The sequence below is a fragment of the Blautia sp. AM23-13AC genome (genome assembly GCF_003435675.1).
Lineage (GTDB): Bacteria > Bacillota > Clostridia > Lachnospirales > Lachnospiraceae > Fusicatenibacter > Fusicatenibacter saccharivorans.
Map to the genome: position 1 here is coordinate 1 of NZ_QTUL01000017.1, position 57,671 is coordinate 57,671.

At 46.5% G+C, this 57,671-nt stretch carries 46 protein-coding genes and 1 riboswitch (1 of these 47 running past the window's edge); of the genes, 38 read left to right on the top strand and 8 right to left on the bottom strand.

Annotated features, from left to right (window positions below; all coding sequences use genetic code 11):
- The first annotated feature begins 216 nt into the window (after positions 1–216).
- The 6 genes from DW642_RS14255 (at position 217) to trhA (ending at position 5,914) form a co-directional block, all read left to right on the top strand.
- A complete protein-coding gene (locus DW642_RS14255) occupies positions 217–1,272 on the top strand; it encodes a D-alanyl-D-alanine carboxypeptidase family protein (protein WP_117510663.1) in 1,056 nt (351 codons plus the stop codon).
- 359 nt (positions 1,273–1,631) lie between these two features.
- Positions 1,632–2,585: a M23 family metallopeptidase gene (locus tag DW642_RS14260; RefSeq protein ID WP_117510665.1), complete on the top strand. Its 954-nt coding sequence runs from the start codon at positions 1,632–1,634 to the stop codon at positions 2,583–2,585.
- A gap of 342 nt (positions 2,586–2,927) precedes the next feature.
- Entirely contained in the window at positions 2,928–3,863 is a 936-nt protein-coding gene (gene manA / locus DW642_RS14265; RefSeq protein ID WP_117510667.1) for a mannose-6-phosphate isomerase, class I, read from the top strand.
- A 17-nt stretch (positions 3,864–3,880) separates the two neighbouring features.
- Complete coding sequence (locus tag DW642_RS14270; RefSeq protein WP_022461220.1) at positions 3,881–4,756, top strand: ROK family protein; 876 nt, start codon at positions 3,881–3,883, stop codon at positions 4,754–4,756.
- A complete protein-coding gene (locus DW642_RS14275) occupies positions 4,737–5,015 on the top strand; it encodes a GIY-YIG nuclease family protein (RefSeq protein WP_022461219.1) in 279 nt (92 codons plus the stop codon). The genes DW642_RS14270 and DW642_RS14275 overlap by 20 nt, the downstream gene beginning before the upstream one ends.
- A gap of 224 nt (positions 5,016–5,239) precedes the next feature.
- Complete coding sequence (gene trhA, locus DW642_RS14280; protein ID WP_117510669.1) at positions 5,240–5,914, top strand: PAQR family membrane homeostasis protein TrhA; 675 nt, start codon at positions 5,240–5,242, stop codon at positions 5,912–5,914.
- Positions 5,915–6,048: 134 nt separating this feature from the next.
- On the opposite strand, the gene DW642_RS14285 is transcribed toward trhA, so the two are convergent.
- Positions 6,049–6,960: a 30S ribosomal protein S1 gene (locus DW642_RS14285; protein ID WP_117510671.1), complete on the bottom strand. Its 912-nt coding sequence runs from the start codon at positions 6,958–6,960 to the stop codon at positions 6,049–6,051.
- Between the two features lie 380 nt (positions 6,961–7,340).
- On the opposite strand from DW642_RS14285, the gene DW642_RS14290 reads away from it, so the two are divergent.
- The 25 genes from DW642_RS14290 (at position 7,341) to DW642_RS14415 (ending at position 38,950) form a co-directional block, all read left to right on the top strand.
- Positions 7,341–8,996 (top strand): putative manganese-dependent inorganic diphosphatase, encoded by a 1,656-nt coding sequence (locus DW642_RS14290; RefSeq protein WP_117510673.1) that lies wholly within the window; start codon positions 7,341–7,343, stop codon positions 8,994–8,996.
- A 104-nt stretch (positions 8,997–9,100) separates the two neighbouring features.
- A complete protein-coding gene (locus tag DW642_RS14295) occupies positions 9,101–9,700 on the top strand; it encodes a flavin reductase family protein (RefSeq protein ID WP_117510675.1) in 600 nt (199 codons plus the stop codon).
- A 349-nt stretch (positions 9,701–10,049) separates the two neighbouring features.
- A complete protein-coding gene (gene gdhA / locus DW642_RS14300; protein WP_022461212.1) occupies positions 10,050–11,384 on the top strand; it encodes an NADP-specific glutamate dehydrogenase in 1,335 nt (444 codons plus the stop codon).
- 430 nt (positions 11,385–11,814) lie between these two features.
- Complete coding sequence (locus tag DW642_RS14305) at positions 11,815–12,168, top strand: Hpt domain-containing protein (protein WP_055220310.1); 354 nt, start codon at positions 11,815–11,817, stop codon at positions 12,166–12,168.
- A gap of 287 nt (positions 12,169–12,455) precedes the next feature.
- The gene (locus DW642_RS14310) at positions 12,456–13,901 is read left to right on the top strand and encodes a uracil-xanthine permease family protein (protein ID WP_117510677.1); all 1,446 of its coding nucleotides are present in this window, start codon (positions 12,456–12,458) and stop codon (positions 13,899–13,901) included.
- Positions 13,902–14,377: 476 nt separating this feature from the next.
- Positions 14,378–16,222 (top strand): extracellular solute-binding protein, encoded by a 1,845-nt coding sequence (locus tag DW642_RS14320; protein WP_117510680.1) that lies wholly within the window; start codon positions 14,378–14,380, stop codon positions 16,220–16,222.
- Between the two features lie 89 nt (positions 16,223–16,311).
- Entirely contained in the window at positions 16,312–17,223 is a 912-nt protein-coding gene (locus tag DW642_RS14325) for an ABC transporter permease (protein ID WP_238033680.1), read from the top strand.
- Between the two features lie 14 nt (positions 17,224–17,237).
- Complete coding sequence (locus tag DW642_RS14330; RefSeq protein WP_117510684.1) at positions 17,238–18,125, top strand: carbohydrate ABC transporter permease; 888 nt, start codon at positions 17,238–17,240, stop codon at positions 18,123–18,125.
- 142 nt (positions 18,126–18,267) lie between these two features.
- Complete coding sequence (locus tag DW642_RS14335; protein WP_117510686.1) at positions 18,268–19,287, top strand: sugar kinase; 1,020 nt, start codon at positions 18,268–18,270, stop codon at positions 19,285–19,287.
- Positions 19,288–19,339: 52 nt separating this feature from the next.
- The gene (locus tag DW642_RS14340; RefSeq protein ID WP_117510688.1) at positions 19,340–19,843 is read left to right on the top strand and encodes a shikimate kinase; all 504 of its coding nucleotides are present in this window, start codon (positions 19,340–19,342) and stop codon (positions 19,841–19,843) included.
- A gap of 337 nt (positions 19,844–20,180) precedes the next feature.
- Entirely contained in the window at positions 20,181–21,470 is a 1,290-nt protein-coding gene (locus tag DW642_RS14345; protein WP_117510690.1) for a UDP-N-acetylglucosamine 1-carboxyvinyltransferase, read from the top strand.
- Between the two features lie 240 nt (positions 21,471–21,710).
- On the top strand, positions 21,711–23,903 hold the full coding sequence (locus tag DW642_RS14350; protein ID WP_117510692.1) for a glycoside hydrolase family 31 protein: 2,193 nt from the start codon (positions 21,711–21,713) through the stop codon (positions 23,901–23,903).
- Positions 23,904–24,196: 293 nt separating this feature from the next.
- Positions 24,197–26,359 (top strand): PTS transporter subunit IIABC, encoded by a 2,163-nt coding sequence (locus tag DW642_RS14355; protein WP_117510694.1) that lies wholly within the window; start codon positions 24,197–24,199, stop codon positions 26,357–26,359.
- Positions 26,360–26,386: 27 nt separating this feature from the next.
- On the top strand, positions 26,387–27,223 hold the full coding sequence (locus DW642_RS14360; protein WP_117510696.1) for a PRD domain-containing protein: 837 nt from the start codon (positions 26,387–26,389) through the stop codon (positions 27,221–27,223).
- A 4-nt stretch (positions 27,224–27,227) separates the two neighbouring features.
- Complete coding sequence (locus DW642_RS14365; RefSeq protein ID WP_055267256.1) at positions 27,228–27,485, top strand: HPr family phosphocarrier protein; 258 nt, start codon at positions 27,228–27,230, stop codon at positions 27,483–27,485.
- A gap of 23 nt (positions 27,486–27,508) precedes the next feature.
- Positions 27,509–29,137 carry a phosphoenolpyruvate--protein phosphotransferase gene (gene ptsP, locus DW642_RS14370; protein ID WP_117510698.1) on the top strand — a complete coding sequence of 543 codons (1,629 nt, stop codon included), beginning with the start codon at positions 27,509–27,511 and terminating at the stop codon, positions 29,135–29,137.
- 222 nt (positions 29,138–29,359) lie between these two features.
- A riboswitch (SAM riboswitch) is annotated at positions 29,360–29,472 on the top strand.
- Between the two features lie 127 nt (positions 29,473–29,599).
- A complete protein-coding gene (gene metK, locus DW642_RS14375) occupies positions 29,600–30,787 on the top strand; it encodes a methionine adenosyltransferase (RefSeq protein WP_117510700.1) in 1,188 nt (395 codons plus the stop codon).
- Between the two features lie 175 nt (positions 30,788–30,962).
- On the top strand, positions 30,963–32,456 hold the full coding sequence (locus DW642_RS14380; protein ID WP_117510729.1) for a sensor histidine kinase: 1,494 nt from the start codon (positions 30,963–30,965) through the stop codon (positions 32,454–32,456).
- Positions 32,453–33,142, top strand: coding sequence for a response regulator transcription factor (locus tag DW642_RS14385; RefSeq protein ID WP_022461272.1), 690 nt, complete (start codon positions 32,453–32,455; stop codon positions 33,140–33,142). The genes DW642_RS14380 and DW642_RS14385 overlap by 4 nt, the downstream gene beginning before the upstream one ends.
- Before the next feature lie 27 nt (positions 33,143–33,169).
- Entirely contained in the window at positions 33,170–33,766 is a 597-nt protein-coding gene (locus DW642_RS14390) for a guanylate kinase (RefSeq protein WP_055267250.1), read from the top strand.
- A 54-nt stretch (positions 33,767–33,820) separates the two neighbouring features.
- Positions 33,821–34,810 (top strand): DNA polymerase III subunit delta', encoded by a 990-nt coding sequence (gene holB, locus DW642_RS14395; protein WP_022461270.1) that lies wholly within the window; start codon positions 33,821–33,823, stop codon positions 34,808–34,810.
- 4 nt (positions 34,811–34,814) lie between these two features.
- Positions 34,815–35,717 carry a PSP1 domain-containing protein gene (locus tag DW642_RS14400; protein ID WP_055226011.1) on the top strand — a complete coding sequence of 301 codons (903 nt, stop codon included), beginning with the start codon at positions 34,815–34,817 and terminating at the stop codon, positions 35,715–35,717.
- A gap of 169 nt (positions 35,718–35,886) precedes the next feature.
- A complete protein-coding gene (locus tag DW642_RS14405; protein ID WP_055226320.1) occupies positions 35,887–36,570 on the top strand; it encodes a tRNA1(Val) (adenine(37)-N6)-methyltransferase in 684 nt (227 codons plus the stop codon).
- A gap of 4 nt (positions 36,571–36,574) precedes the next feature.
- On the top strand, positions 36,575–37,420 hold the full coding sequence (rsmI, locus tag DW642_RS14410; protein WP_117510702.1) for a 16S rRNA (cytidine(1402)-2'-O)-methyltransferase: 846 nt from the start codon (positions 36,575–36,577) through the stop codon (positions 37,418–37,420).
- A gap of 162 nt (positions 37,421–37,582) precedes the next feature.
- Positions 37,583–38,950, top strand: coding sequence for an MATE family efflux transporter (locus DW642_RS14415; RefSeq protein WP_055220337.1), 1,368 nt, complete (start codon positions 37,583–37,585; stop codon positions 38,948–38,950).
- A gap of 114 nt (positions 38,951–39,064) precedes the next feature.
- Here the strand turns inward: DW642_RS14415 and DW642_RS14420 are convergent, their stop codons facing one another.
- From DW642_RS14420 to DW642_RS14435, 4 genes are all read right to left on the bottom strand, one after another.
- Entirely contained in the window at positions 39,065–40,309 is a 1,245-nt protein-coding gene (locus DW642_RS14420) for an aminopeptidase (RefSeq protein ID WP_055220411.1), read from the bottom strand.
- Positions 40,310–40,334: 25 nt separating this feature from the next.
- The gene (locus tag DW642_RS14425; RefSeq protein WP_117510703.1) at positions 40,335–41,051 is read right to left on the bottom strand and encodes a histidine phosphatase family protein; all 717 of its coding nucleotides are present in this window, start codon (positions 41,049–41,051) and stop codon (positions 40,335–40,337) included.
- Positions 41,052–41,204: 153 nt separating this feature from the next.
- Positions 41,205–41,399 carry a hypothetical protein gene (locus tag DW642_RS14430; protein ID WP_055220341.1) on the bottom strand — a complete coding sequence of 65 codons (195 nt, stop codon included), beginning with the start codon at positions 41,397–41,399 and terminating at the stop codon, positions 41,205–41,207.
- Positions 41,400–41,745: 346 nt separating this feature from the next.
- On the bottom strand, positions 41,746–42,348 hold the full coding sequence (locus DW642_RS14435; RefSeq protein ID WP_118720314.1) for a hypothetical protein: 603 nt from the start codon (positions 42,346–42,348) through the stop codon (positions 41,746–41,748).
- 121 nt (positions 42,349–42,469) lie between these two features.
- On the opposite strand from DW642_RS14435, the gene DW642_RS14440 reads away from it, so the two are divergent.
- Positions 42,470–43,813 carry a hypothetical protein gene (locus DW642_RS14440; RefSeq protein WP_147326129.1) on the top strand — a complete coding sequence of 448 codons (1,344 nt, stop codon included), beginning with the start codon at positions 42,470–42,472 and terminating at the stop codon, positions 43,811–43,813.
- Positions 43,814–43,863: 50 nt separating this feature from the next.
- Here the strand turns inward: DW642_RS14440 and DW642_RS14445 are convergent, their stop codons facing one another.
- Both DW642_RS14445 and DW642_RS14450 read right to left on the bottom strand, forming a co-directional pair.
- Positions 43,864–45,492 (bottom strand): hypothetical protein, encoded by a 1,629-nt coding sequence (locus tag DW642_RS14445; RefSeq protein WP_147326130.1) that lies wholly within the window; start codon positions 45,490–45,492, stop codon positions 43,864–43,866.
- A gap of 302 nt (positions 45,493–45,794) precedes the next feature.
- Positions 45,795–46,265 carry a hypothetical protein gene (locus tag DW642_RS14450; RefSeq protein WP_117510709.1) on the bottom strand — a complete coding sequence of 157 codons (471 nt, stop codon included), beginning with the start codon at positions 46,263–46,265 and terminating at the stop codon, positions 45,795–45,797.
- Positions 46,266–46,724: 459 nt separating this feature from the next.
- On the opposite strand from DW642_RS14450, the gene DW642_RS14455 reads away from it, so the two are divergent.
- The 5 genes from DW642_RS14455 (at position 46,725) to DW642_RS14475 (ending at position 55,921) form a co-directional block, all read left to right on the top strand.
- On the top strand, positions 46,725–47,333 hold the full coding sequence (locus DW642_RS14455; protein ID WP_055267272.1) for a nucleoside recognition domain-containing protein: 609 nt from the start codon (positions 46,725–46,727) through the stop codon (positions 47,331–47,333).
- A gap of 133 nt (positions 47,334–47,466) precedes the next feature.
- Positions 47,467–48,171, top strand: coding sequence for an ABC transporter ATP-binding protein (locus DW642_RS14460; RefSeq protein ID WP_055220354.1), 705 nt, complete (start codon positions 47,467–47,469; stop codon positions 48,169–48,171).
- A gap of 7 nt (positions 48,172–48,178) precedes the next feature.
- Positions 48,179–52,444 carry an ABC transporter permease gene (locus DW642_RS14465; RefSeq protein ID WP_117510711.1) on the top strand — a complete coding sequence of 1,422 codons (4,266 nt, stop codon included), beginning with the start codon at positions 48,179–48,181 and terminating at the stop codon, positions 52,442–52,444.
- Between the two features lie 183 nt (positions 52,445–52,627).
- The gene (locus DW642_RS14470) at positions 52,628–53,752 is read left to right on the top strand and encodes a Gfo/Idh/MocA family protein (protein WP_117510713.1); all 1,125 of its coding nucleotides are present in this window, start codon (positions 52,628–52,630) and stop codon (positions 53,750–53,752) included.
- 15 nt (positions 53,753–53,767) lie between these two features.
- On the top strand, positions 53,768–55,921 hold the full coding sequence (locus DW642_RS14475) for a glycoside hydrolase family 3 N-terminal domain-containing protein (RefSeq protein WP_117510715.1): 2,154 nt from the start codon (positions 53,768–53,770) through the stop codon (positions 55,919–55,921).
- A gap of 48 nt (positions 55,922–55,969) precedes the next feature.
- Here DW642_RS14475 and DW642_RS14480 read toward each other — a convergent pair whose 3' ends face one another.
- Entirely contained in the window at positions 55,970–56,842 is an 873-nt protein-coding gene (locus DW642_RS14480; RefSeq protein WP_117510717.1) for an AraC family transcriptional regulator, read from the bottom strand.
- Positions 56,843–57,087: 245 nt separating this feature from the next.
- Between DW642_RS14480 and DW642_RS14485 the strand changes: the two genes are divergently transcribed.
- Positions 57,088–57,671: the start of a right-handed parallel beta-helix repeat-containing protein gene (locus DW642_RS14485; RefSeq protein WP_117510719.1), read on the top strand. The gene runs 1,441 nt beyond the window's last position; the window shows 584 of its 2,025 coding nt (coding positions 1–584); its start codon is at positions 57,088–57,090; the stop codon falls past the right edge of the window.

Below are 57,671 nucleotides of genomic sequence, written 5' to 3' on the forward strand. Positions count from 1 at the left end.
GCACTTGACTTTTAATCAAGTTGTCCGGGGTTCGAATCCCCGATGCTTCACTATGTGGAACCCTTTCGAGGGTTCTTTTTTTGTTCTGCATATCCCAAATTGGTCCACCGGACCAATTTTGATTATGTTTATCTTAAGGTTACGGCGAAAATCTTGCAAAAGAGCAGGAAATGTACTATGCTTTGAAAGAATAAAAGAGAACGGAGGAATCTGTTTATGGCACAAAAAAAGAAAAACAAAAGACGAAGACGCCAGTTTCAGCAGAAAGTGATTTTAAGTGTTCTGCTTGTTATCATTATCGGATTGATTGGCGTGCTTGGATATCAGATGCAGAAGAACGAAAAAAAACAGACGGATGGAAACGCAAGTGCATCCTCTTCGGTTTCGTCATCCTCTCTTGCTGGGGACAGTTCAGAGCCGATATCGGATTCCAGCCAGGAGGAGGAGATTACACCGACGCCTGAGCCGGTACAGCAGATTTCGTCAGATGGTCTGAACAGTCAGCATGCCCTGCTGGTGCGGGAAAGCGATCTGGCTGAGATGATGAATCTGGGCGGAGATGAGAGAATTTATCCGGCGTCGATGACAAAGATTATGACAGCGCTGCTTACCATTGAAAATCTTCCGGATCTGAACGAGACGATTACGGTTCCGGAGGACATCTTCGAGGAACTGACGGCACAGGATGCGTCGGTAGCGGGATTTAATCCGTACGAACAGCCAACGGTTCGTGATCTTCTCTATGGTGTGCTGCTGCCATCCGGCGCAGATGCCTGTGAGACATTGGCGAGAGCAGTCGGCGGATCGGAAGAAGGTTTTGTGGCCATGATGAACCAGAAAGCAGAAGAACTGGGACTTACCAATACGCATTTTGAGAACTGCACGGGACTGCATAACGACAACCATTATTCTACCTGCCGTGATATTGCGGTGCTGATGAGTGAGTGTCTGAAGAGTGATACGTTTCGCGAGATCGTGACGAGGGAGGTTTACACAACGGAGGCTACCGCATCACACCCGGAGGGAATTACGCTGTATGATACGATGCTCCACCGGTTTACCAGCTATGAGATGAGTACGACACTGGAGAACGGGGCAGTCATTGAAGGCGGAAAGACCGGATTTACCGATGAGGCGGGTCAGTGCCTGGTCAGCTTTGCAGAATACGGGGGAGAAGAGTACATACTCGTTACGGCAGAGGCGATGACGGATTCGGGATCTGCGGTGGACAGCATTGCGGATGCGAGTACGGTGTATGGAAGACTGCAATAAAAAGATTACAACAAAAAAAAAGAGCTGGAACTGGGAATTTTCCCGTCTCCAGCTCTTTTTTAACCAAATGAAGGAAGTCTCCTATTACCATTGCGAATATCCGCCTGACACGACAAAAATAAAGTGTGGATAATGATGGGGATGTTTTGCACGAAGTGCGCAGAAACGGCAGATGTTTTCCACAAAATGAAAAAGCACGGAGGAGAAATTGTGGATAACAGAAAGGAAAAATCCGGTTTTTGTGTATAGATCGCGCCGGATGGGAAATACTGCTTACTGTAGGAAAAGCAGGAGGAGAGCGAGAGATTGAGAAACGCCTCTGAAATGCTTAAAAAGATATCAGCAGAGGTGGTAAGAACATGAAAAGAGACAAGTTGAGAATCGGCGTGATCACAGCGGCACTGGCAATGATGATTGCAGGCGGAGTGCTGACCTGGCAGCAGGATGCGAGAAACGGTAAGGCAGATCAGGCGAAACAGGGAGAGACGGCACAGCTTACAGAGGACGAAAGCACCGGAACTACAGAACAGCAGACGGAGGAGACGGCGGGAGATGCAGACGGAACGTGTGCCGTACAGGATCAGGCAGATGATGTGGAAAACAGTCTGGAACAGGTGCCGGAAATGGAAGCGGCGTGTGAAGAAGAGGCGGTGGGAAATCCAGAAGCAGATGCAGAGACGGCTCAGAATACACCGGAAGAATCAGATGGGAATACAGAAAGACAGGACGCGCAGGCGGTAAACGGAACAGCGGCGGATCAGAACGGAGAAACAGGATCAGGAGAAACAGCGGCGAATGAAGAAACGAGTGCAGCATCCGGAACTGTGGATTCTGCAGAAAATCAGGAAACGGCAGTTGAGACAGCAGGGGCTGCACAGGATCTGATGTTCAGCGAAGCGACAATCATGGAACTGCCGGTTACTGGAACAGTTCTGATTCCGTATAACATGGAAAATACCGTTTATTTCCCGACACTGGATCTTTACCAGTGCAATCCAGGCGTTGTTTTCTCGGCGGCAGAAGGAACTCCGGTTCTGGCGGCAGCGGACGGAGAAGTTGTGAGTGTGGAAAATGATGCAAGAACCGGCCTCACCGTCACCATGAATCTTGGAAATGGATACGAAGCCATCTACGGACAGCTCACAGACGTTTCCCTCGAGGCAGGCCAGAAAGTTCAGAAAGCAGCACGGATCGGAGCAGTTGCAGCACCGACGAAATATTATGTAAAAGAGGGAAGCAATCTTTTCTTTGAGATGAAAAAAGATGGAAAAGCCATTGATCCTATGGTATATCTCCCGGCAATTTCGGAATAAAAAAGAGGACCTGCACGAAATGGGATGCGGGAAAGTATTATAAAGTGTAGGATTCGCAATCGAATCTTTTTTACAGGTTTTGAATACAAAAAAGGCGGCGCAGACCGCGGATGGTAAAATACCGTTTTTCGATTGCTTTTTATAAAAAAGGCTGGCTGAAAACAGTCAGCTTTACATATAACAAACAGGATTGTTTTGATATAGAAAAAAGGCGGAATAAAAGGAAAGTAACCGGTTACAGAAAATGTGAAAGTTTGTCATTTTAGGGGTTTCGTTTTTGGCTGTTATCGGTTAAAATAGACGTAGTGGACAGATCCTGAAAACAAGGAGGATTAGAAAAATATGGAGCTTTTATTTATGGACCCGGTGTTCAAAGAAGCAATCTGGGGTGGAACAAAGTTAAGAGACGTATTTGATTACGAAATTCCGAGCGATACAACCGGCGAGTGCTGGGCGATCAGCGGACATGCCAACGGAATGAGCCATGTGGCAGGCGGAAGATTTGATGGAAAAACATTAGGTGAGCTCTGGAAAGAGGAGCCGGAAATTTTCGGAAATTACCCGGGAAGCCAGGTTCCGCTGCTGATCAAGATCATTGATGCAAAAAATGATCTGAGCATCCAGGTTCATCCAGATGATGCTTATGCAGGAGAGCATGAGAATGGATCTCTTGGAAAGACCGAGTGCTGGTACGTGCTGAACTGCGAACCGGGTACAGAAATTGTTATCGGACACAATGCAAAAGACAAGGCAGAAGTGGAGAAAATGATCCGCAATCATGAGTGGAGCGATTTCATCCGCAAAGTGCCGGTACATAAGGGAGATTTCTTCCAGATCAATCCGGGATGCGTACATGCCATCAAAGGCGGCACACTGATTCTGGAGACACAGCAGAGCAGCGATATCACCTATCGTGTATACGATTATGACAGACTGCAGAACGGCAAACCGAGACAACTTCATGTAGAGCAGAGTATCGATGTTATCGAGGCTCCGTTTAAAACGGCAGATATCGATACCTTTACAGAGGAAATCCCGGGCGCGGTACATACCCATTTTGTAACATGCAAGTTCTACTCTGTAGATAAATACGACATCGACGGTGTATTCACCTTGGATGCGAAAAAATATTATACTAATGTAAGTGTAATCGCCGGAGAGGGTACTGTAAACGGTATTCCGGTTAAGAAAGGTACTCACTTTATTATACCGGCTAATTTTAATGGATGCAGATTTGAAGGAAAACTTTCTGTAATCTGCTCAAATCCAGAAGCATAAGAGAGGAGAAAAACACAATGAGACTTGGAGCATTAGAAGCAGGCGGAACAAAGATGGTCTGCGCAATTGGAAACGCAAATGGAGAAATTTATGAGAGAATTTCTATCCCGACCGAGACACCGGAAATTACCGTTCCGAAAATGATTGAGTATTTCAAAGAGAAGGACATTCAGGCACTGGGAATCGGTTGCTTTGGACCGATCGACCTGAACAGAAAATCCGAAACATATGGTTACATTACCACAACTCCCAAATTAGCATGGAAGAACTACAACATCGTAGGCGCTTTCGCAGATGCACTGGACATCCCGGTTGGATTTGATACCGATGTAAACGGTTCTGCACTGGGTGAGGCTACCTGGGGAATCACAAAAGGTCTGGACAACAGCATTTACATCACCATCGGAACGGGCGTTGGAATGGGAATTATTTCCAATGGCAAGCTGTTGCACGGCATGCTTCATCCGGAAGGCGGACACGTTCTGCTGACCAGACATCCGAAAGATACTTACGGCGGAAAATGCCCGTATCACAGCAACTGCCTGGAAGGCCTTGCTGCAGGTCCTGCCATTGAAGCACGCTGGGGCAAAAAAGGTATTGAGCTGGCAGACAAAAAAGAGGTATGGGAGCTTGAGGCTTACTATATCGGACAGGCACTTGTAGACTGCATCATGCTGCTCTCCCCGCAGAGAATCGTTTTGGGCGGAGGCGTTATGCATCAGGAGCATATGATGCCGCTCGTAAGAGAAGAAGTAAAGAAACAGCTGAACGGATATCTTGTAACAAAAGAACTTGAGGATCTCGACAGCTACATTGTACTTCCAAGCCTGAACGACAATCAGGGTATCATGGGTGCGCTGAAACTGGCTGTAGATGAGCTGGCAATGCAGTAAGGTGCAGGAACATCCGAAAAATTTCACTTACATCGTGGAATGCAGCGATGGAACACTTTACACCGGCTGGACCAACAATCTTGAGCACCGCGTTGAGACACACAATGTGGGAAAAGGTGCCAAATACACCAAAAGCCGGAGACCGGTAAAACTGGTGTATTTTGAAACGTATTCCTCCAAAGAAGAGGCGATGCGGCGGGAGTGGGAGATTAAACAGCTTTCGCGGACAGAGAAATGGAAGCTGATCAAGGCGAAATAAGAATCAAAAACAGACTTTTCGAACAGACACAACAATGTGTGGATGCGGAAAGTCTGTTTTTTTGTGAAAATGTGTCGAACGATTCCGGAAGAAACCAGATATTTTGACTTGCAAAATAATTTCATCCTGTTATAATAAAAGAAACGGCAACAAGTAGTAATAAAAACTATGTGAGACGGTAATTGAAATAAAACAGCGTTTCTGACAGGAAAGGAGTGAGTAGAATGAAGTATATCAGAAAAAATGGAATCAAGGATCCTGGCAGTGCGATTACACATGGGATTGCGCTGATCCTGGCGGTGGTGGGAACGCTGCCATTGCTTTTGAAGGCGGCGCGGGAGCCGGATCATCTGCATGTGGTTGCGATGGCGGTGTTTATGCTGAGTATGATTTTGCTGTATCTGGCGAGCACCGTGTATCACACGTTTGATGTAAATGGGAAGGTAAACCGTCGACTGAAGAAGTTTGATCATATGATGATTTCCGTGCTGATTGCGGGAAGTTATACGCCGATCTGTCTGATTGCGCTGCATGGACGGACGGGAATTGTACTTTGTGCATTGGTGTGGGCAGCAGCAATTGGCGGAATTCTCGTCAAGGCATTCTGGATCAATTGTCCGAGGTGGTTTTCCTCAGTGTTGTATATCGCAATGGGATGGCTGTGTGTACTGGCATTTCATCCGCTGTTTCTGGCTCTTTCACGGCCGGCATTTGGATGGTTGCTGGCGGGCGGCATCATTTATACGGTCGGCGGGGTGATTTACTCCTTAAAAATGCCGATGTTTAATGCGAAGCATAAAAAGTTCGGAACACATGAAATTTTCCATCTGTTTGTGATGGGTGGCAGCTTCTGTCATTTTATTGTGATGTATTATTTTGTGGCGGCGATGCCGGTATAAAATAACAGTGGCGGCTGTACCGGAAAAGAAAAATCCGGTACAGCCGCTGCTTTATGTTTACGTGTCATGGGGGTAAAATCTGTGATGCTGCAAAACCCCTGGAAAATGCTGTTATAACAACGGGAACAGCCACTTTAGTTCAGCTTAATATTTTTAAACAGCGATCCCAGTGTCGTTGTCACTTCCTCTGTCTCCGGGAGTTCTATGGTTTCTTCCTGGATCTCCTCAGCTGCAACGTCATCGAGGGCTTTCATGGAGAGACTGAGTTTGCCGTCCTTGATGGCAATGACTTTTACTTTGACTTTATCGCCGACTGCCAGGACTGCGGATGGATGTTTGATTCGTTTGGCGCAAATCTGGGAGATGTGGACGAGGCCGGAGAGGCCGTTTCCGAGGTTGATGAATGCGCCGTATGGCTGCAGGCTTTCAACGGTTCCTTCGGTAACAAGGCCGACTTCTACGTTGGAAATTTTCTCTTTGCGCTCTTCGTCTGCTTTCTCGCGGAGAATTTCGCGGGCGGAGAGAATCAGACGGTCTTTTTCTTTGTCAAGGTCAAAAACCTGAACCTGAATGTCTTTGTTTAAGTATTCGTTCAGATCTTCCACATAGTTCAGGGAAAGCTTGGATGCCGGGATAAAGCCGCGGATTCCTTCGACGTAAGCGATAACACCGGCGTTTACGATTCCTTTGACTTTTACATCCAGTACGGTTTTCTCTTCTTTGTACTGTGCGAGTTTTTCCCATGCGAGGATATCGTTTGCCTCTGCGCGGGAGAGAAGAATGTTGCCGTGGCCGTCGTCTTTGCGGATCACGGTTGCGGTGATTTCGTCACCGACCTGAACAGCGTCTTTTAAGGAGAAGCCAGGCTCGTTGCTGAAGTCCTCGGCGCGGATGACACCCTCTGCGTAGTATTTCAGATCGAGAATCACCTCTTTTTCATCTACGGAGATGACGGTTCCGGTGAGCATGTCGCCTTCCTCAATTTTTTTGAAAGAAGCTTCCAGCTCTGCGGAGAAGTCATCCATGGTTAATTTTTCTTCTGACATAATGAAACACCCCTTTTTCGTAAGAATAACAGGAAAACGAGAGGAAAATTGTGGATTTATGAAAAAATCGGGTTCAATTTTGCACGTTTTTCTATCTGCGTTTATCTTAACATAAAAGATTTTCTTTGACCAGATGAAAAAAGGATGGTAATATGTGTGTAGTCGTTACCAAAATTACTGAGACGCGCACTTGCTGCGCGGCTGCAGGAGAAAGTGATTCAGGTGGCCGCCCGGAACTTCGCGGAGCGAATTTGCATGTGCAGGGCGGCGGTTACTGGTCACGAAGTGAGCAGTAACTGTAGTCGTTACAAAAAAAGAAGTAAAACTACCGGGACGAACTTACTGTATACCACAAACATACAGAAGGGAGGAGTACTATTATGAAATCAAATTCAAGAGTTTATGTAATTGGACATAAAAATCCGGATACGGATTCGATCTGTTCGGCGATTGCCTATGCGGATATCAAAAACAGAACGGATAAAACAAAAACCTACGTGGCACGCCGTGCCGGTCAGATCAACGAGGAGACCGAGTATGTGCTGAAACGCTTTGGGGTGCGTGCGCCGGGCTACCTGCCGAATGCGGGAACGCAGGTAAAGGAAATTGAGATTCACGAGGTACCGAGCGTGCCGGGTACGATTTCCGTGAAAAAAGCGTATTCCATGATGAAAAACAACAATGTAGTCACACTGCCGATTACTTCGCCGGACAATGATCTGCAGGGCGTGATCACGGTCAGTGATATCGCGGAATCCTACATGGATTCTTATGACAGCCATGTCATGTCACTGGCAAGGACGCAATACCGCAGTATCGCGGATACGTTGGACGGATCTGTCATTGTCGGAAATGAGCATGGATATTTTATCCGCGGAAAAGTCGTTGTCGGCGCATTCCATCCGGATACGATGGAGAACTACATCGAAAAAGATGACCTTGTCATTCTCGGAAACCGTGCGGAGGACCAGCTCTGTGCAATCGAGATGGATGCAAGCTGCATTATCGTCGGACTTGGCGCAAAGGTGACGAAAACGATTCAGAAATTTGCAGAGGAAAAATGCTGTGTGATCATCAGCAGTCCGCATGACACGTATACGATTGCGCGTCTGATCAACCAGAGTATTCCGGTCAAATATCTGATGCGCAGAAGCAATCTGATCACGTTCAACACCGAAGATTTCCTCGATGATATCAAAGAAGTTATGAAAAATCAGAGACACCGCGATTTCCCGATTCTGAACAAGAAAGGAAAATATGTGGGAACGATTTCCCGCCGGAATCTGATCGGAAATGCAGGAAAGAAACTGATTCTCGTCGATCACAATGAGGAATCACAGGCGGTCGATAACGTCAAAGAGGCGGAGATTCTCGAGATCATCGACCATCATCGTCTGGGATCACTTGAGACGATGGCGCCGGTTATGTTCCGCAATGAGCCGGTGGGCTGCACGGGAACGATTATGTATGAAATTTATAAGGAAAAAGAGCTGGAGATCGCGCCGAACATCGCAGGACTGCTCTGCGCAGCCATCATTTCCGATACGCTGATGTTCCGGTCGCCGACGTGTACGTTTCTTGATAAAGCGGCAGCAGAGGCTCTGGCGGACATTGCAGGCATCAGCATTCCGGAGTTTGCATCCGAAATGTTCCGCGCAGGAAGCAATCTGAAGGATAAATCTCCGGAGGAGATTTTCTACCAGGATTTCAAAAAATTCATCATGGGCGATGTTACGTTTGGTGTCGGCCAGATTACATCCCTCGATGCGGGCGAGCTGGAATCCATCAAGGAACAGCTTCTGCCGCAGATGGAAAGCGAGTGCGGAAAACACGGCATCGAGATGGTATTCTTTATGCTGACCAATATTATAGAAGAATCTACAGAGCTTCTGTATTATGGAAGCGGGGCAAAGGAAGTCATCGAAAAAGCTTTTGAAGATCTTCCGGTCAACGAGGTCAGCTGCGAGCTGAAGGGTGTTGTGTCGAGAAAGAAACAGCTGATTCCGGCATTTATGATGGCGCTGCAGAATCAGTAAAAACAGAAAAAATAAAAAAGCGTGGTTCCGGGCCTGAAAACAGATCCGGGGCACGCTTTTTTCGGTCATAAAAGGGTGAAAAAGAGGAAAGGAAAGAAATAAGAATGGGAAAACAGACATGGAAAGCGGGAAATATGCTGTATCCGCTGCCGGCGGTCATGGTGTCGGTGCGCGGAAAGAACGGGGAGGACAACATCATCACCGTTGCCTGGGCCGGCACGGTGTGTACGAATCCTCCGATGGTATCGATCTCGGTGCGGCCGGAACGCTACAGCTATCAGATGATCAAAGAGAGCGGTGCGTTCGTCATCAACCTGACGACGGAGGACCTCTGCTATGCGACCGACTACTGCGGCGTGCGCTCGGGAAGAGATGTGGATAAGTTCAAAGAGATGAAACTGACGAAAGTCGAGGCGGAGGAGATTTCCGCACCGATGATCGGGGAGTCGCCGGTTAATATCGAGTGTAAAGTGGAGCAGGTGCTCGAACTGGGCTCGCATCACATGTTTCTTGCAAAAGTTGTGGCTGTCCATGCGGATGAGGCATACATGGATGAGCGCGGCCGCTTCGATCTGAACCGCGCGAAACCGATTGTGTATTCCCACGGAGAGTACTTTGGAATCGGGAAAAAGCAGGGAACCTTTGGCTGGAGCGTGAAGAAAAAATCGAAAACACCTAATATAAAAACAAAAAACCGCAGCTAATCTTTATTTTCTAAAGAATCAGCACGCGAAATTTTATAGTACTTTCGGTAAAAATATACAAAATCGACAAAAATACTGGGTAAATATTAGAAAACGCTACAAAATCATGATTTATTAGGAATTTTTTGCGTGAAATATTGCAAAAACCGGATATTTTATGCTATAATATCAACCAATCGTTGACCTTATAAAATTAAGTGATCCGGAGGACGGGAGAATCCACCGGAGACGCGAGAGAGTGCGGAAATGATTTTCTCCACGCTTTAAGGCTGATGAGAACCGCAGATGGATCTTTTAAAGAAATCTTTCTGCACTACATTAAGGGAGAAATTTCAAGGAGGAAACTAACATGTCATACGTAGATGAGGTTATTGAGTCCGTAGTTGCAAAAAACCCAGCTGAGCCGGAATTCCATCAGGCAGTCAAAGAGGTTCTGGAATCTCTTCGCCCTGTTATTGAAGCAAACGAGGAAAAATACAGAAAAGTCGCTCTTCTGGAGAGAATGGTAGAGCCAGAGCGTCAGATCAAATTCCGTGTGCCGTGGGTAGACGATAAAGGACAGGCTCATGTAAACACCGGATATCGTGTACAGTTTAACAGTGCAATCGGACCTTACAAAGGAGGAATCCGTCTGCATCCTTCTGTAAATATTGGTATTATCAAATTCCTGGGATTCGAGCAGGTATTCAAAAACTCACTGACCAGCCTTCCGATCGGCGGAGGTAAAGGTGGTTCTGACTTCGATCCGAAAGGAAAATCTGACAGAGAGATCATGGCATTCTGCCAGAGCTTTATGACAGAGCTTTGCAAATATATCGGCGCAGACACCGACGTACCGGCTGGTGACATCGGAACAGGCGCAAGAGAGATCGGCTTCATGTTCGGACAGTACAAGAGAATCCGCGGCGTATACGAAGGCGTTCTGACTGGTAAAGGTTTAAGCTACGGCGGATCTTTAGCAAGAACAGAGGCTACCGGATACGGACTGCTGTACCTGACCCAGGAGCTGCTGAAACTGAACGGCATCGACATCGCAGGCAAGACCGCTTGTGTATCTGGTTCCGGAAACGTTGCAATCTATGCAATCGAGAAAGCTACTCAGCTTGGTGTGAAAGTTCTCACCTGCTCTGACTCCAACGGATGGGTTTACGATCCAGACGGAATCGATGTAGCTGCATTAAAAGAGATCAAAGAAGTAAATCGTGCTCGTCTGACCGAGTACAAGAAATATCGTCCAAACTCCGAGTACCACGAAGGACGCGGCGTATGGGTTGTAAAAGCAGACCTTGCTCTTCCTTGCGCAACTCAGAACGAGCTGCTGCTTGAGGATGCAAAAGCACTTGTTGAGAACGGATGCACTGCAGTATGCGAGGGCGCTAACATGCCTACTACTCTGGAAGCAACCAAATATCTGCAGGAGCACGGCGTAATCTTCGCACCTGGAAAAGCTGCAAACGCAGGTGGTGTTGCAACATCCGCACTCGAGATGTCCCAGAACTCCGAGCGTCTGTCCTGGACCTTCGAAGAAGTTGATGCAAAACTGAAGAGCATCATGATCAACATCACACACAACATGGTTGATGCTGCAAAACGTTACGGCCATGAGGGCGACTATGTTATGGGCGCTAACATCGCAGGATTTGAGAAAGTAGCTGACGCTATGATGGCTCAGGGAATCTGCTAATCTGATTTTGAGAAATCCAAAGGGATCTCCGGTTAAGAACGGGGGTCCCTTTTTGCATAAAAGATAGAAGAAACACAGAAAAATAACGAAAATTACAGGGTACAAAAAACATTACATTTTGCAACGAGACTAGACAGAAGAAATAGACTTTCACGCGGTACCGTGTGAATAAAACGACAGAATATGCGAGTGAGTTGTATTATTATGCATAAATGCAATATACAGGTAATATAAAAACCTAAGAAAAACGTAAGAAAAAAGATATTTTATGTTCAGAAATAGAGCGTATAGTAAACAAAAATAATGCAAAAATAATGAAAAGCAGAAGTTGACAAGAGCTTGCGCGAGAAATATAATTATTTATGTATTGATAAAGAACTTGTTTGCATTAATATGTAATGAATTTGCATACAGGGAAGAGGAAGAGAAGATGACATTAAAAGATTGCTACATGCAGATGGGAGCAGATTACGAGGAAACCGTTCAGCGGCTTCGCAGTGAATCTCTGATTCAGCGGATCATTTTAAAATTTCCTCAGGATCCGAGCTATCAGGAGCTTTGCCAGGCACTGGCGGACGGAAATATTGAGGTTGCATTCCGTGCAGCTCATACATTAAAAGGCGTGTGCCAGAATCTTGGTTTTAAAAATCTGTACGAGCCAAGCGCCGAGCTGACCGAGCGGTTAAGACCGCTGCAGGAGACCGAGACGGATGATCTGATGCAGAAGGTGACGGAAGAATATAACCGCACCGTAAAAGCGATTGAGGATTTCCAGAACGCTTAAATTGAAGGAAGAAAACAAGGAGACATTGATCTGTGAGATGAGGAACACAGACCGGTGTCTCCTTTTTATGGAATTCTGTACAAGATGCGGGTTGACGGGAAAAAAGAAACATGATAATCTTTTTACATAAAAGCACAGCTTATGAAGAAGACTTGTTTAAAAAGAAAAACTTATAAGTATCTATAAGAAAAAACAAGGACGCTTTGCCGGAAAAATTCCGGCTGTGCAGGGCATATTCCATACCGAAAGGCAAGGCAGCCCAAATCTACAAAAGCAGGAGAAAAGCAATGAAAAAAGAAAAAAGTTCAGCTATGGGAACCCCGTACACCTTTGAAGGACGGATTCCGCTGAAGCAGGCGATTCCGCTTGGATTGCAGCACGTAATGGCGATGTTCATAGGAAACCTTACCCCGCTTCTGATCATCATGGGAGCGTGCGGTCTGACGGCGGATGCGGGCTACGGTGCACTTCGTACGGCTCTTTTGCAGAATGCAATGACAGTAGCCGGTATTGTAACACTGGTACAGATGTTTTCGATTGGACCGATCGGCGGTAAAGTGCCGATTGTTATGGGTACATCTTCTGGATTCCTCGGCGTATTCAAGAGCGTGACAGCCGTGCTGGGACAGGGCGCGCTGACGTACGGCGCTATCCTTGGTGCGACAATTGTCGGCGGTCTGTTTGAGGGCGTGCTTGGCGTCTGTTTAAAGCCGCTTCGTAAATTTTTCCCGTCGGTTGTTACCGGCTGCGTCGTTATGGCGATCGGTCTTTCGTTGATTCCGGTTGGAATCAATTATCTCTGCGGCGGTTCCGGAACGAACGATTACGGTTCCATACAGAACCTGTTCCTTGGCATGGTCGTTCTGATTGTAACGCTGGCACTGAAGCACTTTACAAATCCGAAGGGAATCTTAAGCACGGCTTCAATTCTGATCGGTATTTTAGTCGGCTACGTGGTAGCTATTATTATGACCATGGTTCTGCCGCATACCGGAACGGCGGTTCTTGAGGATGGAAGCACTGTTTCCTATACATATTCCTGGGTTGTCAATTTCCAGCAGGTAAAAGATGCGTCCTGGTTCGCACTCCCTGGTATTGCAGGCTTTGGAAAACTGGCTGAGGTAAAACCAGTCTTCCGTGTGGAGGCAATTCTCCCGGTAGCGATCATGTTCATCGTAACAACCGTTGAGACGGTCGGCGATATCTGCGCCTGCGTAGAGAGCGGTATGGACCGCGAGGCAACCGATTCTGAGCTTTCCGGCGGTATCATCTGCGACGGTCTCGGATCCAGCTTTGCAGCAGCACTCGGCGTTCTCCCGAATACTTCTTTTGCACAGAACGTCGGCATTATTTCGATGACAAAAATCGTAAACCGTATGGCACTTTCCTGCGGAGCCATTTTCCTGATCCTCTGCGGACTCTGCCCGAAGATTGCAGCATTTGTATCCATTATGCCGCAGTCCGTACTCGGCGGTGCAGCCGTTATGATGTTTGCGTCAATTCTGGTTTCCGGTATCCAGCTCATCACAAAAGAGCCGATTACGAGCCGTGAGATCACGATCGTTTCTGTTGCACTGGGTCTTGGCTACGGCCTTGGTTCCACAGCGGGAGCAACTTCTGAGCTTCCTTATTATATCCAGCTGATTTTCGGCGGCTCCGGTATTGTTCCGGCAGCTGTTGCGGCGATTGTACTGAATATTATTATTCCAAAAGAGAAGAAAAAAGCAGAATAAAGAACAAAAAAAGAAAAAGAACCTCTTATGTTTCCGGAAAGAAGTATTCCCGGGGAGAGATAAGAGGTTCTTTTTTATTGTGCTGCCCGGCATTCGGAGGGAACTGCCGGTAGAAGGCTCTGCAGGTAAAATGTCTGAAAATACGAGGAATATACAAAATGACGGAAAAAGCACAAAAAATCCGTCAATAGATAAAAGAATAACGAAAAAGAAAAAGTCAAGATTGACTATAAATTTTAAAATAGTGTACAAAATCGACAATATGAATTAAAAAAACGAAATAAATTGTGAAAAATACATAAAAAATGCTTGTCAAAACGGGTGGAAGAGAGGTATAATCATTGCATAAAAAGTGTGACGAAAATGTGAAAGTTTTAGGCAAAACGTATGATTAAAAACAATGGATTCTTCGTAAGCCTGGACAAAAGCAACAACGGAGCACGCAAAAAGAACGTAAATCACAAGGAGGACACCAAATGAAAAAGAAAGTAATTTCTGCATTACTGGCAAGCACCATGATCGTAAGCCTGGTAGCATGTGGCAGCACTGGAGGAGACAGTTCTGACACAAACAGCAAGAGCAGCGGCACAACAGCATCAAGTACGGCAGGCGGCGATGAAGCAAAGGATACCTCATCGGACAGCGGCTCCGGCGATGCAGCAGGTTCTGGTGACTGGGTTGCAGCAGCTGATGAAGCAGATGATGCAGTACCGGGTGAAAATGACGATCGTGCGTTTGCAAAATTTGATCATGTCGTAGAAGTACATTATGGATATCAGATCGACCCGAAGGATACCACACTTCCGGACGGCGATTCCGTAGATAACAACCAGTACACCAGATACCTTCTGGATAACTACAACATCAAAGTTGTCTGCGACTGGACTGCAGGTAATGCATCTGACTTCCAGCAGAAAGTATCTCTGGCAATCGCATCTGCTTCCCTTCCGGATGCAGTCGTTGCACCAACCCGTAACTACCTGGTACAGGCAGCAAGAGCAGATCTTCTTGCAGACCTCTGGCCGGAGTTCAACCAGTACGCATCCAAACAGGTAAAAGAAATCATCGAGACTACCGAAGGACGTGCGATCAACAATGCAACCGTAGACGGAACCTTCTGTGCACTGCCAAACATATCGGTAGATACCGATGGTGTTTACCTGTACTTTATCCGTCAGGACTGGCTGGATCAGTTAGGACTGGAAGTTCCGAAGACCGTAGATGAACTCGGCGAAGTAGCTCAGAAATTTAAAGACGCAGGTCTCAGCCCGGATTATGCAATCGCAGGTATTGATAACGGCGGAAGAACCTACTCCAACTTCCTGAACTCCTCCAACAACGGATACGGTTTCGATGCTGTATATCAGGCATTCAATGCAACACCGGGGTATTTTCTGAAAGATGATTCCGGCGAACTGTACTGGGGAACTACAACAGATGAAATGAAAGAAGCCCTTACCACCTTACATGACTGGTATGAAAAAGGCCTCATCAACCCGGAGGTTGGAACCACAACCAACGGCGACAATGCAAACAATGTTAAGAACGGAACCTGCGGTATCTTCATGGGACCATGGTGGAGCCTTGGATACGGAAACCCGGATTCCTTCCGTAACGATAACAATGCAAACTGGCAGGCATATCCGCTGTACACCAAAGACGGTGAGTGGAATATTCATATGAAAGACGTTGGAACCACTTATACTATGGTAAACAAAAACGCATCGGATGATGTGAAGAAAGCCATTGTTATCATGAACAACGTACTCGTTCGTGATGAGTCTACCTTCGATACTTCTGTAGCAATCGGCTGGTATCCGCTGCGTAACACCATGGCAGCTACTGACGAGTGCGAGTATGAGTATGATGCACTGATGGGAATCATCAAAGGCGAAGCAAGCGCAGATGATTATCAGCAGGGCGGAAGCAAATTCAACGGTCTGTACAAGAACCTGGCAAACGATGCCGCAACTCTGAAAGACGTTATCTCTGAGGACTATGACGGATCCAGAGATCTGACAGTAACCGATATGGATGTCAACACCAACAACGGACAGTTCAACAGATTCTATGCACTGCTGATTGGTGATCGTCCATACGCAACACTTGAGCCGGATCACAAGATCTATTCTGAACTGTACTACACCATCGACGGAATGGATACCTACTGGACCCAGATTTCTGACCTGGAAGACAAGAGTATCCTTCAGTTCATCACTGGTGCGAAGAGCCTTGACGAGTGGGATCAGTTCTGCACCGACTGGCATGTACAGGGTGGTGATCAGATCCTTGAGCTGGTAAAAGATTACCTGGCTGAGTAACTAATGTAAATGTATGATGTGGAGGGTGGGGTACAGGAAAGCCTGTACCCCACTACTTTAAAAAAATGACATCAAAGGAGGAGCTTGCCGTGAAGAAGAAAAAAGGCCATCTCGGGCTGTCAAATTCCTTTCACTATACGTTAATGGTTCTGCCGGGTTATATCTGGCTGTTTATGTTTTCTATCGTTCCGATGGTTGGTATTGTAATGGCATTCCAGGATTACAATCCGAGCAAAGGATGGTTCGGCTCTCCGTGGGTAGGTTTGAAATGGTTTAAATACCTGACCGTTATCCCGGATGCAAAACGGGCACTTGTCAATACTCTGATTATTGCAATCGCAAAGGTTATCCTGAATATCATCATTCCGCTGGTGTTCGCACTGCTGCTGAATGAGGTAAAGAATATGAAGTTCAAAAAGACGGTTCAGACGATCGTATATCTGCCGCACTTCGTATCCTGGGTTATCCTTGCAAACATCATCACCAATATCCTTGGCGCAAACGGAATTTTCAACACGGTCCGCAGCGCAATGGGTGCAACGGATACCGTTCTTCCGATGACCATGCCTGGCATCTTCCGTCAGTTACTGATCGGAACTGATGTATGGAAAGAGTTCGGTTACAACGCAGTTATTTATCTTGCAGCGCTGACCGGCATCAGCCCGAGCCTTTACGAGGCAGCTGCAATCGACGGCGCAAGCCGCTGGAAACGTGTATGGCACATCACCATCCCGGGACTGGTTCCGACCATCGTTCTTCTGACCACACTGGCAATGGGCAACGTTCTGAATGCAGGTTTCGACCAGGTATTCAACATGTACAACCAGCTGGTTATTGAAACTGGTGATATCATCGATACATACGTATACCGTATTGGTATTACAAACATGCAGTTCTCGCTGGCTACTGCAGCAGGTCTCTTTAAATCTGTTGTCAGCTTCGTGCTGGTTGTTACTTCTTATGTTTGTGCTTACAAGTTTGCTGATTACAAGATTTTCTAAGGAGGGCAGAAATTATGATAGAAAGCAAGAGTTTTGGCAGCAAAGCGTTTAAAGTCATAAATGCTATCATCCTGATTCTCCTGGCATTCAGCTGTTTTTATCCGTTATGGTATACGTTCTGCGTATCTATTTCTTCAAAAGCAGCCGCTGAGGGCGGTCTTGTAACGATTTACCCGATCGGATCAAACGTAAAATCCTACAGCCTGATTATGGGTGATTCCGCATTCTGGAATTCCTTCTGGATTTCCATCAAGCGAGTTGTGATTGGAACCATATGGACCATGGTTGTCCTGATTATGATGTCCTATCCGCTGGCAAAGAGCAAAACAGAGTACAAACCGAGAAACGTCCTGATGTGGATCCTGGTATTCTGTATGCTGTTCAATGGTGGTACCATTCCGTGGTTCATCACCGTTAAAAATTATGGTATGATCGATACGATGGCAGCACTGGTTCTGGCTGGTTCTGTTCCGGTATTCAACGTACTCCTGATGATGAACTTCTTCCGCGGCATCCCGGGAGACCTCGAGGAGGCAGCCCGTGTAGACGGCGCCGGCCCGTGGCGTATCCTGTGGCAGATTGTAGTTCCGTGTTCCAAACCGGTTATCGCAACCATCGTCCTGTTTACATCCGTTGGTTACTGGAACGAGTATTTCCAGGGCCTGGTATTAATGAACAAAGAGACGAACTATCCGTTACAGACCTACATCCGTCAGATCTCCGTTCAGATCCCGGTAGGCGTAACCCTGACTGCAGAGCAGTATCAGCAGTTAGCACAGAACTCCAACAAATCACTGGAGGCAGCAAAGGTATTTATCGCCCTTGTTCCTATGCTGATTGTATATCCGTTCCTGCAGAAATACTTCGTAACCGGTATTACACTGGGAGCAGTAAAAGAATAAGAGAAAACGCAGAAAAAGCGGCTTCTGAATCGAAACAGGAAGCCGCTTTTTTGCGCTTTTTTTCTTGCGTCCGGGGAGAAAACAGCGTAAGATAAAAAGGTATTGAGGTGAAAAACAAAATGTTTCTGGAGGGGATTTTATCATGAAAATACTTACATTCGGAGAACTGATGCTGCGTTTAAAAACACCGGAGCATCTGAAAATACTGCAGGCAGATACCTTTGAAGCCAGTTACGGCGGCGCGGAGGCGAACGTCGCAGTTTCTCTGGCAACACTCGGGAACGATGTTTCCTACGTGACAAAAGTGCCGGAGCACCAGGTCGGACAGGCGGCCATCAATGAAATCCGCCGGTTCGGTGTGGATACGACCCGTGTTCTGCGGGGCGGCGGCCGCGTCGGTATTTACTATTTTGAAAAGGGAACCAACATCCGACCGACGAGCGTGGTTTATGACCGCGCCTACAGCGCGATCGCGATGGCAGAAGCGGAGGAGTTTGACTGGGAAAAACTGCTCGAGGGCGTGGATCTCTTTTATTTCTCCGGTATCACGCCGGCCATCAGCTGCGAGATCGAAAAGACGCTGGAGAGCGCTCTTATGCTCTGCAAAGAGAAAAAAATTCAGGTGGTATGTGATCTCAACTACCGCGGAAAAATGTGGTCAGCAAAGGACGCACAGCGCGTCATGCGCCGTCTGATGTCTTACGTGGATGTCTGCATTGCAAATGATGAGGACTTTGAATCATCGCTTGGCATTCCGGCGTATGATGGAGATATGTCGCGCGGCATTGAACAGATCGAGTCTTACAAAGAGGGCATGCTGGAAATTCAGAAACAGTTCCCGAACTGTAAAGCAGTTGCGAGCGTGCTGCGCAATCTCTACACCGTGGAGGACGGCGACTGGATGGGAATTTACCTGAAAGACGGAAAATTCTATGAGAGCCCGGTTCACAAAGTACACAGCTTTGAGGCAGTCGGAGCCGGTGATGCGTTTGGTGCAGGACTGATTCACGCGATGGCGCATGATTTTGCGCCGCAGAGAACCATCGATTTTGCGATTTCCGCAAGCGTCTTAAAGCTGATGATTCAGCACGATGCCAACGTGGTCAGCGAAAAAGAGATTGAGCAGATCATGAAGCAGGGCGGAACAAATCTGCAGAGATAGAGGAAACAAAAAGATTCCGAGAGTACATACAGGACAGCAGGAGGAATAAAACTTGAAGAAACGGAATATTATATTAATAGGAATGCCGGGAGCCGGCAAAAGCAGCGTTGGCGTTATACTTGCAAAGGCTTTGGGGTATGAGTTTATTGATACGGATCTTGTGATTCAGCATCGGGAGAAACGTCTTCTGCGCGAGATTATTGCCGATGAGGGAAATGAAGGCTTTCTTGCGATTGAGAATGAGGTCAATGCGACTCTGGAAGCCGATGAAAGCGTCATTGCACCGGGCGGCAGCGCCATTTACGGAAAAGAGGCGATGGAGCATTTTAAAGAAATTGGAACCATCGTTTACCTGAAGCTGTCGTATGAGGATCTGGCGAAACGTCTCGGAAACCTGAAGGGACGCGGCGTCGTGCTGAAAGAGGGCCAGACGCTGAAGGATCTCTACGATGAGAGAAGTAAATTATATGAGCAGTATGCCGAGATTACAGTTGACGAGAGCGGAAGGGATATCCAGGGCACGATCCTGGCGCTCCGCGAGCAGATCGGCATGTAAAACAGAATTGGTGGAATATTCAGGGAAATTTTGAAAACATACGATTATATCATAATAAGGGAAATGTTCTGATAGTTAGAAATTACATATAACGTTTCTCTGAATATTCCTGACCGGAAACGATGGAAAAAGACGGAAATAGCACAGAATGTATTAAAATTGATTTACAAAGTATTAGATTTGAGTTAAGATAAGGGGAGACTGAAAAATAACTGCGGGGAGCAGTGCGTTTCAGCGTATCTGGAGTGTGTAAAAAAACAGGAAAAAGACTTTGATTCGTTAGATATTGGATAAAACACACTCGTTAAGTATGAGAAAGAAAATTTGAGGTGAATATATGGAACAGTATGTCATCAGAGGTGGAAATCCTCTTGTGGGCGAAGTGGAAATCGGGGGAGCAAAAAACGCGGCGCTTGCAATTCTTACGGCAGCAACGATGACCGATGAGACGGTCCTGATCGAAAACCTGCCGGATGTCAGTGATATTAATGTACTTCTGGAAGCAATCGCAGAGATCGGAGCCACCGTGGACCGCATCGACCGCCATACCGTGCGGATCAATGCAGCAACCATCGGAGATCTGAGCGTTGATTATGAATATATCAAAAAAATCCGTGCGTCTTATTATCTTTTAGGCGCGCTGCTTGGAAAATACAAAAGAGCGGAAGTTCCGCTTCCGGGCGGATGTAACATTGGAAGCCGTCCGATCGACCAGCATTTAAAGGGATTCCGCGCACTCGGTGCTGAGGTAAGCATCCGTCATGGCGCAATCGTGGCAAGTGCGGCAGATCTGCATGGAAGCCACATTTTCCTGGATATGGTTTCCGTTGGAGCCACCATCAACATCATGATGGCAGCTTCGATGGCAAGAGGAAATACAACGATTGAGAATGCAGCGAAAGAGCCGCACGTTGTCGATGTGGCGAACTTCCTGAACAGCATGGGAGCAAACATCAAAGGAGCAGGAACCGATGTGATCCGGATCAAGGGTGTCGATACCCTGCACGGAACCAGCTATGCGGTCGTACCGGATATGATCGAGGCAGGTACGTATATGTTTGCAGCAGCAGCTACAAAGGGCGATGTTCTGATTAAAAACGTGATTCCAAAGCATCTGGAAGCAACAACCGCAAAGCTCGAGGAGATTGGCTGCGACGTAGAAGAGTTTGACGATTCCATCCGTGTGAGCGCAAGCAAACGTCTGGGCAGAACACACGTAAAGACACAGCCGTATCCGGGTTACCCGACCGATATGCAGCCGCAGATTGCGGTTACACTGGCACTGGCAAACGGTACGAGTATTGTAACAGAGAGTATTTTTGAAAATCGTTTTAAATATGCGGATGAGCTGGCACGTATGGGCGCCTGTATTAAAGTAGAAGGCAACACGGCGATCATTGACGGCGTAGAAAAATTTACCGGAGCAGAGGTTTCCGCACCGGATCTTCGCGCCGGAGCAGCACTTGTTATTGCAGGTCTTGCAGCAGAGGGTGTTACCGTGGTGGATGATATTGTATACATTCTGCGCGGATACGAGGACTTCGACGGAAAGCTCCGTGGACTCGGCGCTGAAATTGAGCGTGTGAATAATGCAAAGGACATCCAGAAATTCCGGTTAAGAGCGTAAAAACAGTATAAAACAAATGTTGACAAAAAGGACGGTGCAATAAAAGGTACCGTTCTTTTATTTTACCTTATTGCGAAGAAATTGGCTTAAATTTTACTACTATTATTTTCAAAGCTGAGGCGGTCAGTATTGGTAAAAAAAGATATTTAAAAATATACAAATTTATGATATGTTGAATACGAAAACGTTACCGATTATACATTTTGACTAAAAATAATAAAAACCAGAGAGGGACAATATATGTCTAATAAAGCAGAAACACAATATAATCCACAATGTGGGGAGCGAAGAACAATTTTTTCAGATGAGTATGATTTTCTCACAAAAATTGAAGCAGTGTGTGCCAAAGAAGATGGAATACATTTTTTGGTACGTACATGGAAAGACCGTATAGCCACAGTTCGTATTACATTTTTGACACCATCGGTATTCAGATTTGTGATGGTGCCGGAGATGACTGCAAAAAGCCACAGACAGACGGTAGTCGAAGATGTACCTGAATCGGAGTTTGAAACAAAAAATGCAGAATTTACAGAAAATGAAGATCTGTATATATATGAAACAAATCAGTTAAGTCTTCATTTTTCAAAAAACTACTGGGAAATGTCCATCTATCAGAATGGAAAATTATTGACGAAAGAACAGGCTTTTGACACTAATGTCGATAACCGGTGGAAACAGCTTCCAACAGGATTTAGAGTAGATGCATCTGGAAAAAGTATAGCCTCATTTGAGCAGTTTGTATTATTCTCCGATGAGCAATTTTGGGGATTTGGAGAGAAGTTTACACATTTTAATAAACGTGGACAAAGAATAGAGTGTTGGCAAAAAGATGCATTGTCTACTAATACGGAGGATTCATATAAAAGTCATCCGTATTTTACAAGCAGCCGGGGATATTCCGTATTGTTAAATACATTTACGCGTTCATCATTTGATATGGGTGCTTCATCATGGATCAGTTATCAGATGGGCAGTGACGATCCTATTCTGGATTATATTTTCCTGGCAGAAGAAAGCAAAGACTATAAGAAGCTGTTGCAGCAGTATTTGCAGATTACAGGGCAGATACCTATGATTCCACAGTGGGCTTTTGGTTTCTGGATGTCAAAATGCTCTTATATGAGCCGTAAAGAAGTCGAGGATGTTGTTGCTGATGCTGAAAAATTTGGAATAGGTATCGATGTAATTCATATCGATGGCTGGCAGAGGCAGGATATGTCTGGTGTATGGGAATGGGATACAGAACGTTTCCCTGAACCGGAAGAAATGATTAAAGAATTAAATAAAAAGAACATACATTTAAGTCTTTGGAATTATCCGTACTTGCAGGAAGATTCGCCGGCATTTAAGGAACTGGCAGAACGTGGATTTTTTATAAAAAATAAAGAAGGGCATCCTGCAATGTTTAAAGCGACTGCAGATTCAGAGTTTTTGTGTGCTTGCTTTGATTTCACAAATCCGGAATTTCTGGCATGGTATGAGGAACGTGTGAAAAAAATCGTCAGAATGGGTGTATCAGTGATAAAAACAGATTTCTCTGAAGCAGTACCTGAAGATGTTGTATTTTACAATGGCATGAGCGGGCGAGAAGGACATAATCTTCTGACGTATCTGTATGCAAAAAATATTTACACATGGATGAAAGAAATTTGCGACGAACATGGGGAATTGCCAATGCTTTGGGGACGCAGTGGGTATGTGGGTTCTCATACGATCCCGGCAGCATGGGCAGGAGATTCTTCCAGTGATAAAGCAAGTCACAGTGCAATTCTTCAGGCCGGACTTGGGATGGCTATGTCTGGTGTATCTTTCTGGGGTTATGATCTTGGCGGATTTTATAACACAGGTTATATCGGAAATGAGGAACGTCCGAATATAGAAGATTACCTTTCCTCTGTGCAGATGGGATTGTGGATGCCATTATCCAGAGCGCACGGTAAAACACCGCGGGAACCATGGCAGTATGGAGATATGGCATTAAAAGAAGTAAAAAAATGGATTAACTTCAGACATCGACTTGTGCCATATCTTTATCACACCGCCTGCCAGAGTCATCAGTCTGGTATTCCAATGATTCGTCCGCTTGTGATGGAATATCCGAAAGATCCAATCGCAAAGACACAGAATCTGTCTTATATGCTTGGTGATGCATTGCTTATTTCACCCGGATTTGACAGAGATGAATATGAACTGTATCTTCCGGAAGGCCGGTGGCAGGATATTGAAAGTAAAGAAGTATATGAGGGAATGACATTTGTTCATATAGAAAACAAAGCTTTTGCTGATGGTGGTACATCTCTTCGGGTTTTCCAGAAAGAAGGAACAAGTATACCATTGTTTGCTCAAAAAGAAGTATTGCATGTGCCTGCACAACTATGGAAACAGGAAGATCTTGAATTTATGACATTTCAGAAAAAAGATGTTGATTAGCTATTGTGCACAAAATAGATGCATAAAAATATGAAAAATGGGTAAAAATAAAAAAGCTAAAATAATAAGAACTGACTTGACAAAAGAAATTTATCTGTGCTATATTCAACTACAGTTGTAGTGTGTAACTCGATTTTTGGAGGCATTAACTATACATAACAGAAATTGTTTATGTGGGTTAGTGTCTCTTTTTTGTGCTCTGTTTTAGAAAAAAGAGTACAGACCGGCTAAAAAGATGCAAAACCGCAGAAACTTTTCTTGTAAAAAGTATAAACTACACAAGGAGTAAAAAAATGAAGGACAAAATTTTTAGTGTTCTGCAGCGAGTGGGAAGAAGCTTTATGCTCCCGATCGCAATTCTTCCGGTAGCCGGACTTTTACTGGGAATCGGAAGCTCATTTACCAATGCAACCACAATTGAAACGTACGGGCTGACAAGTTTGCTCGGCAACGGCACAATTCTTCATGCGCTGCTGGTGATCATGAACAAAGTAGGAAGTGCGGTGTTTGATAACCTGCCTCTGATTTTTGCGGTAGGTGTTGCAATTGGTATGGCAAAGAAGGAAAAAGAGGTTTCTGCCCTGTCAGCCGTTATTGCATATTTCGTTATGAATACAGCGATTAACGCAATGCTGACTATTACGGGTCAGATTCTGGAAAACGGAGAAATTGCAGAATCCGTTCTGGAAGGAACCATCACTTCTGTCTGCGGTATTCAGTCGCTGCAGATGGGTGTGTTTGGCGGTATTATTGTCGGTCTTGGAGTCGCAGCACTTCATAATCGATTTTACCGGATCCAGCTTCCGAACGCACTTTCTTTCTTTGGAGGTACTCGTTTTGTACCAATTATTTCTACGATCGTCTATATGTTTGTGGGAATTTTAATGTATTTTGTATGGCCGGTTGTACAGAACGGCATTTATGCGCTGGGTGGCCTGGTAACCGGCTCCGGTTATGTCGGAACGCTGATTTTCGGTCTGATTAAACGGGCACTGATTCCATTTGGTCTGCATCACGTATTCTATATGCCTTTCTGGCAGACAGCAGTCGGAGGTACCATGGAAGTGGCAGGACAGATGGTGCAGGGCGGACAGAATATTTTCTTCGCACAGCTTGCGGATTCTGCGAATATCGCACATTTCAGTGCAGATGCAACGAGATATTTCTCCGGAGAATTTATTTTTATGATTTTCGGACTTCCGGGAGCGGCACTTGCCATGTACCATTGTGCGAAACCGGAGAAGAAAAAAGCAGCAGGCGGTCTGCTTCTTTCCGCAGCACTTGCGTGTATGGCAACCGGTATCACAGAACCGCTGGAATTCTCGTTCCTGTTTGTTGCACCGGCGTTGTTTGTCGTGCAGGTTATTCTTGCGGGAACAGCTTATATGATCGCACACATCCTGAATATCGCAGTTGGTCTTACCTTTTCCGGCGGACTTCTGGACTTCTTCCTGTTCGGTATTTTGCAGGGAAATGAAAAGACAAGCTGGATGAGGGTGATTCCGGTCGGCATTCTTTATTTCTTCCTGTATTATTTTATCTTCAAATTCATGATTAAAAAGTTTGATTTTAAGACACCGGGCCGTGAGGATGATGATGTAGAAACCAAGCTTTATACGAAAGCAGATGTAAATGCCAGAAAAGAAGCGCAGAACGATGGGGTGGCATCGGAAGATGCCATGAGTGAAGCGATCACAAAAGGTCTTGGCGGAAAGAAAAATATTTCGGATGTGGACTGCTGTGCGACAAGACTGCGCTGTACTGTTCATGATGCAGCGAGAGTCAGCGATGGTATTTTAAAGGCGACAGGGGCATCTGGCGTTGTGCATAAAGGAAATGGTGTACAGGTTATTTACGGACCCAATGTAACTGTGATAAAATCAAATTTAGAGGATTATCTGGAAAAAGCTCCGAATACGTATGCGGAAGCAGAAAATACACCAACCCCAAAAGAGGCGGAACCGACGCAGGAAACAAAAGAACAGAAGGTTGTGGATACGATTACTGTCTGCAGCCCGATAAGCGGACTGGCAGCCGACCTTTCTACTGCGCCGGATGAAGCGTTTGCAGAAAAGATGATGGGAGACGGCGCTGTTGTGACACCGGAAGATCCTTATGTGCGTGCTCCGGAGGACGGAGAAGTCGCGTTTGTTTTTGACACAAAACATGCGATTGGATTTGTAACCGATTCCGGGGTCAGCCTTCTGATTCATGTCGGAATTGATACAGTAAAACTGAACGGAGAGGGATTTGAGGCACTGGTAGAAAGCGGTCAGACCGTGAAAAAAGGTGATCCGATGCTGAAACTGGATCTGGAATATCTGAAAACACATGCGCCGTCGGTTACGTCACCGGTTCTTTGCACAGAGCTGGAGGAGAACCAGAGAATCCGTCTTTTGGCAGACGGACCGGTAAAAGCAGGAGATCCTTTATTTGCGATTGAGATTCTCGCGTAAGCTGTGCCTTAAAAACGGGTGAGAAGAATGTACAGGATAGCAAAAACACTGAACCACAATTCATTTATTGGTGTGGAAGAAGAAAATAACCGGGAATATCTGGTCATGGGGAAAGGAATTGCATTTGGGAAAAAAACGGGACAGCGTGTACAGCCGGGAGACGATGCCCGCATTTATTCCCTGACAGAGATGACGGAGCGAGGAAATGCCAGAACCATTGTACAGGGCGTTTCTCCGCTCAGCCTGGAGCTGGCGAGTGCCGTGCTTGACGAGGCAGAAAAGGAATTTGGAAAAATTGACCGTTCCATCGTCTTTCCAATGGCAGATCATCTGGATTTTGCTGTCCGGCGGATTCAGAACGGTGAGCAGATCAGCAATCCGCTCACCGACGATATCCGTGTGATGTTTTACAAAGAGTATAAAGTTGCTTCCTGTATCAGGGAGCTTTTAAAAGAACGGCTTCAGATCGAAATGGATGAACATGAAATCGGCTATCTTGCACTTCATGTTCATTCGGCAATTGTGGAGGAAAATGTTTCACAGGCCATGGAAGTAGCAAGAGCAGTCCGGGAGAGCATTTCTTTGGTGGAGCATATCACCGGGCATACCATCGATGTGATGTCGTTGTCGTATAACCGTATGATGAACCATATCCGCTATATGGTTGCAAGAGCGGTCAGTGGGGAAAAACTGAAAGTAAATATGAATGACTACATGTCCGTAAAGTTTCCGGAAGCCTTTCAGGCGGCGAAACGAATCTGTGAGGAGATGGAAAAGAGGCTGAAACTTCCGATGGAGGAGATCGAAATTGGATATCTCGCTATGCACATAGAACGGATTATGGACAGAGAAGAAGGAGAATAAAAGCATGAAAACATTTGAATATACCATTAAAGATGAACTGGGAATCCACGCAAGACCGGCAGGAATGCTGGTAAAGGAGGCAAAAAATTTTGCATCGGAATGCACCATCACAAAAGATGGAAAAACGAAAAAACTGACTCAGCTGATGATGCTGATGTCACTTGGTGTAAAGCAGGGAGATACCGTAACCGTTGCAGCAAACGGAGAGGACGAAGATGCAGCGATTGAGACGCTGAAAGCGTTTTTCGAAGCAAACCTGTAAAAAGTACGCTCGGAGGATAAAAAATGCAGTATTTTCAGGGGAAATCCGTATATAAAGGAATTGTTATGGGACCGGTTGCGGTTCTGAAGAAAAATGATTACCAGGTTAAAAGAGCCCGGATTGAAGATCCGGAAGCAGAAGTAAAACGTGTGAAAGAAGCCGTGGAGGTTTCGAAAAAACAGCTTGGCAGACTGTATGACAAGGCAGTCCGGGAAGTTGGAGAGGCAAGTGCGGCGATCTTTGAAGTCCATCAGATGATGCTGGAGGATGAGGACTATCTGGAATCAATGGAGAACATGATCCGGACAGAGCTGGTAAATGCAGAATATGCAGCGGCAGCAACCGGCGATAATTTTGCAGAGATGTTTGCAGCTATGGATGATGAATATATGAAGGCTCGTTCCGCAGATGTAAAAGATATTTCCGAACGTCTGGTCCGCAATTTAAGCGGTGAGGGAGATAACGACCTGAGTTCTATGGAACCATCTGTTATAGTGGCAGACGATTTAAGTCCGAGTGAAACTGTACAGATGGACAAAGAAAAAATACTTGCGTTTGTGACTGTACATGGATCTACCAATTCTCATACTGCGATTCTTGCGCGAATGATGAATATTCCGGCATTAATCGGCGTCCCGATGGATTTAAACGGTCTGAAAACAGGCATGACGGCCGTTGTAGACGGTTTTTCAGGTCAGGTTATCTTTGAGCCGGAGGAGGATGTGCGGAAGGAAACCGAAAAAAGAATGCAGGAAGAAGCAGAAAAACAGAAGCTTCTTGAGGAGTTGAAAGGAAAAGAAAATATTACGCCGGATGGCCGTAAGATCAACATCTATGCAAATATCGGCAGTGTTGGTGACCTTGGCTATGTGATGGAAAACGATGCCGGTGGAATCGGACTTTTCCGAAGCGAATTCCTCTATCTTGGAAGAAATGATTTCCCAACGGAGGAAGAACAGTTTCAGGCATATAAACAGGCCGTGCAGACCATGGCAGGCAAAAAAGTGATTATCCGTACGCTGGATATCGGGGCAGATAAGCAGGTAGAATACTTTAATCTTGGAAAAGAAGAAAATCCGGCGCTTGGGTACCGTGCAATCCGGATTTGTCTGAAACAGCCGGAAATTTTTAAAGCGCAGCTTCGCGCATTGTTCCGCGCAGCCGTTTACGGAAACCTTTCTGTCATGTATCCGATGATCACATCAACAGAAGAGGTAGAAAAAATCTACGCAATTGTTGCAGAGGTAGAGGAAGAGCTGAAAGCACAGGAAGTGCAGTATAAAATTCCGGAGCAGGGCATTATGATCGAGACACCGGCTGCCGTGATGATCAGCGACCGTCTGGCGGAAATGGTGGATTTCTTCAGCATCGGAACGAACGACCTGACCCAGTATACCCTTGCGATTGACCGTCAGAATGAGCAGCTGGATGATTTTTACAACCCACACCATGAAGCGGTTCTTCGGATGATTCGTATGGTGGTGGAAAATGCTCACAAATGCGGAAAATGGGCAGGAATCTGCGGGGAACTCGGTGCGGACCTGACATTGACGGAGCAGTTTGTACGAATGGGAGTGGATGAGCTTTCTGTTGCTCCGTCCATGATTCTGAAGCTGCGGAAGATTGTCCGCGAGATGAAAGCAGAAGAGTAGAAGAAACGATACAGCAGATAAGAAAACTCTCTGTTTTGGAGAGTTTTCTTATCTGTTCACAAATAACAGAAGATACAGCCGAAAAATCAGAAAAAAAGAAAGGATGTTTGGGACAACAGTAAGAAAATGTCTCAAATCCTTTTATTTCCTCTTGACGAATGGCGTATTTTGCGATAGTGTATCAGAGTAACAAAAAACAAAATCAAAAATTCAGTTGCTTTTCTCTTATTCAGAGTGGTGGAGATACATAGGATCTGTGAAACCACGGCAACCCCCAGACAGAATAGTCTGTACGGGAAGGTGCCAGCCTGAGCGAAATTTTCGAACAATAAGGGGATTTGAACATTACTATTCAGGTCCGCTAAAAATTGCGGATCTTTTTTTACGAAAAAATGTTCAGGGAAAGCCAAAGCCCACGAACGAAAAGCAAAAGAGAAGAGAAGAAAAAAAAGGAGAAAAAGAATGGAAAAAAGACTGTTTACTTCTGAGTCTGTAACCGAAGGACATCCGGACAAAATCTGTGATGCCATTTCTGACGCGATTCTGGATGCGCTGCTTGAGCAGGATCCGATGAGCCGTGTAGCTTGCGAAACCTGTACTACAACAGGATACGTGATGGTAATGGGTGAGATTACATCCAACGCACACATTGATTTCCAGCAGGTTGTACGTGATACCGTTCGCGAAATCGGCTACGACCGTGCAAAATACGGATTTGACGCAGATACCTGCGCTGTTGTAACTGCAATTGACAAACAGTCCACCGATATCGCTATGGGTGTAGACAAAGCGCTCGAAGCAAAAGAGAACAATATGAGCGATGAGGAGATCGATGCCATTGGAGCAGGAGATCAGGGAATGATGTTCGGATTCGCAACCAACGAGACCGAAGAGTACATGCCATACCCGATCTACATGGCACACAAACTGGCTCGCCAGCTGACCAAAGTCCGCAAAGACGGTACTTTAAGTTACCTGCGTCCGGACGGAAAAACACAGGTAACCGTAGAGTACGATGAGAACGGCAAACCGTTCCGTCTTGATGCGGTTGTTCTTTCCACTCAGCATGATCCGGAAGTATCCCAGGAGCAGATTCATGAGGATATCAAAAAATACGTATTCGACGAAATCATTCCGGCAGACATGGTAGATGAGCACACCAAGTTCTTCATCAACCCGACCGGCCGTTTTGTAATCGGCGGACCTCATGGAGATTCCGGCCTCACCGGACGTAAGATCATCGTAGACACCTACGGCGGATACGCTCGTCACGGCGGCGGAGCTTTCTCCGGAAAAGACTGTACAAAGGTAGACCGTTCTGCAGCTTATGCAGCACGTTACGTAGCAAAGAATATCGTAGCAGCAGGTCTTGCCGACAAATGCGAGGTCCAGCTTTCCTACGCAATCGGTGTCGCTCATCCGACCTCTATCATGATCGACAGCTACGGCACAGGAAAACTCTCCGACAACAAACTGACCGATATCGTTCGCGAGAACTTTGATCTTCGCCCGGCCGGAATCATCAAAATGCTGGATCTGCGCCGTCCGATCTACAAACAGACTTCCGCTTACGGCCACTTCGGAAGAAACGATCTGGATCTGCCGTGGGAGAAACTGGACAAAGTAGAAGACCTGAAGAAATACCTCTAATTTCAGGCTTTTCTGTTTATAGAAAGTTTAGAAAGATTCATCTAAGTTAATGAAAAATCCTCAGGCGTTGTGCTATAATAAATTTAGACTGCGTACTGGGGATTTTTTGTGCGCAAAAGTACGAAATATGTGTTGGAAAACAGGTGGATCTTATATGGAAAAAAAGAAGAAAAGCATGAAATTAAGGACGAGAGTAATCATTTCTTTTTTCATCATCATACTGGTTCCGATCGTGATGTGTGCCTTGACGTTTTACTTTTTTGTAGGGTATAAAGCAAAGATTATCGGTGAAAAATACGGTCTTGCGAACGCAACATACCGGACGATTTCGAACAACACCCTGCTGCTGAATGCGATGACATCAGAAGAGTACGACGAAGTAGAGGATACCGCGAAATCGGATACGGCAAAGCTGGAAGAAACGAATTATCTCTCTGTTCTGAATGCAAGACTGCAGAAAAAACAGTCGTTTATCGCGGTGCGCGAGGATGGTGTTATCATTTACAATGGCTCGGAGGAGCTGTCGTCGGAGGAGCTGGAAAATGAGCTGCCGAAATACGGTGACCCGGGGGCCAATTTGAAGGGCGGCGTTTATTTCCGCAATGAAAAACAGTGGATGGTCAAACAGGTGGACTATGAGAACTCGGACGGAAAAGAATGCAGTGCGTTTATCGTCACCAAGACAGACCAGATTGCGCCGCAGATTACGGGCATGGTAAAAGAGCTAGGCATCGTGATTGTGCTGATTCTGGTGCTCACCAGTCTGGGCCTGAGCTTCTGGATTTACCGCGGTGTGATCGGACCGCTCGAGCAGCTGAAAAAGGCGACACAGAATATCAAAGACGGAAATCTGGATTTCACTGTTGAACCGTGCGGCGTGGCGGAGATTAATGACCTCTGCGAGGACTTTGAGGAGATGCGTATCCGGCTGAAAGAGACGGCGGAGGAAAAAGTCGAGTTTGACAAAGAGAATAAAGAGCTGATCAGTAACATTTCGCATGATCTGAAAACACCGATTACCGCGGTCAAGGGTTATGTCGAGGGAATCATGGACGGTGTGGCAAATACGCCGGAGAAGATGGACCGCTACATCCGCACCATTTACAACAAAGCGAATGAGATGGACCGTCTGATCAATGAGCTGACGTTTTATTCCAAGATTGACACGAACCGCATTCCGTATACGTTTTCCAAGATTCACATTGCGGATTATTTTGATGACTGCGTGGAGGAACTGAATCTGGAGCTTGACGCGCAGCATGTGGATCTGACATACTTTAATTATCTCGAGGACGACCCGATCGTCATCGCGGATGCGGAGCAGATCAAGCGTGTCATCAATAACATTGTAAGCAATTCCATCAAATATATGGACAAGAGCCATAAGGTCATCAACATCCGTCTGCGTGATGTCGGAGATTTTGTGCAGGTGGAGATTGAGGACAACGGAAAGGGAATTGCGACGAAGGATCTGACGAAGATTTTCGATCGCTTTTATCGTACCGACGCGTCCCGCAACAGCACGAGAGGCGGCAGCGGAATTGGTCTTTCCATCGTGAAGAAGATTCTTGAAGACCACGGCGGAAAAGTGTGGGCCACCAGCAAAGAAGGGGTGGGAACCACGATGTACTTTGTATTAAGAAAATATCAGGAGGTACCTGTTTCATGAGTAAAATACTGATTGTTGAGGATGAGGAATCCATTGCAGATCTGGAGAAAGATTATCTCGAGCTTTCGGGCTTTGAGGTGGAGATTGAAAACCAGGGAGACACCGGTCTTGTACGGGCGGTCAAGGAGGATTTCGATCTGCTGATCCTGGATCTGATGCTGCCGGAGGTGGATGGCTTTGAGATCTGCCGTGAGGTGCGTGAGAAGAAAGATATTCCGATTATCATGGTTTCGGCAAAGAAGGATGATATCGACAAAATCCGCGGACTCGGCCTTGGTGCGGATGATTATATGACGAAGCCATTTTCTCCGAGTGAGCTGGTTGCGCGCGTGAAAGCGCATCTGGCACGGTACGACCGTCTGGTCGGAAACGGCAAGAAAGAGAATGATGTTGTGGAGATCCGCGGCATCAAGATTGACAAGACGGCACGCCGTGTGTGGGTGAACGGAGAGGAGAAGCAGTTTACAACGAAAGAGTTCGATCTGCTGACCTTCCTTGCGGAGAATCCGAACCGCGTTTTCACGAAAGAAGAGCTGTTCCGTGAGATCTGGGATATGGAGTCCATCGGAGATATTGCGACGGTTACGGTGCATATCAAGAAGATTCGTGAAAAAATAGAGTTTAATACGGCAAAGCCGCAGTATATCGAGACGATCTGGGGCGTTGGATATCGGTTTAAGGCATAAAGAATCTGTGTTTCGGGGAGAGATAAAATGGGAAAAATTTACTATCTGATGGGAAAAAGTGCGTCAGGGAAAGATCATATTTATGAGAATCTGATCCAGGAGACGGCGCTGGATTTAAAACCGTTTGTCCTGTATACAACACGGCCGATCCGGAGCGGGGAGCAGGACGGAAGAGAGTATTTCTTTGTGGATGAAAAACGGCTTTCGGAACTGCGGGAGGCCGGAAAGATTATCGAGGAGCGCATGTATTCGACGGTGCAGGGGCCGTGGTATTATTTTACGGCGGATGACGGGCAGATTGATCTTGCGAAGCATGATTATCTCGGAATCGGGACACTGGAATCGTATCTGAAATTAAAGGCATACTTCGGGGAGCAGGCGATGGTTCCGCTGTATGTCGAGGTGGACGACGGGCTGCGGCTTTCGCGGGCACTGGAACGGGAAAGAAAACAGACAGAGCCGAAATACGCGGAGATGTGCCGGAGATTCCTGGCGGACTGTGAGGATTTTACGGAGGAGAAAATTGCGGAAGCTGGAATTGTCCGCAGATTTTCCAATAATTCTACGCCGGAAGACTGTTTTTCCGAAATTCAGAATTTTGTGGAACAACAGAAAAAGTTGTGATATACTTAATGCAGTATTAGTAAGAAATACAAAAGAACTCCAGGGGGTGATTTTATGCAGGGTTTTCAGAAGGTTGTAGGACATCAGGAAATCATAACGCATTTACAGAATGCCATTTCGATGAATAAAGTATCTCATGCTTATCTTTTTGGCGGAGAGAGTGGATCGGGAAAGAAAATGATGGCTTCACTGTTTGCGATGACGCTTCAGTGCGAGAAGCACGGGGTCGAGCCCTGTATGGAATGCCCGTCCTGTAAAAAGGCACAGAGCCAGAATCATCCGGATATCATTTATGTGAAGCATGAAAAGCCGAACACCATCAGCATCGATGAAATCCGCGAGCAGCTCATTAACGATGTGATGATCAAGCCGTACAGCAGTCCGTACAAGATTTATATCATCGACGAGGCGCAGAAGCTGACACTTCAGGCGCAGAACGCGCTGCTGAAGACGATCGAGGAGCCGCCGGCCTACGCAGTTGTCATGCTTCTGGCAGACAACCCGGATGCGCTGCTTCCGACGATTTCGTCACGCTGCGTGCAGTTAAATTTAAAACCAGTGGGAGACCAGCTTGTGAAAGATTATCTGATGAACGAAATGCATGTGCCGGATTACCAGGCAGAGGTTGATGCGTCCCTGGCGCAGGGAAATATCGGAAAAGCAGAGCGGATTGCCCGTTCTCCGGAATACGAGGAGACGCTGGAAAGTGCACTCCGCATGGCAAAGTACGCCGACAGTATGCCGCTGTATGAAATCGTGGAGACGATCAAAAAACTGACGGCCGAAAAAGACAATATTGATGATTACTTCGATATCTTTTCTTTATGGTTCCGCGATGTTCTGCTCTTTAAGGCGACAAAAGAGGTCGATTCCCTTGTGTTCAAGCAGGAGCTGAATGGAATCCGTGAGAGAGCAAATAAGAGCTCATACGAAGGCCTGGAGAAGATTATAGAGGCGATTCAGAAGGCGAGAGCCCGCCTGAACGCGAATGTTAATTTTGATTTAACCATGGAGCTTATGTTCCTGACAATGAAGGAAAACTGATAACATGATAACAATTATAGGAGTACGTTTTCGAAACGTAGGAAAAGTATATTATTTCTCGCCGAGAGAGCTGGACATCTGCGTGGGCGACCACGTTATCGTTGAGACGGCGCGCGGCGTAGAGTATGGTTTCGTTGTGCTGGGGCCAAAAGAAGTTGACGATTCCAAGGTGATCCAGCCGTTGAAAGAAGTCATCCGCATTGCAACGCCGAAGGATGATGCGCGGGAGGAGAGCAACCGCAAGAAAGAAAAAGAAGCGTTTGAAATCTGCCAGAAGAAGATCCGGGCGCACAACCTGGAGATGAAGCTGATCGATGCAGAGTATACGTTTGACAATAACAAGATGCTGTTTTACTTTACCGCCGACGGAAGAATTGATTTCCGTGAGCTGGTAAAGGATCTGGCGGCTGTCTTTAAGACGAGAATCGAGCTTCGCCAGATCGGTGTCCGCGATGAGACAAAGATCCTCGGCGGAATCGGCATCTGCGGCAGACCGCTTTGCTGCCATACGTATCTGTCCGAGTTTGCACCGGTTTCGATCAAGATGGCAAAAGAGCAGAACCTGTCCCTGAACCCGACGAAGATTTCGGGTGTCTGCGGACGACTGATGTGTTGCCTGAAAAACGAGCAGGAAACCTATGAATACCTGAACCGCAAGCTGCCGGGTGTCGGCGATATCGTAACGCTGCCGGACGGCATGAAAGGTGAGGTTTCCGGTGTGAATGTGCTTCGTCAGCTCGTAAAAGTGCTGGTGGATGTGAACGATGAGAAGGAAATGCGGGAGTGCCCGGTGGAAGAGCTCAAGTTCAAGCCGAAGCATAAGAAGGAAAAAGGCAAAGAGAAGAAAAAAGACAGAAACAGCTCCGGGGAGCAGGCTTCTTCGGAAGAGGCAAAACAGCCGGAATAAGATTGATTTGGAATGCATTTTGAAAAAAGTAAGCGCCGGGTAAAACTGACGCTTCTTTTTGTGTGATGCGGCGCTGGGCGGTCAGCAGGAGGAGGGATTTTCATTGGATAGAAAAGAAGAATTTTTGAAGCCGGGTGAGCGGCTCGATGATCTGCAGAACGGTTACTGGATGATACAGAATCCATCCCTTTTCTGCTATGGCATTGACGCGGTGCTGCTGGCATCCTACGCGAAGGTGAAGCGCGGGGAGCGGGCGATGGATTTCTGCACGGGATCGGGAATTGTGCCGATTCTGCTGAAGGCGAAGACAAACGGAGAGCATTTTTCCGGGCTGGAAATTCAGGAGTACAGTGCCGAGATGGCACAGCGGAGTGTGCGGTACAATCATCTGGAAAATGATGTTGAGATTTTCCAGGGAGATGTGAAAACGGCATCGCAGCAGTTTGGAAAAGAAGTGTTTGATGTGGTAACGTGCAATCCGCCGTACATGACGGGGCAGCACGGGCTGACGAATGCGCTTGAGGCGAAGACGATTGCGCGGCATGAGGTGCTGTGCTCGTTTGATGATATTGCGAAAGAGGCATCGGCGGTTTTAAAGACGAAAGGACGGTTCTATCTGGTGCACCGGCCGTTCCGGCTGGCGGAGATTTTTTCGACGCTGAAAAAATATCATCTGGAACCAAAAAGGATGCAGCTCGTTTATCCGTTTGTGGACAAGGAGCCGAACATGGTGCTGATCGAGGCGATGAAAGGCGGGAATCCGAGAATTACCGTGGAGAAACCGCTGATTGTGTATGAGACGCCGGGCGTGTATACAAAGGACATCCGGGAATTATATGGAGACGGGAGATAAGAACATGGCAGGAAAATTATATTTGTGTGCAACACCAATTGGAAATCTGGAGGACATGACCTTCCGTGCAATCCGCATTCTGCAGGAGGTCGATCTGATCGCGGCGGAGGATACGAGAAACAGCATTAAGCTGCTGAACCATTTTGAGATTCATACGCCGATGACGAGTTACCATGAATACAACAAATACGACAAGGGCCGCGAGCTGGTGCAGAAGCTGCTGGCGGGAACGAACATTGCCCTTATCACCGATGCCGGAACACCGGGAATCTCAGACCCGGGGGAGGAGCTGGTGAAAATGGTATACGAAGCCGGAATCGAAGTGACGAGTCTGCCGGGGGCGTGTGCGTGTGTAACGGCACTGACGCTGTCGGGACTTTCGACGAGAAGATTTGTGTTTGAAGCGTTTCTTCCGCCGGATAAAAAAGAACATAAACTGGCGCTGGAGCGGCTGAAAAACGAGACACGAACCATGATCGTGTACGAGGCGCCGCATCATCTGCTGAAAACGCTGCGGGAACTGCTGGAAATCCTTGGCAACCGCCGCCTGACACTGTGTCGGGAACTGACGAAAAAGCATGAGACAGCATGGCAGACCACAATAGAAGATGCCATTACCCGCTACGAGCAGGAAGATCCGAAGGGCGAATGCGTTCTTGTGATCGAAGGCAGAAGCCAGAAAGAAATCGAGGACGAGGCGAAGGCTGCGTTTGAGGAAATTTCGATTGAGGAACATATGAAACGGTATGAAGACCAGGGGATTGCGCGGAAAGAGGCGATGAAGCTTGTGGCAAAAGACCGTGGCGTAACGAAGAGAGATATTTATCAGTATTTACTGGGAAAAGAATAACGACACGCTCTAAGAGAAGGAAAGAGAGGAAGAAGTATGAAAATCTGTAAAATTTTGTGTTATTGTATTTGTTTTACAGATTTGGAGATATTCCTTGTCCGGTAGTTACTCCCGTCTGTTATAATAGGAACAATGAAGTATTTTTGAGGGAGGAAATTTTTTATGTCACAGTCACAAACCCAGCGGAGTTCCCGGGTTGATCTGCTTCACGGCTCGATTCTGAAATCTCTGCTTCTTTTTGCACTTCCGATCATGGCATCCCGTGTATTTCAGCAGATTTACAACACGATGGACACACTGATTGTCGGCCATACACTCGGCGATTCGTCGATTGCAGCTATGGGTGCCTGCTCGTCGATCTATGAAATGATGACCGGATTTACGTTCGGCGTCGGAAACGGGCTCGCGATCGTCACGGCGCGATGCTTTGGAAGACAGGAGACGGAACGGATGAAAAAATCCGTTGCATCCTGTATCGTTATTGGTATTACCGTTACACTGGTGGTCACCGTTCTTGCAACGATTTTCATGCATCCGCTGTTGCGGCTGCTGAAAACACCGGCAGAAATCCTCGAAGAATCCTACAGCTACATTTCAATTCTATCCGTTTTTCTGTTTGTCATGTTTGCCTACAACCTGTGCTCCGGTCTGTTGGGAGCAATCGGAAACAGCTTTATGCCGCTTGTTTTCCTGATTATTTCATCGTTGGTAAACATTGTACTGGATTTGCTGTTTATCCGTTCTTTCGGCATGGGTGTTCGCGGTGCTGCAATTGCAACCGTGATTGCGCAGGGAATCTCCGTCGTGCTCTGCCTGATTTATATTGTTACCAAAGCAAAAATTCTGCTTCCGGAAAAACGTCATTTTGAACCGGATCGCGGACTGTACATGGAGCTTCTGGCACAGGGATTTTCGATGGGATTTATGAGCAGTATTATCTATGTCGGTTCGATTGTCCTGCAGCCGGGCATCAACAGCCTTGGCTATGAAACAATTGCGGGACACACGGCTGCGAGAAAGCTGTTTTCCTTCTCGATGATGCCGCTTTCCTCGATGGCACAGGCAGTCAACACATATGTGGCACAGAACCGCGGCGCGGACAACTGGGAGCGCGTGCGGAAAGGCATTCGCTATGCTTATATTTTCTGCTTCAGCGTGACCGCATGCCTGATTCTCCTTGTCACTCCGCTTGCACCGACGATGGTTCATCTGATCTCCGGCTCGTCCGACCCGACTGTCCTCGGAAACGGAGCCCGCTACCTCCGTGTAGCCATTCCGTTCTTCTTTGCGCTCGGCCTCGTCAACTGCAGCCGCCTTGCACTGCAGGCACTCGGAGAAAAGATTCTTCCGCTGCTGTCGAGTTTTATTGAGCTTTTCGGAAAAATTATTTTTGCGATGGTGTTTATCCCGCGCTACCACTACAGTGCCGTGATCTGGTGCGAACCGATCATCTGGTGCTTCATGGCAGCAGAACTTGTGATTTCGCTGTATCGAAATCCTTATATGAGAAAAGGGAAGTCTGGAAACTGATTTTTTTCAAAAACAGAACCCGGGGCAGTCTACAAAAAACGGTAGATTGCCCCAGGTCTGTTTTTTTGACTAAATAAAGGAAGTCTCCTGCTTCTATTGCGAAAAAAAGCAGATTTACTCTGCCCAGGTACCATTTACAAAAATATCGGTTTCGCTTCCATCTTCGCGGATACCTACGATGTGCAGGTCATCCGATCCAACCATAAAGTCAACGTGGATCAGAGAATCATTCACACCTTTTTCCAGAATTTCCTCGTTGCTCATCTCCAGAAATCCATCGAGCACCTCAGGGAAACCGGCGCCAGCGGCAACGTGGCAGCATGCGTTTTCATCGAAAAGGGTATTAAAGAACATCAGCCCGGACTGGTTAATCGGAGATTCTTTCGGAACGAGTGCAACCTCGCCGAGCATTGCAGCACCGTCGTCCATGGCGAACATTTTTTTCAAAACCTCTTCGCCCTGCTCTGCGTGGCAGTCAACGACTTTTCCATCCTTGAAATCGACGGTAAAGTTGTTGATGATCTGTCCCGACCAGCTTAAAGGTTTTGTGGAAACGAGACGGCCTTCACATTTTCCTCTCATCGGGCTGGTGAAGACTTCTTCGGTCGGCATGTTTGGAACGTAGAAGGTGTTGTTCATATGGTTGATATCACCGGCGCCGCTCCATTTTGCGCCCGGAATCAGCTCAACGGTGAAATCCGTACCGTTTTTGCTGGTGTAATGCAGCTTGTGGAATGCCTGCTCATTCAGCCAGCTGGCTTTCTGGGTCATGAGGTCGCAGTGTGCCTGCCAGATCCTTTCTGCATCTTCGCCGTCTTTTAAGTAAACACAGTCGAAAATAGCATCCCACAGTTTTTCAACAGCAATATCCTCCGGCTCGCCCGGGAATACTTTTTCTGCCCATTTTGGAGAAGCGGCGGCAACGATCAGCCACTGATGCTTTCCATCGAGCTGGTCACGGTATTTTTTAATGACCTTTCCACGCATCTGACGAACGGTGGAGAGCAGGTCCGCAGGAATGCCGGCGAGCTCGTCCGGATCGGAGGAGTCGATGAAAATGCGAACCGGCAGATCAACCGTCATCTGTTTGAAACGCTCTTCTTCCCAGTGCGGAACCGCGCCAAGCGTTTCTGCGGTGGCATACTGATAATGCATTTTGTTGATCTCACCGCATTCCCAGATCACTTCCACATAGCTTGCGCCCGCCTGATAGCACTCCTCTGTCACCATCTGGGTAAGCAGAACCTGATCGACGCCGGCCTGGAGGCGGACACGCTGTCCTTTCTGTACATTTGCACCGATTTTTACGATCAGCTTTGCATATTCTCTTAATTTTGCCTGAAATTTTGCTTCATTCATGATAAAAGACTCCTTTTTGTGATTTTTAAAACTGAAATGGATCATTAAAGGCTCCATAGTACGAAACCGGTTCGCCCGCGGAAAGCAGATGATGGACATCGCCGACGGTCTGGCAGCGGAAGTATACTTCGCCCAGCTTGCGTTCCTCGCTTCCGACGATTGTGACGGAAGTCGGTGCCAGGAACATGCCCTGCCAGAGCTGTACCGGCGTCATATTCAGCAGATGCGACAGTGCCACACAGGTGACGCCGAGATGGCAGAAGCAGACGATGACGGCTTCGCGGTTTGTTTCATCCGAAGCGTGATAGCGGTAACCGTCGCGTACATAGCCGTAGCGCGCAAGCAGTGCATCGAGTCCGTCGGTCACAAAATGGTAATTCTCGTCCATGTTTCCGGTCTGCATAATCGGATTTTTCGTCCAGAGATCCTGGTCATAGAGATCCCGGTTTGCATCGAGCACATCCGGCAGAAAATCCCATGGAATCCGGCGTTTTCCAGTCTCCGGGTCCAGGACGGGTGCATCAAATTCCCGCAGCCATGGGAGAATTTCAGCTTCACGGCCCGCATTTTTCAGCGTAAAAGAAGCCGTATCTTTCGCACGGCCAAGCGGAGAACAGTAAAAATCGGTAACATTCCATTTTGCTGTGCGTTTCGAAAGCAGCTCGGCCTCGCGCCAGCCTTTTTCGGTCAGAGAATCAATTTCATAATTTGGTTCGCCGTGGCGGATAAAAATAATTTTCATAACGTTCCTTTCTTCGTATGTCGAAAAAATGGTGGATTTCGACATAGAAAAGTAAAATTTCGTCCCGAAAGATCTGTGCCGGAGCATAAAAGAATTCAGAACTAAGATCATTTCATTCAGTATATCATAAATAGTCAGATTTGTGTGAATTTCTTATCGGCCTCTCCCCCAGTTCAGCTCCCCGTTGGTAAACTCAGCCCAGTTGTACTGCGCCATGTATTCACCATGGTACTGGTTGATCGCGGAAAGTTTTCCCTCGCACCAGTCAAAATAGTCACAGGAGACTTCTTCCGGGCAGATCCACAGGCTTCCTCTGGCGGACGCAACGAGCGTTTCACAATGATACACTTTTAACGAATAAAAATTTGTGAAGCGGAAGCTCCCTTTTTGATACGCTGCATCTTGAGAGAGTAGCTAGTAGCAGTCCTGTAGGTAGGTGCAAACAGGAGAAAAATATGCTATAGTAAAAACAGCGTAAGGGGAAACAAAAAGTAATGCAGCAAGAGGAAAGAGGATGATAAACTGTCGGTCATCATGGTCTGTCTGAACGCTCAAAAAGAAACCCATGATGTATTTCTTCAGATGATGAAGACACTACTTGGTGTTGAAATGCCGGAGAATGAATTTTTGAAATTGATGCATACGTAAAAAAACAGGCACGATTCCCGAAAAAGGTGATTCGTGCCTGCTTTTTTTACTTTTCTACTTCTTCATACTGGTTGCCTTCCGGGTCACGCAGGTTATCATCTACATAAATTTTTCTTCCTTTGGTATCCAGTCTTTCTTTGTAGTCCATAGAGAAGGCACCCAGTGAAGCGGCCAGAAAGCTAAAAACAATCGTCGCTTTAGAAAGGTTCTGTAAAAATTTGAGGGCGCCATAAATAATCAGGTTTTTGTAATACTCCAGCCGCAGTCCTTTTTCAACACCCCGTGCAGTGAGGCGGCAGATAAGCAGAACAACGGCCAGCATAAATGCACCGATAACCAGAAGAAAAATTCCGGCTTCATGATATTTTCCAGGTAAATAGCAGGCACCGATTACGATCATGATCGGGGCAATTAAGGACATAGTAAAAACCATTTCGGCACGAAAGGTAAAAAATCGATACATCAAAAAGATTAAGATTAGGATAGCGATGAAAAGCATATTAGTTTTCTCCTTCGTAATGTTATAAATGATATAAAGCTTTTTTGCAGAAAAAGCAGATGAATTTGTGTGAAAAATTTTGCATATTTTGGCTTTTTCCTGTATACTTAGATCAATGTCGACAGGAAAACAGCATTCTGCCCAAGCCATCGGATATTTGCTGTTGTCCGGAAAGGAACTTTGATACTACATGAGCGATTTTTCACAAAGGCTTGAAAAGGAAATAAAAAATACAGGAAAAACTTTATATTATCTGTCTGAGGCCAGTGGTATGCAGCTGGATTACATTTCTAAAATGAGTAAAGGAAAACGTATTCCAAAAGAAGAAGAGCGCCTGACCTGTCTTCTTGATGCGATGGAATGCACCGGAAATACAAGAGCAGATCTCCTGTTCCTTTATCGCCAGGAAAAAATGGGAAGGAGCCAGTGGCAATGTATGGAAGAACTGATCCGTATTATCCAGCAGGATGTGGTTGAATTTCCTCAAGTCTCTGTTTCTCCAAGTGTTTCAGGAATTCCGGATACGGATATGACGCTGGACAATATCTTTGCAATTTATGCGTGTATTCGGAAAGCAATGATAAATGCTTCCGATTCCACGATTTGCTTATGTACTCCGGAAATTTCACTGGAACATTTACGATATCTTGTTCAGATTATTCATGAAGTGCCCTATCGCAGATTAGAGCATCTTTTTCCTTTGCTGCAGAATCAGACAACGGAAAATACACTGGATAACCTTCGGAAAATATGCAGTCTGAAACCGGCAATGAACTATGAAAACTACAAACCATTTTATTATTACGTTTCTTCTGCTGAGTCCGAGGCGAAAAAAGCAGGCTTACTTCCCAACTGGCTGATCACAGACCATATTGCAATTGGAATCAATTTTCATACGGCGAAAGGAATTATTCTCAGAGATGCGCAACAAATACAATTACTGAAGAATTCCTTTATTCAGGAAAGAAAAATAGCAAAGGAAATGTTGTTTTGCTCTGATTTAAATGCTTATGTAAAAGATGTCAATGTTATGATGAATGAAGGCTATGTAACGCATAACTATTATATTGAATATTCACCATGTCTTCTGCATCTGATTCCGTTAAATGTACTGAAACAGCAGATCATCCTGGATGGAGTGGAAAAAGAACAGCTCTTATCTTCTCTCTTTCAGCGGATCCGGCACATGGAAACGGAAAGTATGGTACATATTTTCTGTATATCTGGCTTACGACAATTAATGGAGCAGGGACGCATTGCAGGCTATCCGGATATGCTTTATAAGCCTCTTGATCCTGCGATGCGCCTGTGGCTGTTGAAAAGTTATTATCAATATATGCTGCACACACCTCATTCCTGCATTTGTGTAAAAGAAAATTTCGTCCAGCTGCCGAAACACATCTCCATTGTATGTAGCTCTAATGTTCATAATGGAATTGCATTTTGGAACAATACAAGTCATGGATTGCAATATTATATTTTAAAAGAATCCGGCTTTTCACAAAAACTATATGAATTTTGCCAGTTTCTGGAGAATGGAAACATGGCATGGTCACAGGAGGAGACGCTGGATATTATTCGAAACATGATTGTGAAATATGGAGGCACCTTATAAACCGCGCTTCCAGGAAAATAAAGGATTCTTTCGGGACAGCTTTTCTCCTGCTATCTCTGGAAGAGCCGGGAGAAAAGCCCCTTCTTTTTTGCCGGGCGGGATGCAGCAGGTACATTTTGATTGGTATATTGCTGAAACATGTTTTTTGAATCCTGAATGAGACCATTTAATTGCGCATTCTGACCAGCAGAAAACAGATCACACAATACAACTCCTTTTTGGGCATAGTACAATGCATTTTCCTTTCGCTCCAGTCTCATATTTGCAATTTGGAGCGTTTGATAGATAGGGATTTGATAGACCGGCATTTCTTCCGGAAGCAAAAGATCGCTGTAATGATACAGAAGTAATGAGATTTCTTCCGCTGCTTCCTGGATCTGCTCGGGATTTATATGTTCTTCCTGTACATTCTGAAGATACATAGATCCACATCCGATACAAATGCGGATGAATGCTTTGGACACAGTTTCTCTGATTTGTGGATTTAGAATTTCTGCATTCCATATATATTCGATACTTTCTGCCAGACGCCAGCTCTTCTCGGCTAATTCGGTGCATTTGTGTCCCTGTATTTTTTCTGCTGTTACGACGGAAATGCATGCCAGCATACATTTCAGTTCATTCATCAATAAAATTTCAGCAGTTTTTTCTTTTGGGATTTTTAACTGCATTTCCTGTTCCAGCTTTTCTTGCTGGTGTTCTGTAAAATCCTGTAATTCTTTGATGCTCTCCGGATCGCTGAACTGAGATTCCTCCAAAGTTATTTTGCAGATCATTACCCGGAGCAGATTCTGATAGGTTTCTTTCCAGATTCCCGGTTCTTCTGATTGATTACTGATGGCCATGCATCTTCTGAAAAGATCTGTTTTATCAAAGGCCGACAGATATGGATTGTTGGAAAATTGCAGAATCTGAAAGGCTGTACAATGAAAATTTTCTTTTGCAGCTGCCTGCATCAGGAGCTCGGGATATTTTCGGGCATTCATAGACGCAACAGAAAATTCCTCTGCCTGTTTTTGAGCAGAAAGCAGCATTTTCTTTGGGGCTTTCTGTAGCAAAAATCCATTTTCCGGAAAGAGATTTCCAAAGATATTTTTAAAAATAGCTTGTTGTACTGCTGCTTTCAGTGTCATTGCATGAGAATGCATCTGCGGGCAATCCAGATTTCCGGCGACTGCTGTAATTTCATATTTTTCTTTGAGTGAAAGCAGCGTCGGAACAAGCAGATATTCTGTATCTGTCAGAATTTCCAGACGATGATAGACATCATGGTACGGCGCACCCGCGCGATCTCCCTTGGAAAACAGGAGCTTCGGGAAAAAATTCCAGCAGATACCTTCTAAGGTATGGTCTGTTACCTTTGCCTGCGCCAGCTCATAGATAGAATCATATCCTTCCTGATTGCTTTTTACTGTAACATGGGTATCGGATTGCACAGAATATAATTGACGTTCATAATAATTGGACAGAAAAATTCTGTCGCCCAAGTGATCCCAGGAATACATATAGTCCATATAGGATTCATACACATGATTTCCAAACATACTTGTCGTTGGTCCGACAAACAGAGAGTTCCACGCTTCGTAAGTATCAAGTTTTTGATTAAAAGCATTTACCATTTTTGCCTGTTCTTCTTTTGTATATTTGGAAATTTCCGTTCGTTCATTTGTCTTTTGCACAGAAGTTCCGCCTTTGCGGCGTCCGTGCTCAACCAGGAGAAGAAAGATGATTTCTTCTTTTTCCAGAAATTCTATTTCAAAAGAAATATCCCATGATTTTTCATCACAATAGGTTCTGTAATTACTACCTGAATTTATCGCTTTTTGTAATATTTCGGGATCAAGAGTTTCCCATGGAATCGAAACAGGAAAGTCCATATTTTATTTCCTCCAGGTGTCTGCTGATAAAATGATGTTGGAGGCAAAAAATATTTTGCCTCCCTTGTCATCCGATTGCTTTGCATGATATGCTTTGGCAATTCTTATTTTAATACTTTGATAGATACTTTTCCGCCAATTCCGGCCTGACACTGAACTTTTAAGATATCTCCGTCTTTTAAATCCAGATCCAGGTAACCATCACCAGTTTTAAACATGGCACCGGCTAAGGATTTTCCTATTTCGCCGACGGATATTTGTTCTGCGAGGCCGCTGCCTGCAGAAAATCCAATGATGGACCCCATCAGATTGACATTCCCTTTTTTGCTGTCTTTTGCCGGATCTATCATAGAAATACGATGAACGCCAGGAGTTAAGCTGATTTCATATGGAGTCTTAGATGCCTCATATAAAGTTCCTTCTTTTTCGTCATCAATAAAGATGCCTATTTTTGCTTTGGAATTCATCATTTTATTGTACTTGAGTGGATGAAACATTTTGTCCATGACGCTCATGGAAAGATCTTTTGCCATTCGATTGGAATCTTTTACTGTTAATACTAATCTTGCACTCATATTTTCCCTCCTGAAGTCAAGCGTTTCAAGTGATGCGCTTTTGTATTTTGGGTATCGGATTGTTGTTTTGGTATGGAATAGAATGATCCGATTCCGGCTAAAATTTGTGTTTATTATACTATTATTTGAAAAACTATATGAAATAGGCATAAAAATTAGACAAAAAATCAGATGAAAACATAAATTAAACTTTTAATGATTCCTATGATCCGATTTTTTAAAAAGAAAATTGATTTTATGGGAAAACAAAACTTATTTTGGAATGGAGAGAAGCGCAGGAGGCTGTGAACGACAGAACAAAAGAAAGAAATGACAGAAAACAGATACCGCGGTGGCAAAGCTGTTCACAAAGCTGGCGGGCGTGACAACGGCGTCTTATCTGTGGGTTGAAACAAAATATCATGAAAAACAGAAAAGAAGCATATCGTATAAAGATAACGGATGAACGCAGGTGAATCCATGAACAGACTCTGGAGCGGTATGCTTCTTCTTGGCATTGCCTACGGTGCTTTTTGCGGAAAACTGCCGGAGGTGACAGACGGTGCGCTGCGCGCTTCAAAAGAGGCAGTTGTGCTGGCAATTTCTCTTCTGGGTGTGACGGGCCTTTGGAGCGGGCTGATGGAGATTGCAAGGAAAGCGGGAATGATCGACAGCCTGGTAAAAAAGATGGGACCGGTCATGCGCTTTTTGTTTCCAAAGGTACCATCGGATCACCCGGCCATCCAATCGGCTGCCACAAATATGATCTGTAATGTATTCGGTCTTGGCGCAGCGGCAACGCCGCCGGGCCTTCTTGCCATGGAACAGTTCGAAGAGCTGGAAGAGGAACGGCGGAAAAACAAAAATCCGGCCGCTGTTCCGAAAGGAACTGCAAACCGGGAAATGTGCACCTTTCTGATTTTAAATATTTCTTCCCTGCAGCTGATACCGGTCAACGTGATTGCATACCGCAGCCAGTATGGCAGCGTGCATCCAACGGCCATTGTCGGACCGGCACTGGCGGCAACGGCAGCAAGCACGGTAGCGGCTGTTTTATTCTGCAAATGTATGGAAAAATGCAAAAGCTGAGAATGCGGTCTGCCCAGGAATATTTATAAAAAAACAGTAAATTCGCCTTCTTAGGACTAGCCGCCGCGGCAACGGCTTGGTACAATAAAGGAAATGAGGGATATTGAATTTTACATAGGAGGAACACAAGAGCATGGCAGGATATGTGAGTCTTCAGGATGTAACCAAGACATACAAAATGGGTGAAGTCACCATCAAGGCCGCGGATGGAATCAGTTTTGATGTGGAAAAGGGTGAGTTTGTGATTGTTGTTGGACCGAGCGGTGCGGGTAAGACGACGGTGCTGAATATTTTAGGCGGAATGGACACAGCGACTTCCGGAAAGGTGCTGGTGGACGGCGCGGAAATCAGCAAATACCGCGGCAAGAAGCTGATCCAGTACCGGCGGGAGGATATTGGATTTGTTTTTCAGTTTTATAATCTGATGCAGAACCTGACGGCGCTCGAGAATGTGGAGCTGGCGATGCAGATTTGTAAGCATCCGCTGGATGCGTCGGAGGTGCTTGCGGAGGTTGGGCTGGAAGAGAGAATGAATAACTTCCCGGCGCAGCTTTCGGGCGGAGAGCAGCAGCGTGTGGCGATTGCGCGTGCGCTGGCGAAGAATCCGAAACTGCTGCTCTGCGATGAGCCGACCGGCGCGCTCGATTATGTGACGGGAAAAGCGATCTTAAAGCTGCTGCAGGATACCTGCCGGGAGAAGGGGATGACGGTCATTGTCATCACTCACAACTCGGCGCTGACACCGATGGCGGACCGCGTGATTAAAATCCGAAACGGAAAAGTGGCGGGAATGAAAACAAATGAGAACCCGACGCCGGTGGAAGAGATAGAATGGTAGGTGGACGATGAGAGCATTTCGAAAAGACTTTATCCGGGAAATCACAAAGAACAAGGGGCGGTTTCTGTCAGTCTTTTTCATCGTGCTTCTTGGCGCGGCGTTTTTCTCGGGCATTCGGTCGGCGGAAGGAGATATGAAGGTTTCGGCGGACCGGTATTATGATGAAGTAAATTATATGGATTTGAAAGTCCTTGGAACGCTGGGGCTGACAGACGATGATCTGGCGGATATCGCGAAGACGGATGGCGTGAAAGCGGTCTACGGCGGAAAAACGGTGGAAGTGCTGCATGACATCGGCGAGAGCGAGCAGGTTGTGAAGCTGATTGCGCTGACGGACGGTGTGAATGAGCCGCGCGTGGTCGAGGGACGGATGCCGGAGAAAGAGGATGAAATTCTTGTTGATACGCAGTTTCTAAAAAGTTCCGGCTGTGAGATCGGAGATCAGGTAACGTTCACTTCCGGAACGGAGGATCCGCTCTCAGATTCGCTGACCGGGGACACGTTTACGATTGTTGGTTCGGCGACACTCCCTTATTATATGGATCTGAACCGGGGAACGGGCTCGATTGGAAACGGAAGCATCAACAGTTTTGCACTGCTGCTTCCGGAGACATTTACCTCGGATCTCTATACAGAGATTTACGTCCAGGCGGACGGCGCACAGGAAGAGGCGAGCTACAGCGATGCGTATGATGAGACGGTGAAGGCTGTACAGACGAAGATTGAAGCGCTCGAGGATGCGGCGTGCGACCGGCGGTATACGGCAGTCAAAACCGAAGGACAGGAAAAGATTGATGATGCAAAACAGCAGGTCGCTGATGCAGAGCAGAAATTAGCGGACGCAAAAACAGAGCTGGATGACGGTGCACAGCAGCTTGCTGACGCGAAAGTGACGATTGCGGACAAAGAGCAGGAACTTCTCGACGGCGAACAGACGTTAAAGGACAAAGAACAGGAGCTTCTTGACGGAAAGCAGACGATTGCTGAGAAAGAACAGGAACTCCTTGACGGAAAACAGACCATTGCAGACAAAGAGCAGGAACTTCTCAGTGCGAAAGCAACAATCGCCGATAAAGAGCAGGAACTGGCATCCGGCAAGGCAACGCTGAAAGATAAAGAGGCGGAACTTGCGAGCGGAAAAGCGACGCTGGAAGCAAAGGCGGCAGAGCTGGAAAGCGGAAAAGCGGAGCTGAATCAGAAAGCCGATGAACTTGCAAGTGGAAAAACCACACTTGAGGCAAAAGCGAAAGAACTTTCCGACGGAAAAGCACAGCTTGCAGAGAAAGAAACAGAACTGGCATCCGGCAAAAAAGAGTTAGAGGAAAAAATGACGCAGCTTTCGGCGGCAAAAACCGAACTGACTCGGAAGCAGACGGAGCTGAATACTGCAAAAGAGCAGCTTTCCGAAAAAGAAACGGAATTGAATATTGCAAAGGAGCAGCTTTCCGCTGCACGCGAGGAACTGGACAACAAGAAAGCAGAAACCGCTGCAGGACGCACACAGTATGAAGCGCAGAAGGCAGCGTATGAAGAACAGAAGAGTCAGTATGAGACAGCCAAGGATCAGTTAGCCCAGATTTCCAGGCAGCTTCCGATGGTGGAGGCTGCGCAGACAGAAGTGACTGGTCAGATCGAGGTGATTGAGGCTCAGCTTGACGGACTGACGGAGGAAGATGAAGCATATGTATCCCTGTTGGAACAGAAAACTGCGCTGGAAGCAAAGCAGACAGAGTTAGCACAGCAGCTTTTCACGATGCAGGAGCAGAAAACATTTCTGGAACAAAACATCGCAGCGTTTGAAGCAGCAAGCGCTGATGCGGAAGCCCGGCTTGCGGCTGCAGAAGCTCAGATTACCGACGCAGAAAGTCAGCTTGCCGCTGCAGATGCACAATTAACAGAAAAAGAGCAGGAATGCGCCGCAGGCGAGGCACAGATTGCTTCTGCAAAAGAAGAACTGGAAAGCGGCGAAGCTCAGATTACAGAGGCTCTTGCCCAGCTTCAGGATGGAGAAGCACAAGCAGAAGCTTATCAGAAACAGATTGAGGATGGCGAAGCCCAGCTTGCATCCGCCAAAGCAGCGATTGCCGACGGAGAAGCTCAGATTGAGACGAATCGCAGTAAATTAAAAGACGGAGAAACTCAGCTTGCGGCTGCCAGAGCCCAGCTTGCTGATGGGGAACAGCAGATTGCATCGTACCGACAGACGATTCAGTCGGGTGAGGCCCAGCTTGCCGCTGCAAAGCAGACAATTTCCAGTGGAGAAAGTCAGCTCGCCGACGCGAAACAGACGATCGCCGATGGCGAAACCCAGTTAGCAGAAGCAAAGCAGACGATCGCCGATGGAGAAAGTCAGCTCGCCGAAGCCAAGCAGACGATTGCCGACGGAGAAACCCAGCTTGCCGACGCGAAACAGGAAATCGCCGACGGAAAAATCTCCCTTGCGGATGCGAAACAGGAAATTGCCGATAAAGAAAAGGAACTTGAGGACGGCAAAGCCGAATATGAAAAAGCAAAAGCCGACGCCGAACCAGAAATCGCGGATGCGAAGCAGGAAATTGCGGACGGTGAGAAAACACTCGCAGACCTGAAAAAACCAACGTGGTACGTCTGGGGACGGAATAAGGTAACGTCAACTGAGAGCTTCGGTCAGGATGCCGGCCGTATCTCGAATATCGGAAAATTCTTCCCGGTTATCTTCTTCCTCGTGGCTGCTCTCGTCAGCCTGACGACGATGACACGAATGATCGAGGAACAGCGTCAGCAGATCGGAACGTTAAAAGCCCTCGGCTATTCCGACGGCGTGATCGCCTTTAAATATTTCGCATACGCGATGCTCTCCACCGTATCCGGCGCTCTCGCGGGCGTGGTGGTTGGAGAAAAAATCCTGCCCTGGGTTATTATGAATGCCTACGGCATGCTGTATACCGGACTTCCGTATTACATGACCCTGCTGAACTGGGAGCAGGGAGGCCTTGCGATTCTGGCGAGTGCAGCCTGCACCGGCGTGGCGACGATCGCGGCATGCTACAAAGAACTCGCCGCAGGTCCGGCAGAGCTGATGCGGCCGGAAGCACCGAAAAACGGCAAACGGATTTTCCTGGAACGCATCGGCGTACTCTGGAAACATCTGAACTTTACGCAGAAATCAACCGTGCGGAATCTGGTGCGGTATAAAAAACGATTCTTCATGACCGTTATCGGAATCGGCGGATGCATGGGTCTGATCCTCGTCGGTTTCGGCCTTCAGGATTCCATCACCGCGATTGCGAAAAACCAGTTCGTCAGCCTCTTCACCTATCAGGCGAATGCTGTGCTGAATTCAGATGTGGATGAATCCGAAAAAGAAGCATTGCAGACCGATCTGGAAAACTACAGCGGCATCGATGAGCTGCTGGAAATGTACTGCCAGAACATCGAACTGCAGACCGACAAAAAGACCGTGGATGCAGTGCTTGAAGTGCCGAAAGAACTGACGAATTTCAATGACTTCTATGCCTTCCGAGACCGGAAAAGCGGAGAAGTTTACGAATTCCCGACCGACGGCGGCGCAGCCATCAGCGAAAAGACAGCAACGATGCTCGGCGTAAAAGCAGGCGACACGGTTCAGCTGAAAAAAGGCGATGATATTGTGGACGTAAAGATTTCGATCATCGTCGAAAACTACGTGCGCCATTACCTGTATCTGGCCCCGGATCTCTACGAGGAGCTGTTCGGCGGAGCGCCGGACTACAACCAGCTTCTGATGAAATATCAGGACACGTCGGGCAATTATGAGACAGCACTTGGAGAAAAAATCATGACGTACGACGGTGTAGCGGCAATCTCGTTCACATCCGACCTGATTGATCAGATTGACAACATGCTTCGTTCCCTCGACATCGTCATCGTGGTGCTGATCGTATCGGCGGGCCTGCTGGCGTTTGTGGTGCTGTACAACCTGAACAACATCAACATCACCGAACGACAGAGAGAGCTGGCAACGCTGAAAGTGCTCGGCTTCTTCGACGGCGAGGTGGCATCGTACGTGTACCGGGAAAACATGGTGCTGACACTGTTCGGCGTTATCGCGGGCATGGGAATTGGAACGTTTTTACATCATTGCGTAATTCAGACCGTCGAGGTCGATCTGATGATGTTCGGACGAAACGTGTTCCCGCGGAGCTACGGCTGGAGCGCCCTGATTACCCTGGCGTTTGCCCTGTTCGTCAACTTTATGATGTTCTACCGGTTAAGAAAAATTGATATGATTGAATCGCTGAAAAGCGTGGAGTAAACAACAGAAAAAGGCCGTCCGCGGTGATGCAGAGAATCTGCAGAAACCGTGGGCGGTTTTTTCATTTTGAAAGTGAAATATGAGCCGGAATGCTTGTTTTTTCAGACATTTCGTTGTATAAAAAAGATAAGGGTTTTTATCAGAACAGAATCAAAAAACAAAGAGTAAAGGGGATTTTTACAAATGGGAACAACAGAAACGAAAAAAATGAGAGTCGGCGTTGTCGGCTGCGGAGCGATCAGTGATATTTATCTGACGAACATGATTCATAACTTTGAGAATCTTGAGGTAGCAGCATGCTGCGCAGGCCATCTTGAACATGCGAAAAAGAAAGCAGAGCAGTATGGCATCAAGGGCTGTACCTACGAGGAAATTCTGGCAGACCCGTCGATTGAAATGGTAGTCATTCTGACACCGGCACCGACCCACGAGGGGCTGATCCGTCAGGCACTGGAAGCCGGAAAACACGTTTACACTGAAAAAACAATGACCCTCGCACCGGAAACGGCAGCGAAACTGATCGAGCTGGCAGAGGAGAAACATCTCTATCTCGGTTCCGCACCGGACACCTTCCTTGGATCGGCACTGCAGACCGCAAGAAAAGCGATCGACGACGGGCTGATCGGCGAGGTGACATCTTTCGAAGCATGCGCAAACCGCGATCTTGATTTGCTGGCGAGCATCTTCCGTTTTCTGCGGATGCCGGGCGGCGGTATCTGCTACGATTTCGGTGTTTATTATCTGACCGCCATCGTCAGCCTTTTCGGCCCGGTGGACCGTGTCGTTTCCTCCGTGCGCAACCTTGCGCCGAAGCGCGTCAATGTCGTCCCGGACAGCCCGGAATACGGCCAGGAATTTGACTACAGCAACGAGAGCCAGGCTTTCACGATTCTGGAAATGAAAAACGGCGTGACCGGCACATTCTGTGTCAATGGCGACAGCACCATCAACGATCAGGCGGTATTCACAATTTACGGCAAAAAAGGTATTTTAAAGCTGGTGGACCCGAACAATTTCGGCGGCGATATCGTCTACATTCCGGGCGTGAAGGACTGGACACAGCAGGCAGTTCCGGAAGTGCTGGATTATGGCTTTGCCTACAGCGAAAACAGCCGCGGCCTCGGTCCGTCCGAGATGGCAGAAGCAATTGCAGAGGGCAGACTAAACCGTGCGAATGCCAAAATGGCATACCATGTACTGGATGTGATTGATCAGATTATGAAGAGCGCAAAATCGGGCGCATTTGAGAAGGTTCCGTCCACCTGCGAGAGACCGGCGGCACTGCCGGTACCGGAAAAAGAGCAGTAAAAATAAGGAGTATTTATGGAAATATATAAATTACAGCAATTGCTGTCGGAAATGTCTTTACAGGAAAAAATAGGACAAATGGTACAGCTGACCGGTGCATATTTTGATAAGGATGCGGTACTGACCGGTGTTGTCGGAGAACAATTACCGCCGGAATGGATAATCCGGTATGCGGGTTCTGTGCTGGGGGTGATTGGCAAAGAAAAAATATATGACATTCAGAGCAAATATATGGAACAACACCCACATCATATTCCTCTTATCTTTATGGCGGATGTGATCCATGGATGCCGGACAATTTTTCCGATTCCGTTGGGACAGGCCTGTTCCTTTCATCCGGAGCTGGTTTCCGAGGCTGCGTCGATAGTTGCCTCGGAAGCCTCTTCTGAAGGGCTTAAAGCAACATTTTCTCCTATGATTGATGTTTCAAGAGATCCGCGTTGGGGAAGAATGATGGAGTCTTTTGGAGAAGACCCGTATATGAACGGAATCATGGGAAAAGCAATGGTAGATGGCTATCAGCAGAAAAGCGATCAGGGAGTAGCAGCGTGCCTGAAGCATTTTGCAGGTTACGGAGCAGTGAATGCAGGGCGGGAATACAATGATGTTGAAATATCCCAACGGACATTTCTGGAGCAGTACGTAAAGCCTTTTTGTATGGCATTAAAGGCAAAGCCTGCTATGGTTATGACTGCATTTCATGCAATAGATAGAAAACCGATCAGTGGAAATAAAAAACTTCTCAGGGAGTTTTTGCGGGATAAAGAAGGTTTTGAGGGAACTGTTATTTCAGACTGGGGATCGATCGGACAGCTGGTGGAACAGGGAGTGGCAGCTGATCTGGAAGAAGCTGCGGTTCAGGCTGCAGAAGCCGGTGTGGATATTGATATGATGAGTCCTGCTTATATGTTTTGGCTGGAAAAACTGGTGGAAAACGGACAGATTCCGGAAGCCCTTATTGATGAGAGTGCATTCCGGGTTCTGATGATGAAAAACCAGCTGGGTCTTTTTGAAGATCCGTTTGCAGGACTTGGGAAGAGTGAAAAACTCACCCCGTATTACCGGGCAAAAGCATATGAACTGACCAGCGAAAGCTGCGTCCTTTTAAAAAATGAAAAAATATTGCCTCTGTGCCAGAAACAGAGGGTGATATGGGCCGGACCTTATGTGACATCAAAAGAATTTTTGAGTCGCTGGTCAATTTTTGGTGAACACGAGGCAGTTGAGACCATAGAGGATATTCTTCAAAAGAAGCAGATAAAGGCGGAATGTATGCCGGGCTGCAGAATGCTTTCGGATGAAGAGTGTAAGATATGGCAGGTGGAACCGGAGCGGTTTGATGAGCCAGGGAATGAACGGTGGCTGGAAACGATAACCGGGGAGGATACTGTTGTATGTGTGTTGGGGGAACATGAGTCTCAGTCGGGAGAAGCGGCCAGCAGAGCGTTTCTGACCCTGCCGGAAGAACAGCAGCTGTTTTTTGAAAAAATAGCAAAGCGCACCAGAAATATTGTAACTGTGGTAATCACAGGAAGACCGCTGGATCTGCGAAGAATATCCGAAAAATCCAGGGCTGTTATTATGGCATGGAGACCCGGAACTATGGGAGCGGAAGCAGTGGTAGACATTGTATACGGAAGAACCAATCCTTCCGGAAAACTGGCTGTAAGTATCCCATGGTGTGTGGGACAGGTGCCGGTGAGCTACTGGGATATAAAAACAGGACATATTTATGATGCCGATCATCCGGAGAACCGTTTCAGCAGCAGATATATGGACATTCCCAATACTCCGTTATATCCGTTTGGCTTTGGACTGTCTTATACAGAATTTAATATTTCGGATATTGAGGTACAGGCAGGACCGGATAAAAGAGTTCATGTACATTGTAAGGTAAGTAATACAGGTAAGGTTGCGGGGGCAGAGGTAGTGCAATGTTATTATGAAACGTTATGTTCATCTGTAGTACGTCCGAGAAAAGAGCTTGTTCGCTTTCAGAGGGTATTCCTGGAACCGGGGGAAAAGAAAACGGTAGATTTCTCTATAGATCGGGAAGAATTTTCTTATTACGATGAAAATATGGAAATCGTCTGCAGCCAGATGAAGCTTCGCATTAGCATTGGAAACAGCAGTGATCATGAATGGGGAAATAGTGTTATATTTGTTTAGCGGGGAGGACACGGCTGGAATGTGTGGAGGCCATGCCGAATTCATAGCCTATTTCTGATAGGATTGCAGGTACATCTGACGGAAGTCGGTAGGGCTTACATTTTTTGATTTCAAAAAGACTCTGTTAAACGTAGAAATACTGTTAAAACCGGATTCGAGCGACACTTCGGTGATCGTGAGATCCGGTTTTTTTAACAGGTTTTCGGCGATATGGAGCCGTTCCCTGGTGACGAAATCCGTGAAGGAGAGGCCGGTGTATGCGCGGAACAGCTTGGAAAAATGGCAGCGGGAGAATCCGGCGACTTTTGATGCTTCTTCCAGGGAAACCGGTTCGGTGCAGTGACTTGAGATCCAGGTACATGCAGCAACCATCTGGCGGTGTACCTGTGCGGAATGGCCTGTTTTTTGCGGTGCGGCAGTTTCGGTCGGCACGGAGAGATTTTCGCCGAGCAGAATAAAAAACTGATATAGCAGAACGCATCCGCGCAGTTCGGAAAAACTGATACCGGAGAGGGAGAGCCTGCGCAGCTCTGTCAGAAATCCGCGAAGCTTTTCGATTTCCGGGAAGTTGTTCTGATTCAGAAGACGGATCTGATAAAAAAGATAAGCAACAGACTGGAAATCCACGCGTTTTTCCAGAAAATCTGCATCGAGCTGAAGCATGATCAGGCGATGTTCTTTGTTGGTTGTGGAAACAGCGTGCAGCTCGCCGGGCCAGATAAAAAGAAGATCACCGGGCTTTAGCGGAAAGGTTTCTCCATTTACTTCATAGATAATGCCGTTATCCTGTGCAAGCACAATTTCGATATAGTGATGCCAGTGCAGACCGAAATAGGCGGGGACATGCGAAATAGAGATATCGTAAACATAGCTGTTAGCAAAATGATTGTTTTCGAAAAAAGAAGTCGAATCGTTTTTCATGGCAAAAGAATCCTCCGTATCTGATAAACGGTATTATACAACAGAAGAGAGAAAAAATATAGAAAAAATCGAAACATCTGGGCAATGATCGGCAATATATAAGTAGTGTTTTACGAGGATCTGTATTATGGTTAAGATATGAAAATTGTGAAGAACGGCAGAAATCGGAAAAAGAGTGATGTGATTTTGGCGAAAATTCACAATAAAAGTTTATGAAAAGTGAAGAAGTGAGAGGTAAGCGAAAAATGCAGATTTATGTAGATGGAAATGCTGTGCGAAGCGGAAATGGGCAGAAGGAATATCCATTTCAGACGATTTCCGAGGCGGCAAAAATTGCAATGCCCGGCGACGAGGTGCTTGTAGCGCCTGGCGTATATCGGGAATATGTAGATCCGGCGAATGCGGGATGTGAGGATGCAAGAATTGTGTACCGTTCTGTGGAACCGGGAAAAGCTGTGATTACCGGTGCGGAAATTGTGGATAACTGGGAGCATTTGGAAGGTGATGTGTGGACAGCGCGCGTTTCGAACGGATTGTTTGGGGATTACAATCCATATACGACACTGGTCAGCGGTGACTGGTTTATCGCATCCTACACGGCACACACCGGAGAAGTGTATCTGAATGGAAAATCTATGTATGAGGTGACAAGTCTGGATCAGGTGAAAAAGCCGGAGATCTATAAAAAATCCTGGGATCAGGCATTCACGGTTTACACCTGGTATGTGGAGCAGGACGAAGAGAAGAATGAGACCGTTTTCTATGTGAATTTCCAGGGGAAAAACCCGAATGAGGAAACGGTGGAAATTAATGTGCGCGAGAATTGCTT

What these genes read in the sequence shown, in the direction of transcription:
- DW642_RS14420 (WP_055220411.1), bottom strand. Translation starts at nt 40,309, where the DNA reads ATGAATGAAGCAAAATTTCAGGCAAAATTAAGAGAATATGCAAAGCTG.
- DW642_RS14335 (WP_117510686.1), top strand. Translation starts at nt 18,268, where the DNA reads ATGAAAATACTTACATTCGGAGAACTGATGCTGCGTTTAAAAACACCG.
- DW642_RS14470 (WP_117510713.1), top strand. Translation starts at nt 52,628, where the DNA reads ATGGGAACAACAGAAACGAAAAAAATGAGAGTCGGCGTTGTCGGCTGC.
- DW642_RS14465 (WP_117510711.1), top strand. Translation starts at nt 48,179, where the DNA reads ATGAGAGCATTTCGAAAAGACTTTATCCGGGAAATCACAAAGAACAAG.
- DW642_RS14350 (WP_117510692.1), top strand. Translation starts at nt 21,711, where the DNA reads ATGTCTAATAAAGCAGAAACACAATATAATCCACAATGTGGGGAGCGA.
- DW642_RS14330 (WP_117510684.1), top strand. Translation starts at nt 17,238, where the DNA reads ATGATAGAAAGCAAGAGTTTTGGCAGCAAAGCGTTTAAAGTCATAAAT.
- DW642_RS14405 (WP_055226320.1), top strand. Translation starts at nt 35,887, where the DNA reads ATGATACAGAATCCATCCCTTTTCTGCTATGGCATTGACGCGGTGCTG.
- DW642_RS14455 (WP_055267272.1), top strand. Translation starts at nt 46,725, where the DNA reads ATGAACAGACTCTGGAGCGGTATGCTTCTTCTTGGCATTGCCTACGGT.
- DW642_RS14450 (WP_117510709.1), bottom strand. Translation starts at nt 46,265, where the DNA reads ATGAGTGCAAGATTAGTATTAACAGTAAAAGATTCCAATCGAATGGCA.
- DW642_RS14385 (WP_022461272.1), top strand. Translation starts at nt 32,453, where the DNA reads ATGAGTAAAATACTGATTGTTGAGGATGAGGAATCCATTGCAGATCTG.
- DW642_RS14295 (WP_117510675.1), top strand. Translation starts at nt 9,101, where the DNA reads ATGGGAAAACAGACATGGAAAGCGGGAAATATGCTGTATCCGCTGCCG.
- manA (WP_117510667.1), top strand. Translation starts at nt 2,928, where the DNA reads ATGGAGCTTTTATTTATGGACCCGGTGTTCAAAGAAGCAATCTGGGGT.
- holB (WP_022461270.1), top strand. Translation starts at nt 33,821, where the DNA reads ATGCAGGGTTTTCAGAAGGTTGTAGGACATCAGGAAATCATAACGCAT.
- DW642_RS14310 (WP_117510677.1), top strand. Translation starts at nt 12,456, where the DNA reads ATGAAAAAAGAAAAAAGTTCAGCTATGGGAACCCCGTACACCTTTGAA.
- trhA (WP_117510669.1), top strand. Translation starts at nt 5,240, where the DNA reads ATGAAGTATATCAGAAAAAATGGAATCAAGGATCCTGGCAGTGCGATT.
- DW642_RS14355 (WP_117510694.1), top strand. Translation starts at nt 24,197, where the DNA reads ATGAAGGACAAAATTTTTAGTGTTCTGCAGCGAGTGGGAAGAAGCTTT.
- DW642_RS14320 (WP_117510680.1), top strand. Translation starts at nt 14,378, where the DNA reads ATGAAAAAGAAAGTAATTTCTGCATTACTGGCAAGCACCATGATCGTA.
- DW642_RS14270 (WP_022461220.1), top strand. Translation starts at nt 3,881, where the DNA reads ATGAGACTTGGAGCATTAGAAGCAGGCGGAACAAAGATGGTCTGCGCA.
- ptsP (WP_117510698.1), top strand. Translation starts at nt 27,509, where the DNA reads ATGCAGTATTTTCAGGGGAAATCCGTATATAAAGGAATTGTTATGGGA.
- gdhA (WP_022461212.1), top strand. Translation starts at nt 10,050, where the DNA reads ATGTCATACGTAGATGAGGTTATTGAGTCCGTAGTTGCAAAAAACCCA.
- DW642_RS14480 (WP_117510717.1), bottom strand. Translation starts at nt 56,842, where the DNA reads ATGAAAAACGATTCGACTTCTTTTTTCGAAAACAATCATTTTGCTAAC.
- DW642_RS14290 (WP_117510673.1), top strand. Translation starts at nt 7,341, where the DNA reads ATGAAATCAAATTCAAGAGTTTATGTAATTGGACATAAAAATCCGGAT.
- DW642_RS14380 (WP_117510729.1), top strand. Translation starts at nt 30,963, where the DNA reads ATGAAATTAAGGACGAGAGTAATCATTTCTTTTTTCATCATCATACTG.
- DW642_RS14360 (WP_117510696.1), top strand. Translation starts at nt 26,387, where the DNA reads ATGTACAGGATAGCAAAAACACTGAACCACAATTCATTTATTGGTGTG.
- DW642_RS14475 (WP_117510715.1), top strand. Translation starts at nt 53,768, where the DNA reads ATGGAAATATATAAATTACAGCAATTGCTGTCGGAAATGTCTTTACAG.
- DW642_RS14390 (WP_055267250.1), top strand. Translation starts at nt 33,170, where the DNA reads ATGGGAAAAATTTACTATCTGATGGGAAAAAGTGCGTCAGGGAAAGAT.
- DW642_RS14415 (WP_055220337.1), top strand. Translation starts at nt 37,583, where the DNA reads ATGTCACAGTCACAAACCCAGCGGAGTTCCCGGGTTGATCTGCTTCAC.
- DW642_RS14260 (WP_117510665.1), top strand. Translation starts at nt 1,632, where the DNA reads ATGAAAAGAGACAAGTTGAGAATCGGCGTGATCACAGCGGCACTGGCA.
- DW642_RS14345 (WP_117510690.1), top strand. Translation starts at nt 20,181, where the DNA reads ATGGAACAGTATGTCATCAGAGGTGGAAATCCTCTTGTGGGCGAAGTG.
- DW642_RS14440 (WP_147326129.1), top strand. Translation starts at nt 42,470, where the DNA reads ATGCAGCTGGATTACATTTCTAAAATGAGTAAAGGAAAACGTATTCCA.
- DW642_RS14255 (WP_117510663.1), top strand. Translation starts at nt 217, where the DNA reads ATGGCACAAAAAAAGAAAAACAAAAGACGAAGACGCCAGTTTCAGCAG.
- DW642_RS14425 (WP_117510703.1), bottom strand. Translation starts at nt 41,051, where the DNA reads ATGAAAATTATTTTTATCCGCCACGGCGAACCAAATTATGAAATTGAT.
- DW642_RS14460 (WP_055220354.1), top strand. Translation starts at nt 47,467, where the DNA reads ATGGCAGGATATGTGAGTCTTCAGGATGTAACCAAGACATACAAAATG.
- DW642_RS14305 (WP_055220310.1), top strand. Translation starts at nt 11,815, where the DNA reads ATGACATTAAAAGATTGCTACATGCAGATGGGAGCAGATTACGAGGAA.
- metK (WP_117510700.1), top strand. Translation starts at nt 29,600, where the DNA reads ATGGAAAAAAGACTGTTTACTTCTGAGTCTGTAACCGAAGGACATCCG.
- DW642_RS14400 (WP_055226011.1), top strand. Translation starts at nt 34,815, where the DNA reads ATGATAACAATTATAGGAGTACGTTTTCGAAACGTAGGAAAAGTATAT.
- DW642_RS14435 (WP_118720314.1), bottom strand. Translation starts at nt 42,348, where the DNA reads ATGGCTTGGGCAGAATGCTGTTTTCCTGTCGACATTGATCTAAGTATA.
- DW642_RS14275 (WP_022461219.1), top strand. Translation starts at nt 4,737, where the DNA reads ATGAGCTGGCAATGCAGTAAGGTGCAGGAACATCCGAAAAATTTCACT.
- DW642_RS14365 (WP_055267256.1), top strand. Translation starts at nt 27,228, where the DNA reads ATGAAAACATTTGAATATACCATTAAAGATGAACTGGGAATCCACGCA.
- rsmI (WP_117510702.1), top strand. Translation starts at nt 36,575, where the DNA reads ATGGCAGGAAAATTATATTTGTGTGCAACACCAATTGGAAATCTGGAG.
- DW642_RS14285 (WP_117510671.1), bottom strand. Translation starts at nt 6,960, where the DNA reads ATGTCAGAAGAAAAATTAACCATGGATGACTTCTCCGCAGAGCTGGAA.